The organism is Afipia clevelandensis ATCC 49720 (assembly GCF_000336555.1).
Lineage (GTDB): Bacteria > Pseudomonadota > Alphaproteobacteria > Rhizobiales > Xanthobacteraceae > Afipia > Afipia clevelandensis.
Map to the genome: position 1 here is coordinate 3,948,713 of NZ_KB375281.1, position 56,406 is coordinate 4,005,118.

The following is a 56,406-nucleotide window of genomic DNA, read 5'->3' on the forward strand; positions in this document are numbered from 1 at the left end:
GGCCGCAACACCGTGAAGCATGTCCATGTCATCGGCGCGGGCGCGATGGGCGGCGATATCGCCGCATGGTGCGCCCATCAGGGCCTGCGCGTCACGCTGGCCGACATGAAAGCCGAGCCGATTGCCGGAGCGATCAAGCGCGCTGCCGATCTGTTCGGCAAGATCATTCGCAAACCCACCGACCGGCGCGACGCGCTCGACCGGCTGGTTCCGGACATGAACGGCGAGGGCGTGCGCAACGCCGATCTGATCATCGAGGCAGTGCCGGAAAAGCTCGAACTCAAGCAGAAGGTTTATGCCGGGCTCGAGCCGATCATGAAGCCCGGTGCGATCCTCGCCACCAACACGTCGAGCATTCCGCTGCAGGATCTGCGCACCACGCTGAAGAATCCCGGACACTTGCTGGGTCTGCATTTCTTCAATCCGGTGTCGCGGCTGCAACTGGTCGAAGTCGTGAGCCACGATGGGGCCGATCCGCAGGCGCTGGCGGCTGCGCTGAAGTTCGTCGGCGCCATTGATCGTCTGCCGTTGCCGGTGAAGAGTTCGCCGGGGTTCCTCGTCAACCGCGCGCTGACGCCGTATATGCTCGAAGCGATGGTGATGCTCGACGAGAAGATCGACAAGGCGACCATCGACGCCGCCGCCGAGAAATTCGGCATGCCGATGGGGCCAATTGAACTCGCCGATCAGGTCGGGCTGGATATCTGTCTTGCGGTGGGCGACATGCTGCGCTCGAAATTCGGCGAGGCCGCGCTGCCGCCCGCGCCGGACTGGCTGCGCGACAAGGTCAAGAACGGCGACCTTGGCCGCAAGACCGGCAAGGGCTTTTATGAATGGAAGGACGGCAAGGCGGTGAAGGCACCATCACCGGTGCAGCCGACCGACGAAATGATCGACCGCCTTGTACTGCCGATGTCGAATGTCTGCGTTGCGTGTCTGCGCGAGGGCATCGTCGATAACGCCGATGTGGTGGATGGCGCGATGATCTTCGGCACCGGTTATGCGCCGTTCCGCGGTGGCCCGCTGAACTACGCGCGTACGCGCGGTTCAGAGAATGTCGTCGCGGCGCTGCAGGCGTTGCAGGCTAAGTTCGGCGAGCGCTTCCAACCCGATGCCGGGTGGGATACGTTTTCCTGACAAGGAAATCATTTTGATATTCATGTGACGGATTTCATCAATGGCTGAAATACATGCCGCGCCGGCGCCAGCTGCGCCACAAGGTGAGTTGTCGATCCGTACGCTGGCGATGCCCGCAGACACCAATCAGAACGGCGATATCTTCGGCGGCTGGCTGCTTAGTCAGATGGATTTGGCTGGGAGCATTTTTGCCTACAAGACAACCCAAAGCCGCAACGTGACAGTGGCTATCGACGCGATGACGTTTCGCAAACCGGTCTATGTCGGAGATGTCGTCTCTGTTTATGCGTCAACTGTGCGCGTTGGTCGCACTTCGGTCACGGTGCATGTCGAATCCTGGGTGCAAAGACGCAATGAGTCGGGTCTGATTCTGGTGACGGACGGGAACTACACCTACGTCGCGATTGACGATCACGGACAGCCGCAGCCGATCCGTCAGGAACCTCCTGCTGTCAGCGCTTGACCTGTCACAAGTCTTAACGCGCACGTAGATACCTTTTCGCGCATGCAGCACTGTCGCGCGCTGCTTTATTCGCCGCTGCGCTGCAGTGCGACGCTCTCATTTCTATTTTTATCAATTGCCACCAATCGTCTTCCAGACTCAACACGCCGGTTATAAAACTGTCGTGCGAAGCGCCTACAGGTGCGGCGGGTTGCTCAGAGCGATGTCAGCGTTTGTCTGTTTTCGAGTCATTCCAGTCTGAAAACAGCCTCTAGATGTTGGCCCGCGATGTGCATAGTGATGGGGGAGATACATGATGTGTTGGAGATGTCTCGGCTGAAACCTTTTCAGCTCTTCTGAGTTAAAGCGCGAGAGAACGACGGGGCACGGAACAAGACATGTCGGATACCTACATCATCGAAGTCAGCTCGGAAGCCGCAGGAATCGTGGTCCGCGAAAAGGCGGGATTCAGATTCTTCGCGGCGGTTCACAAGTTCAATCCACTCGATGGTCAGATTTTCAAGAGCGCGCGCGAGGCGGAACGCGCCGCGACCCGCGTTCTGGCCGGGCGGCTCGATCCGGTTCCGGCCTGAACCATCGGGCATGAAGAAGGCCGGGATCGCTCCCGGCCTTTTCGATTCGAGATTGCTGCGCGCTTATTCCGCCGCAGCCTGTTGTCCAAGGGCCGGGTAATCCGTGTAGCCCTTTGCGCCGCCGCCATAGAAGGTCATCTTGTCGAACGGGTTGAGCGGCGCGCCGAGCTTGAGACGCTCGACAAGGTCGGGATTCGAGATGAACAGTTTGCCGAATGCGATCAGGTCGGCCTTGTTCTGGTCCAGGATTTCCGTCGCCAGCTTGAAGTCATAGCCATTGTTGGCGATGTAGGTGCCGCTGAACCGCTTGCGCAGGCTGGCATAGTCGAACGGCGCAATATCGCGCGGACCGCCTGTCGCGCCTTCGATGACATGGATGTAGACGAGCTTCAGCGCATTGAGCTGATCGACGATATGATCGAACAGCGGCTGCGGATTGCTGTCGGAGACATCGTTGGCGGGCGTCACCGGCGAAATGCGGATGCCGGTGCGGTCTGCGCCAGCCTCTGCAGCGACGGCCTGCGCCACCTCGATCATCAGCCGCGCGCGATTCTCAATCGAGCCGCCATAAGCGTCCGTGCGCTTGTTGCTGCCGTCCTTGGCGAACTGGTCGAGCAGATAGCCATTCGCGCCGTGAATTTCGACGCCGTCAAATCCGGCTTCAATGGCGTTGGCGGCAGCGCGCTTGAAGCTGTCGACGATGCCGGGGATTTCGTTCAGCTCGAGCGCACGGGGCTCGGAGACATCGGCGAATGCACCACCAACAAAGGTCTTGGTGTTGGCCCGGATCGCAGAGGGCGCAACCGGCGCGCCGCCATTGGCCTGCAGGCTGGTGTGCGAAATGCGTCCGACATGCCAGAGCTGGATGTAAATATGTCCGCCGCGCTCATGCACGCGGTCCGTCACCTTGCGCCAGCCTGCGACCTGTTCCTTGGTATAGATGCCGGGCGTGTCCTGATAGCCCTGGCCCTGCTGCGAGACCTGGCTCGCTTCGGTGATCAGAAGGCCGGCGGAGGCGCGCTGGCCGTAATATTCGACGGCGAGAGGATTGGGCACGAAACCGGCAAGCGCGCGATTGCGGGTCAGCGGCGCCATGACCGCGCGGTTGGCGAGGGTGATGTTGCCGAGCTTGTAGGGATCGAAGAGTTTGGATGCGGACATGACTGCTGTTCCTCAGCGGGAGTTCAATGCAGATGCATGTAAGTATCGCATTTGCTGGAATGCAAGCCACCGTTCGGTGAAAAGTGCTGTTTCGGGCCGCACGAATGGCTGTCATGTTCGCGCTGTTTCAAACACGCCAGCGGCCGCAGGAAACGATTTTCTACCTTCCGTGACAGGAAGATGAAAATCGTCTCCTTGTTGGATGCAGCCGAGAGAAAACAACTCCGCCGATCAGGCTCCGAGAAAATCGCGTTTTCCAAGCTCAACGCCCTTGTGACGCAGAATGTCATAGGCCGTGGTGCAATGGAAAAAGAACTGCGGGATTGCCGAGTGATTGAGAAACTGCTGGCCGGTGACCGTCATGGTCTGGCCGGGGCCGACAGGGAAGGTGATCTCGCGCTTTTCCGCGCCTTCATATTTGGCTGGCGGCAGCGCCTCGATGTTCGACAGAACCTTTTTGATCCGCGCCTGCAATTCGGCAAATGTGGTTTCGGTGTCGGCCATCACGGGCAACTCGGTTTGGGTGAACCGCGCGCAGGCCTTGCCCGAGAAGTCGCACGCAAGCTGAACCTGTTTGGTCAGCGGATACATTGTCGGATGGAGCCGCGCCTCCAGCAGTTCGCTCGGCGGGATATTATTTGCGCCGGCGTGGGCCTCGGCCTTGGCGAGAATGGCGGACAACGCATTCAATGTGCGAATGAAGACCGGAGCTGAACCATCGTAGAATGTCATGCGAAAACCTTTCGGAAAAACTTGCCATCAGGCAGGCCTGCCCGAGTTAATTGTTTCCGTGAGCACCGCAAGAGCAGCGCGCCATGCCTTTTGCAGGATTGTTTCAGCGCGGCTGGGCTGCCGCGTCGCTCGCGCGGGGGCCGCGCATCCGTGCGAGCAACTCCGGGGTCGGCCATGAGTCGGCAGGCAGGCCATACTTCATCTGCATGGTCTTGACCGCGATGCGGCTCTGCTGGCCGAGAATGCCGTCGATCTTGCCGACGTTATAGCCCTGCCTCGCGAGCAGTTGCTGCAATTCCTTGATCTCGTTGAACGGCAGTTGCGCCACCGGCGTCGCGGGTTTGCGCATCGGCCCGGCGCCCGCGATGCGGGTGGCGAGATAGGCGGCTGTGGTCGAATAGATCAGCGAATTATTCCATTCGGTGTAGGCGGCGAAATTCGCATAGGCGAGGAAGGCCGGACCGGTGCGGCCCATCGGCAGCAGGACGGACGCGGGCAAGTCGTCTTTCGGCAGCGGACGGCCGTCAGCATAGGTCACGCCCCATGCGGCCCACTTCGCGCGCGGATGTTTGATGGTGAGGTCGGCCTGATCCCAGGGAAGATTCGCAGGCACGCGGATTTCCTGCAGCCAGGGTTCGCCGCGCCGCCATTTCAGGCCGGTTGCAATGTAGTTCGCAGTCGAGCCGATCACGTCCGGCGCGCTGCGCAGGAGGTTGCGATGTCCGTCGCCGTCATAGTCCACCGCATAGTCGAAGTAGTGGCGCGGCAGGAACTGGGTCTGTCCGAGTTCACCCGCCCACGAGCCTATCATCTCGGCGGGTGTCAGGTCGCCGCGGTCGACGATCTTCAGCGCGGCGATGGTCTCGTCGTGAAACATCTGCGCACGGCGGCAGTCGTAAGCCAGCGACACCAGCGAACGCAGTGTGGAAAGCTTGCCTTGCACTGCGCCGAAATCGCTTTCCAGCGCCCAGAATGCGGCGATCACCGCAGGCGGCACGCCGTACTCCTTTTCGGCGCGCGCAAAGGCCTGCGCATAGGTCTGGATCAACTGCTGACCTTTGACGCGGCGGCCTTCGGAGGCCATGCGGCCCGAGAACTCGGTGAAGATCTGGCCGAACACGCGCTGGCCCCGGTCACGGTTCACGATGCCTTGATCGTAGACCATGTAGGGCGAGGCGGCGGCGATCGCGCGCTGCGACACGCCAGCGGCAACCGCATCCTGTTTCAGCCCTGCCAGAAACTGATCGAAGCTCTGGCCGTTGTGGCAGCGCGCGCCGGATTGGGCGAGGGCGGGAGAGGAGAATGTAGCGATACCCAAGATCAAAATACCGGACAGAGAAAGAGACCGCTGCATGAAGACTCCTCCGAATGTCATGGCCGGGCTTGACCCGGCCATCAGGGAATCAAAACATCTCATGTTGTCATGCACCGGCCATCCATCCTCCAAAATTGCCATTCGATTTGTGCTGCGATGGATTGCCGGGTCAAGCCCGGCAATGACGAATTGGATACTGTTTACAGTTCCATGCGTCGGCATGCCTCTCCGCAAAAGAAAATGCCCGGCTTTGCGGCCGGGCATTTCGGTGTTGTGATTGTGTCGAGCCGTTCGTTTAGCCGAACTGGTTCATTGTGTTGTGGACGCCGCCGGCCTTGAGAGCCGCTTCGCCGGCGAAGTATTCCTTGTGGTCGTCGCCGATGTCGGAGCCGGCCATGTTCTGGTGCTTCGCGCAGGCGATGCCCTGGCGGATTTCCGCGCGCTGCACGCCCTTCACGTAGCCGAGCATGCCCTGGTCGCCGAAGTATTCCTTCGAGAGGTTATCGGTCGACAGCGCAGCCGTGTGATAGGTCGGCAGCGTGATCAGGTGGTGGAAGATACCGGCGCGCTTGGCCGAATCCGCCTGGAAGGTGCGGATCAACTGGTCGGCTTCGATCGCCAGCGGGGTCTCGTCGTACTCCACCTTCATCAGGTCGGCGCGGTTGTACTTGCTGACGTCCTTGCCGGCCGCCTTCCACTCGTCGAACACCTGCCAGCGGAAGTTCAGCGTCCAGTTGAACGACGGCGAGTTGTTGTAGGCGAGCTTTGCGTTCGGGATCACTTCGCGGACGCGATCCACCATCTCCGCGATTTGCGCGATGTTCGGACGCTCGGTTTCGATCCAGAGCAGGTCTGCGCCGTGCTGCAGCGAGGTGATGCTGTCGAGCACGCAGCGGTCCACGCCGGTGCCGGGGCGGAACTGATACAGGTTGCTCGGCAGGCGCTTCGGACGCAGCAGCTTGCCGTTGCGGCTGATGATGACATCGCCGTTGCCGACCTTGGATGCGTCAACTTCGTCGCAGTCGAGGAAGCTGTTGTACTGGTCGCCAAGATCGCCCGGCTTGTGGCTGACGGCGATCTGCTGCGTGAGGCCAGCGCCGAGCGAGTCGGTGCGGGTCACGATGATGCCGTTGTCCACGCCGAGTTCGAGGAACGCATGGCGGCAGGCGCGGATCTTCGCGATGAAGACCTCGTGCGGCACGGTGACCTTGCCGTCCTGATGGCCGCACTGCTTTTCGTCCGACACCTGGTTTTCGATCTGCAGGGCGCAGGCGCCCGCTTCGATCATCTTCTTGGCAAGCAGGTAGGTCGCTTCCGCATTGCCGAAGCCCGCGTCGATGTCGGCGATCACCGGCACAACGTGGGTCTGGAAGTTGTCGATCTTGTCGATCAGTGCGGCTTCCTTCGTCTTGTCGCCGGCCTTGCGGGCTGCGTCGAGCTCACGGAAGATGTCGTTGAGTTCGCGCGAGTCGGCCTGACGCAGGAAGGTGTAGAGTTCTTCGATCAGCGCCGGCACCGAGGTCTTCTCGTGCATGGACTGATCCGGCAGCGGGCCGAATTCGGAGCGCAGCGCTGCGATCATCCAGCCGGACAGGTACAGGTAACGGCGATCGGTCTTGCCGCCGAAGTGCTTCTTGATCGAGATCAGCTTCTGCTGCGCGATGAAGCCGTGCCAGCAGCCGAGCGACTGGGTGTACTTGGTCGGGTCGGCGTCATAGGCCGCCATGTCCGCGCGCATCACGTCCGCGGTGTAGCGGGCGACGTCGAGGCCGGTCTTGAAGCGGTTCTGCAGGCGCATGCGGGCCACGGCCTCGGCGGTGACGCCGTTCCATGCCGGGTGGTCCTTGAGCAGGGCCTCAGCGGCTGTGATTTCCGCCTTGTAGGAAGATGGGCCTTGAATTGCTTGGTCGGAAATTCCGCGCGATTGGTAATTCATGGTTGTGACCTTCTGCCTGTTGTGAAGTTGGGAGTGTTTTACGCCCCGCCTCATCAGCCGCCAGAGGGTTTGAAGATAGCTTGTCAGACTTTACAAACTTTCATTGTAATGCTGTAATAAGTTTACATTAGGGGTAATTTGGTAGGGCTTTTGCCCATGGCGACAACCACAATCCGCTCGGTTTTCATGGGTCCGCGGCTGCGGCGGCTGCGGCGTGACCTCGGCCTGACTCAGGCCGATATGGCGGCGGATCTCGATATTTCCGCGCCCTATGTGGCGCTTCTGGAGCGCAACCAGCGGCCCGTGACCGCGGACATGCTGCTCCGTCTGGCCCGGACCTACAAGATTGATCTCGCCGATCTCGCGGGCGACGGCGGCGCCGATCACACCGCGCGGATGCAGGCCGTGCTCAAGGAGCCGATGTTCGCCGACATCGACATTCCTCCGCTGGAGATCAGCGACATCGCCATCGGCTATCCGGGGCTGGCAGAGGCCTTTCTGCGGCTCTACACGGCTTATCGCGAGGAGCAGTTGGCGCTCGCGGATCGCAAGGGGCCGGGACTGACGGGTCCTGCGTCCGGAGGCGATCCGGATGCGAACGATCCGGTGGCCGAGGTGCGGCGGTTTCTTGCCGCACGCCGCAACAACTTTGCCGATATCGACGATGCGGCCGAGCGCATTCTGGACGGTCCCGCCGATCAGGCCTGGCTGATCGAGCGGCTGCGCGCGCGGCACAATCTTCGCGTTCGTCATCTGCCGCCCAATGTCATGCTCGGCTCGGTGCGGCGGCTGGATCGTCATCACAAGGAAATCCTGTTCGACGACTCGCTCGACACGGCGAGCTTCACCTTTCAGGTGGCGCAGCAACTCGCCTATCTCGAGTTCGAGGATGAAATCAGGGCGGCGCTGAAGGCGGGGCAGTTCTCGAGCAAAAGCGCCGAACTATTGGCGCATCGTTCGCTCGCGAGCTACGCGGCGGCGGCGCTGATCATGCCGTATTCCGCCTTCGTGAAAGCGGCGACAACGCGCCGTTACGACATGGAAGCGCTGGCGCGCCAGTTCGGAACCAGTTTCGAGCAGACCGCGCATCGCATCACCACGCTGCAAAGGCCGGGCTCCGAGAAGGTTCCGTTCTTCCTGATCCGCGTCGATCCCGCCGGCAATATTTCCAAATTGCTCGACGGCGCGGGTTTTCCCTTCGCAAAACACGGCGGCGCCTGTCCGCTGTGGTCGGTTCACGGCGTGTTCAAGACGCCGCGCCAGATCGTGACGCAGTGGCTGGAATTGCCGGACGGCCAGCGATTCTTCTCGATTGCCCGCACGGTCACCGCCGGTGGCGGATCGTTCGGCGCGCCGCGAGTCGAACGGGCCATCGCCATCGGATGCGCGGCGGAACATGCGGAAAAACTGATCTATACCAGCGATGAATCGGGACCTCGCGCCGACGCGCCGACACCCATCGGCGTCGCGTGCCGCGTCTGTCATCGTCCGACTTGCGCCGCGCGATCCGAACTTCCGATCGGCCGCGAATTGCTTCCTGACGATTACCGGCGGCTCAATGTCCCGTTCGGATTTTCGTCCGATTGAGGTTCACGCACTGGATTCTTGAAAAATTTGCATTACAAACGCCGCCGACGCGCCTAGATAGGTCTGGGATCAAGCGATACGCGCGCAGGCGCAAGCGGCTGAAGGCAGGAGGTTTTTATGAGCGGCAGCAACTTCTGGGTGATTGGCGGCGAGTTCGGCTCGATGAACTTTCACAAGCTGGTGGAAGGCTCGGCGCAGGTCCAGGGACCGTTCAAGACCCGCAAGGAAGCCGAGGATTGCTGGCGCCAGATGTCCGAAGAGCATCGTCATCGCGCCGGCGTGCGCTTCTCGATTGTCGAGGAACCGCACCGGTCGAACACCTGACCTTCCGGCATAATCCGGCGCCCGCCACAATTTGCGGCCCTGTCCTTCGGGACGGGGCCGTTGTCATTTTGGGACACGGATAACGCCGTGAAATGGCTTGCAAAAGGGCCAGAACCTTTGCGGGGGAACAGGGTTACTGATAGATTAAGCGGGTCGCAACAAAGCTATAGAACCCGAGGTCTTCAGATCATGGCGGAACCGAGCGTCCCGAACGATTTGGCCGGCAAACCGAGCCCGCATCGTCTGCGCGACGCCTTGCGCAAGGCCCGGATCGAAGCCGCCGACCGCACCGGAGTGGTGGTCGATCTGCGCGACGCCGAAGTGGCGCGGCTTGAAATTCTCTATGAAGCGCTCGATCCGCTGTTCTCGGAAATTCCGGCGGGCGTCGATCTGTTCGACCGCGGCATCAGCCAGGGCGACACGCCGCGGCTGTGGATCGACACGGTGGCGCATATTTCGATGGGCCGCGACAAGCGCATCTATCGCTTCACGCAGGACACGCGCTTCGGCCGCATCGTGATCGCCGAGTCGCACGATGTGCCGGTGATGGTTGATGCCGTGACTGATTACATCGCGCGCCGCCTGATCGAGCGCGAACATGCGATGGTGGTGACACCGGCGCCTGCGTCCATGCCGGTGGAAACACCGGCCGCGGCCGGACCGACGGTTGCTTCAATCGTCGCGCCGGTGAAGCGCCGCAGCGCGATCTGGACATTCGCGTTTGGTTTCGCCGCGGGTCTTGCCGCGCTGTTCGGCTTCGCGCTGGTAATGGCGCTGCGCGGGATCTAGATCAATCTCTCATCCCTGATTTCGCCGAGGGTCATGCCATCGGCAAAGCCGCGCACGCGATGCTGACAGCGCCATACGCCGCCGTTCCGTTCAATCGAAAACAGGTTGTAGGCCGCCGGATGATTGTGCCCGTGCGCCATGGCGGAGGCTGACGGCACCCCGACGGCGGGGATGCGCCCGTTCGGGCCGTCGAGCCAGACCGTGGCATGACGGTGATCGTGGCCGTGCAGAACGAGATCGACGCCATATTGCGCGATCAATCCCAGCAGTTCGTCTGAATCGCGCAGCCGTGCCGCCCATCGTCCGGGGGATGTCACCGGCGGGTGATGGATCATCAGCACGCGAAACGAATCTTCGCTTGAGAGTTGTTGAAGAATTTTCTCGAGAGCGCTGCGCTGCTCCTGCCCGAGCCGCCCTGTTGCCATGAACGGCGCGGTGGGTACGGCGGAGGAAACGCCGATCAACGCGAGCGGACCGCGCTTACGCAGATAGGGAAATGCGGCGTCGGTGCCGGGCTTCGCGCCATCGCCGCGAAAATAGTCGGCCCAGACGTGGGGAAAATGCTCGCGGATGCCGCGCACATAGGCGTCATGATTGCCGGGCACAAGCGAGACGTCTTCCGGCGGACCGACACTTTCAAGCCAATTCCGGGCTTCGATAAATTCCAGCGGCAGCGCGATGTTGACGAGATCGCCGGTGACGGCAATATGGTCCGGCTTCTGGGCTTGCATGTCGGCGACCAGTTCGCCGAGCACGTCGCGGCGATGGATCATGTGCCGCTTGCGGTGCCAGTTCAGATAGCCGATGGCGCGCTTGCTCGCGAGATCGCGCAGGCGGGCCTGCGGCATCGGGCCGAGATGCGGATCGGACAGATGCGCGAGCAGGAACGGCGTCATGATCTCCTGTTACATGCGTTGTCTCGAAATGTCATGACATTCAGACTGCGCACATTGTCAGGCTATCCGGTACAGACTTGGGTCCTGAGTTGGTCCTGACTTGGGTCTTGACCCGGACACCGCTGTCTTTCTTGATGGTCGCAAGGCGTGGATGGACGGGATTGGTCCGGGCATGACGTCTCGATTTCGGAACGGATATTGACAAACCATATCGCCAGCCTTCGCACGCGGTTCGAGCCGTTGCTCCGGCGCGCCTTTCACTTCTACTGGCGCTTTGCACGGGGCATGACGCTCGGCGTGCGTGCGGTAGTGCTCGATAGCGAGAACCGTGTGTTTCTGGTCAAGCACGGTTATGTCTCCGGCTGGCATCTGCCGGGCGGCGGGGTCGAGACCGGCGAGACCTTCCTGAGTTCGCTCAAGCGGGAGCTGATCGAGGAGGGGCGGATCGAGATGACCCGCGAGCCGGTGTTGCATGGCCTGTTCTTCAATCGCCAGGTGTCGCGGCGCGACCATGTCGCGGTCTATGTCGTGCGCGACTATCGGCAGGACCGGATGCCCGCGCCCAACCGTGAGATCGTGGCGTGCGGGTTTTTCGCACCCGGTGATCTGCCGCCCGACACCACCCGGGGGACACGGGCGCGGATCGCCGAAGTGCTGGGTAACCAGCCTCGAACCGAAGACTGGATTTGACCGTCACGGCGATGGACCATGCCCCCGCCAGATGCTATCTGCGCCTCTGATATGTCCGATCTTTCCCTGACCATCCTGGCCGAGACGCCCGGCGACGAACAGGCCATCGAGCGCCTGCACGAGCGCACGTTCGGGCCCGGCCGCTATGCTCTCAGCGCCTACCGCTTGCGCGAGCATGTCGATCATCTGCTTGATCTGTCATTCACCGCACGGATCGGCACGCTAATGGTCGGCTCGGTGCGGCAGTTGCCGATCTGTGTCGGCAACACGCCGGCGCTTCTGCTCGGACCGCTGACCGTCGAGCCGCCGTTCCGCGACCGCGGAGTCGGGCGCGCGCTGCTTGAGCGCGCCTTGAAGGATGCGGCGGCCAAGGGCCATCGTCTCGTGCTGCTGGTCGGGGATGAAGCCTATTACAGCCGCGCCGGCTTCAAGCGGATTCCCAAGGGCCGCGCCACCATGCCGGGGCCGGTGGATCATGCACGGCTTCTGGTGCGTGAACTGGTCGATGGCGCGTTCGAGGACGTCAGCGGCGCGATCCGTCCGGACTGGAATTTCGCGCGGCCGATTTGAGCGAGCGTTGATGCTCACCTCTCCCCGTTTACGGGGAGAGGTCGGATCACGCAGTGATCCGGGTGAGGGGCGGATATTATACGTGCAGCGAGATTGTCCCTCACCCCAGCCCTCTCCCCGCAAGCAGGGAGAGGGAGCAATCAATACTTCACGTTCGCGAACATGCGCACGCCAAGGCCGGGCTGCAGCACCTGATCCTTGTTGTAGGCAACTGCGTTGCGGATGTCCTCGTTGAGCAGGTTGTTGCCGACCATGCCGAAAGTGAACTCCCGTGGCCCGAGCCAGCCGTCCTTGGCGAGCTTCGTCGTGTAGCTGATCTCTGCGCGCAGGTTGTTGTAACCGGCCGTCGGTGTTTCGACTCCGCTCACGTCGTTCTGTGCAAAGGCGTGCAGCAGGTTGACGCGCGCAAACCAGTTGGCATCCCGATAGTAGACGCCGCCGCCGACCCGCTGCGGCGGGATGCGCGGCACGTTGGTGCCGTCGGTGAACGTGGCGCGAACGATGTCATACTGTCCCTCTATGCCGAACTGACCGGCCCACACCGGCAGCACGTCATACTGGAACTGGAATTCACCGCCGCGGAAGGTTGCGTCACGCTGCGAATAGATCGCCTGGTTGAGTTCAAGCCCCGGACCCACCTGACATGTCACGTCTTCGCAGGTGTTACCGGTGAGGCGCCGGTAGATAAAGCCATCGAAGCGCGTGTAGTAGCCGGTCAGTTCAAACCGGAACGGTCCCGTCGCGCGGCGCAACCCGACTTCGACCGATTTCGCTGTCTCGATGCCGAGATTCGGATTGCCGATGTCGAAGGTTGTTGTGGCGTCATGGCCGCCACGTGAAAACAGTTCGGCGGGTTTCGGCGCGCGTTCGGTGTACTGGCCGGTGATGCTGGCCGCGAGATTCCACGGCAGGTTCTGGATCAGGCCGACGCTTCCGCTGACCGGCGTGAAGTTCAGGTTACGCGGCGTCGCCGGGCCGATATCTGCCGGATTGTTGTTCAGATCGAACAACTCCGGCACGAAAGCGGGCGTGGTGCCACTCAGGTTGACGTGTTCGATGCGGCCCGCGACCTGCGCCTTGGTGACGTCGCTGAACTGGAACTCGTTGAAGATGTAACCGGCGACCCTTGTGTTCTTGTTCGGGTCCCACAGGCCGTTGAGCGGGCTGCCCGGATCGTCGGGGCTTGGCGCCGTCAACTCCTGATGCGAGGCCTGCGCGCCGACCGCTGTGGTCAGCGACGCAAAACGCAGGTTGAGCGGCGCGAACTGAACTTCGACGCGGCCTTCCTGTTCTCGGTTGGTGAAGGTCTGCCGCACGCCGTCGGTCGAGAAGTCCGCAGGATCGGTTCGCCCAATCTCGTTGTGCTTGTAGTCGGTGGCTCCGGCCCAGAAGCGGATCACGTCGATGGCCTTGCTGTCGGGATGGTAATCGCCCTTCACCGTCAGCTTGGTCTGCTTGGCGTCGATGCGGGTGCCGAACTCCTCGCCTTCCTCTCCGGGGATGCGATAGAGGCTGTTGGTCTGCGTCACCGCCGCGCCGATGAAGCCGCCTGCGAAGAAGTAGGATCCGCCGACCGACCCGCCCGTCGACTGGGTTGCGGTGTTGCGCTGAATGCCCTGCGGCGTGCTGTAATCTTCCGTCTTGCGGGTATAGCCATCGGCGTGGATCGCGAAATTGTTGCCGCCGGCATCGAGCAGCACCGCGCCTTCGCGCCCCAAATCGACGCTGGACAAGCCGCTGCGGGTCTCGAAACTCGCGCAGGGATTGGACGGTGACAGCACCGGCGCCTTGACGTTGTAACCATAGGTCTGGATCGACGGCACCGCGCTGCACGGCAGCGTTTCCGGAATGCGGTTGTTGCTGGCGCTGACCACGCCGCCGATCGACTGCGATCCGTAGCGCAGCGTTGCGGGTCCGCGAATGACTTCGACCTGATTGGTCGCCAGTGGATCAATCGGCACGAAATGATCTTCGCCGAGGTCGGAGGCGCCGTTGCTGCCGATGCCGTTCTCGACAATGCCGACACGGTTCACATCGAGGCCGCGAATAATCGGGCGGCTCGATGCGCCAGGCGCGTAGGACGAGCCGGTGATGCCGGGCTTGTTGTTCAGGAGATCGCCGAGGGTCGCGGCGCCGCTGCGGCGGATTTCTTCATTGGGCACAACCGTCACAGTTGCGAACTGGTCGGTGACGATGGGCAGCGTGCCGACAAACGTATCAGGGTTCGGCGCGGCTGCCGCTGCAGGCGCAGCCGTGGTGCGGCCCGGTTGTGCGGTGTGGCGATGCGGGCGCTGGATCGGGCTTGGGGCCTGCACCGTGATTTCGGGAAGCGTGTCGCCTGCGGCAGGATCGCCCTGCTGCGAGCGCGCCGCGCTGGTGAGAACAAGCGCCATGGCGAGGGCGGAGCCGCCGGCCAGTGACGCGCGAATGAACCTGTAAGACATGGGGAGCTTGATCCTGATGCCGCCGCGCTTCTTTGCGAAGCCGGACGGCTAACCTCGAATGTCCCGATCGTCACCGCAGCGCGGGGATCACCGGGATCGGACAACGGTTCTTGTCAGGACAGCGGAGGCGCGCGGGAATGAAATGCGGCGCGGCGCGAGCCGGTTGCGGTAGCCTCTGAAGGAAAAGCCGTCCGCAGCGCCGTAACAGTTAACGGCACGGGCAGCGCGGGCGGCGCGGAGGCAAGGGCGGTGTTGGCCATCGCCATGGTGGCGCAGATGGCGCAGAGGTCGCGATGAAGATTCTGGTCGTGATCGGTGTCCGGCGCGGATGCCTGAGACGGCGCTGAGATACCGGCCATCGCGACGCCGGCATGGGTATGGCCGAACGACAGGCCAAGCTGCAGCGCCAGCGCGAACAGCGCCAGCAGCGAGAGCTTTTTCGCCTTTGTTCTCAGCCAGTTCACGCTGGTTTTGCCCCAATGCAACCGGCGCAGGCGGATAGCGCCTGCCGCCAGATGTTACAATGTAACATCGCCGGTCAGATGGGGAGTGTCAACACAAGAGCCGGATCGGACGCGAGGTCCGTGGTCGACTGTGACCCTGCCGACACTTTCGTGAGTACACGCCGCCGGTCTGGTCGGCCAATGGCCGAGCTTGAAAGGTCAGCGTCCCTCGCGCAGCCACGTGCTGGCGAAGGCGCCGAGCAGCAACAGCAGGCCAATCAGCCCCGCGAAGACCGGCAGCACGCCGATGCCGCGCACGACGCTGGCATCGCGCATCTTCACACCGAGCCAGCCCTCGCCGCGGAAAACGGTGGAGGCGCGCACGGGCAGCACGCGCGGCAGGTCGACGCTGCCGCTGTCGGCGATGCGCCGTGCATCGCCGCCGGTGGCTTGCAGCAGCGGGCGCAGCGCTTCAGTGGTCGAGGTCACCTCGGCGAATTCCTTTGGATTCACCGGACCGACATTGATCAGCGCTTTGAGCGAGCCGTCGGTTGCCTGCCACAGGCCGAGTTCGTCGGCACCGAGCGACGCGCGCCATTCGCCGGGATCGCCTGCGGTCAGTGTCACCTGTCGAGTTGTGCCGGACGGCGAGGTCACTGTTACGGGTTGCACGGTGTCGGCCATGGTCTGCCGCAGCACAATAAGGTCGCGGCCTTCGACCTTGAGTCGCAGCGCTTCCTCGTCGAGTTCGGGTTGCTTCATCAGCCAGTGCGATGTCCGCCGCAACAGATCGAGATGCGGCCCGCCGCCCTCATAGCCGCGCGCCCACAACCAGATGTGATCGGACAGCAGCAGCGCGACACGGCCTTCGCCCTGCCGCGACAGCAGCAGCAGCGGCTTGCCGTCCGCGCCTTCCATGATCGGTGGGTTGACCGGATTGCGTGTATCGACGAGGCGGAAGAAGCGGCTCCAGTGCGGCGGCTCGCTGTTTGCGCCTTCAAGGCCGCGGGTGACCGGATGCCGCTTGCCGGTATCGGTCAGGCGCGCCGTGAAGGCCTGTTCGCTGACGCCAACGGGTTCGGCCGGCAGGATTGCATCCAGCGGCGTGCGCCAGATGCTGGTCGGGCTGGCATAGTCGGGGCCGGCGGACACCAGCACCGCGCCGCCATTGCGCACATAGCGCGCGATGTTGTCGAAATACGAGATCGGCAGCACGCCCTGCCGCGCGTAACGGTCGAAGATGATGAGCTGAAACTCGTTGATCTTCTGCTGGAACAGTTCGCGGGTCGGGAAGGCGATCAGCGACAGTTCATTGATCGGCGTGCCGTCCTGCTTCTCCGGCGGACGCAGAATGGTGAAATGCACCAGGTCGACGCTGGCGTCCGATTTCAGGAGGTTGCGCCAGGTGCGCTCGCCCGAATGCGGCTCGCCCGACACCAGCAGCACACGCAGCTTGTCGCGCACGCCGTCGATGGAGACGACGGCGCGGTTGTTCACCGGCGTCAGTTCGCCATCGAGTTTCGAGGCTTCGATCTCGACGATGTTCTGACCGGCATGCGGGATTTCGAGGGTGACGCTGACCTGTTCGCCGCTGCGCACAGCGCGCTCGCTCAGAACATCGCCGTCGCGCCGGACCACGACACGGGCGCTCTCGCCGGTCACGCCCTGATCGTCGAGGCGATAGGTGATGGTCTGGGTTTGCCCGACAATGCCGAAGCGCGGCGCGGCGACAATGGCAATGCGGCGGTCGCGTTCGTCGCTGCGGCCGGTGACTAGCGCATGCACCGGTGCGCTGAAACCGATGGCGGCGGCATTCGCGGGAATGTCATGCACGCGCCCGTCGGTGATCAGGAACGCGCCGGCGACGCGGTCGGTGGGCACGTCGGAGAGCGCCGATGTGACCGCGGAGAACAGCCTGGTGCCATCGGTTTCGCCGTCGGCCTGACCGGCCTCGACCACGCGGACCTCAAGCCCCTTGATGTCCTTCAGGCGCGCGACCAGCGCTTCGCGCGCCTGCTCGGTTTCGCGCGTGCGTTCGCCGAAATTCTGGCTCGGACTCTTGTCGACCACGACGGCGACGACGGAGGACAGCGGTTCGCGCTCCTCGCGGGTGAAGGACGGATTGGCCAGCGCCAGCAGGATCAGCGTCAGCGCGGTCACGCGGATCGCCGCGCCGCGCGAACGTGTGAGCAGCAGGATCGCTGCGATCACGACAATCGCGGCGATGCCGATCCAGAGAACAATCGTCGGGACGAGCGGCGCAAAGGCGATACCATATTGCATGTTATTGCCCCAGCCGTTCGATCAGCGCTGGTGCATGCACCTGGTCCGCCTTGTAGTTGCCGGTCAGGGTGTACATCACGATATTGACCCCGGCGCGGAACGCCATCTCGCGCTGGCGCGGATCGCCGGGTGTCAATGGCAACATCGGCTGGCCGTCGGCGCGTAACGCCCATGCGCCGGCCAGATCGTTCGAGGTGATGATGATCGGAGACACGCCATCGCCGCCGCGCGCGGGGCGGTCGGCAGCCTCCTCGTCATCGACACGCGGCAGGGTCTCGACCCAAGTCTGGCCCGAGGTGAAGCGGCCCGGGAAGTCGCGCAGCAGATAGAACGTCTTGGTCAGTACATGTTCGCGCGGGACCGGCTCAAGCTCGGGAATATCGAGCGAGGACAGAATTTCGCGCAATGTGAGCATGCCGGGCGTCTGCGATTCTCCGCCGGGGCCGGGCGGCGCCTCGATGGCGTCGCGTGTATCGAACACCACCGTGCCGCCCTGCTTCATGTAGGTGTCGAGCTTGTTGATCGCGTCCTGTGACGGCTTGGGCGCGCCGGTGACCACCGGCCAGTAGATCAGCGGGAAGAAGGCGAGTTCATCCCGTGCCGGATCGACGCCGACCGGCTCGCCGGCCTCCAGCGCCGTGCGCTGCGCGAGGAACAGCGTCAGGCCCGACATGCCGGCTTTCACGATGGAATCGACATCGGAGTTTCCGGTGATGACGTAAGCCAGCCGTGTTTGCGCCACGGCTCTGATGGCGAACTCGTCATCCGCTGCGCTTTTCGCAGAGAGCGCAGCGGGGGCGGTCTTTGCCGGAGCTTTCGGTGCCTGCGCGTAGGACTGTGAGGGGACGCCGCCGATCGAAGCCAGCGCGAAGGCAAGAGTGAGCGCAGCAGTTGCGGTCCGCCGCCGCAACAGCGCGGCAATGCCGCCGCCGAGAATGGCGACGATAATGGCATCGAGCAGGAACAGCGCGAGCGCCGCCGAGAGCAGGATGCCGCGCAGGTCGCGCGGCTCGGCATTGGTGTAGGTCGCGCGCCGGGCCTTTAGCGCGGACGTATCAAGCGTCGCAAGCCTGTCGGCGGCAGCCAGCGCGTTGACGGCGAGCGGGCCGTCGGCGGGACCGTAAAGCCCCGGCGGATGATCGGGCGTGGCGCGGTCGCGGTAATCCGCGCGCAGCGGCTTTGCGGTGGAGGGCGGCGGGCCGAACGCGCCGAAGCCGTCGAGGGTGCGGATCGGCGCAACAGTGTCCGCTCCGGCTTCCGCGGCGACACCTGCGCCCGCATTGGCCGTATAGCCGGACATATCGACGATTCGCCGCAGCATCTCGACAAAGGTGCCAGACATCGGTAGGTCCGACCAGCGCATATCGGCGCTGATATGGAACAGCGCGATCACACCCTTGTCGCGATGCTCGCCCGTGACCAGCGGCGTGCCGTCGCCAAGCGACGCCCAGCTCCGTGTGGCGAGGCCGGGGTCCGGCTCGGCCAGCACCTGACGGGTGATGGTGATGTCCTTCGGCACGGCAAGGCCGGCGAACGGACCGTCACCGGCGAAGGACGCCAGCGGCTGCGGCTTTTCCCATGTCAGGCTGCCGCCTAGGCTGCGTCCGCCGCGGCGCAGTTTCACCGGCACAAGATCGTCATCGCCGGCGGCGAGGCGGGGGCCGGCGAAACGCACCAGCACGCCACCCTGTTTGATCCAGGTGTTGAGCCGGTCGCGGATCTCCGGCGACAGCGTGCCGACATCGGCGAGCACGATCATCGGCAGTTTCTGATCGAGGAATTGCCCGATGGCGACAGCAGGCGCGCCGCGTTCGCCGAGGCGGACATCGGCAAACGGCGCGAGCGCGCGGGTCAGATAGAAGGTCGACGCCAGCAGCGGCTGCGCGGTGTCGGTGGTCGCGCCGGACACGATGCCGATGGCGCGGCGGCGCCAGCGCTTGTCGAGCAGTTGTACCGCGCCCGCCGAGCGCTCGCCGGAGACTTCAAGCCGGGTGATGTCATTGCGCAGTTCGACCGGGAGGTCGAAGCTCGCTTCGGTCTCGCGGTCCTGCAGGCCGAATGCGAACTTCGCCTCGCCGATCGGCGAACCCTTCTGGTCGAGCGCGCGCACCAAGCCAACGTCGCCTCCGCCGGTTCCCGCGCGCAGAACTTTCACCGTCATCTTGGCGGCAGCGTTTTCCGCCGCGACCAAGGCATGGGCCGGTGGCGTGCCGCCTTCGACGATGGTCAGCGCGCGGTCCTGAATCGTTTTGGTCAGGCCTTCGGTGAAATCGCTGCCGCGTCCGGTATCAATGCCGTCACTCAGCCAGACGATCTCGCTGTCGCCGGTCTTGGCCAGAAAGCGCTGCAGTGCCGGAAGCGTTTCGACGCGCTCGACGGAATAGGGCTTCGGCGCAAGCTGGCGCAGCGCCACGCGCGCGGTGCCCGCAGGCATCAGCGTGATGTCGCGCGTTGAATCCGACAGCGGCACGAGCGCGACCGCGCGGCGGTCGGATTCCGCGTTGGAAATCATTTCGTCCGCCGTCTTGATGCGGGCGTCCCAGTTGGAAGCTGCGCTCCAGCCGTCGTCCAGCAGCAGAACCAGCGGCGCGGAGGAACGCGACGCGCCTTCGCCCGGATTCCAGATCGGGCCGGCGGCCGCGAGAATGACGAGCGCGGCGGCGATCAGCCGCAGCAGCGTCAGCCACCATGGCGAGCGCGACGGGGGTTCTTCCTTCGGCACAATGTCGAACAGCAGGCGCGTCGGCGGAAAATCGACGCGGCGGGGACGCGGCGGCATCACCCGCAGCAGCCACCACAGCGCCGGAAGGCTCAACAGGCCCGTCAGCAGCCACGGTTCGGCAAAGGAGAGCGGCAGGCCCATCATGTGCGCGCACCGGAATTCGTCCGCGCAGGGCCACGGCTGTTGGTGACGGCCTGAGCGCCCGCGCCCATGCGTGCATGAATGGCGAACAGCAACTCGGTCGGACCGCGATCCGTGCGATGTACGGTGAAGCTCCAGCCGAACTGGTCGGCCTCGGCGCGCAGCGCAGCCCGATGATTGGCGACCAGTGTTTGATAGTCGTCGCGCCAGCGTTCGGCCCGGCCGGCCGTCACGGTGCCAAGGCCTTCCGAATCGACGAATTCAACGCGGCCTTTGTAGGGAAAACTTTCTTCTGCGGGATCGACGATCTGGACAACGTGACCTCTGGCCCCGTTTGCGGCGAGCTGCCCGATCGCCGTGCGGAATTCGGAGATCGGACTCCACAGGTCGGACAGCAGCAAGACCTCGGAAAAAGGCGCCGGCTCGAAATTCGGCGGCAGGCTGGGCCGCTCGCCGGCGTCATGGACAATTACCTGCGCCATCGTTTCGATCACATTGCGATTGGCCGTCGGACGCATCAGGCCGGGAATTCCCACGCGCTCGCCGCCCTGTACCAGAACCTCCGCCAGCGCAAACGCCACCACGAGCGAACGGTCGAGTTTGCTCCATTCGGTCAGATGCGAATTGAAATCCATCGACGGCGACCGGTCGATCCAGAACCAAATCGTATGCGAGGATTCCCACTCGCGTTCGCGGACATAGAGCTGATCGTCGCGCGCGGAGCGCCGCCAGTCCACGTTGTGAGACGGCTCGCCGTTGATGAAGTGCCGGTATTGCCAGAAATTTTCCCCGGCTCCGGCCCGGCGCCGGCCATGCAGGCCGTGGATCACGGTTGCGGCAACACGGCGCGCCTCGAGAATGAGGCGCGGAACGCGCGCAGCCAGCTTTCGGCTTTTGCCGATTGCGGCCTGGACGGCGTCATCCTGTTGGCTCCCGCTCACTTGCGGCATGCGCTATCCGATCCGTGACTTCAGCCGCCTGATAACATTTGGAATCGTCTCTCCTTCGGCGCGCGCGGAGAATGTCAGCGCCATGCGGTGTTTCAGCACGGGCTCGGCGAGGTCGAGCACATCGTCGATGGATGGCGCGAGCCGCCCGTCGAGCAACGCGCGCGCGCGGACGGCCAGCATCAGGGCCTGGCTGGCGCGCGGTCCCGGTCCCCAAGCGATGGACTTGCCGATCTCGCCGCTGTCGTCTCCCGGACGCGCCGATCGCACCAGTGAGAGGATTGCTTCGACCACGGAGTCGCCAACCGGGAGGCGGCGCACCAGACGCTGCGCGGTGAGCAGTGTCTCGGTGGTCATCGCTTCCTTCGCGACCGACTGGTCGGCGCCTGTCGTGTCGAACAGGATTTTGCGTTCGGCGTCGCGGTCCGGATACTCGACGTCGATTTCCATCAGGAAACGGTCGAGCTGCGCTTCCGGCAGCGGATAGGTGCCTTCCTGCTCCAGCGGGTTCTGGGTCGCGAGCACATGGAACGGCTTCGGCAGGTCGTGCCGCGCACCGGCGACCGTGATGTGCTGCTCTTGCATCGCCTGCAGCAGCGCCGACTGGGTGCGCGGCGAAGCGCGGTTGATCTCGTCCGCCATCAGGAGCTGCGCGAACACCGGCCCCGCGATAAAGCGGAACGAGCGCTTGCCGCTGGCGCTTTCATCCAGCACTTCGGCGCCGAGAATATCCGACGGCATCAGGTCCGGCGTGAACTGGACACGCTTGGCGTCGAGACCCAGCGTGATCCCGAGGGTTTCCACCAGCTTGGTCTTTGCGAGGCCCGGCACGCCGATCAGCAGGGCATGTCCGCCCGACAGAATAGTCACCAGCGCGTTGTCGACCACACGCTCCTGCCCAAAAATAACGGTGGAGACCGCTTCCCGCGCTGCGCGGATGTTTCCCGCGATCTGCTCGGCCGAGCGCACGATCACGTCTTCCAGCTTCTCGACACCTTCCGCGCCAGCCATGCTTTTCGCTCCTTGAATGGATCGCATCTGTCCCGACTTCGGGTTCCATTGGACTCAGAGTCCGGACTTCAGACCGCCGGCCCATGCTAAACTTCCGCAAAGACCATGTATTCTCTTATGTATTCCCAACGTCAGGCTGTCCCCACATTAGCGGGCGGGGGGCTTGAAACTCATCACGATGTGGCGAGTATTCCTGCCGCGCGGCTTGCGGGATTCAGCGGTATCTTCCTGCGTCTCGTCGTGCACCATTTGTGCCAAACAGAAGCGTCAACGGTCAGGGCAAACAATGGCGAACCAAGGGCAGAAACAGGAGCCGAACCCGGCCCAGCGTCTGGACGGGCTGACCCAGGCCGCGCGCGGAGCTGCGACAAAAGGTCTGCCGCCGGTTCATTTGTGGAATCCGCCGTTCTGCGGCGATCTCGACATGCGGATCGCGAGCGACGGCACCTGGTTTTACCTCGGCACGCCGATCGGCCGTCACGCGCTGGTAAAGCTGTTTTCCACGATCCTCAAACGCGAGGACGGCAAATATTTTCTGGTCACGCCGGTCGAGAAGGTTGGCATCCGCGTAGATGATGCGCCGTTTCTCGCGGTGGAGATGGAAAGGGACGGCGAGGGCGCTGCGCGGCAACTGAGCTTCCGCACCAACATGGACGAATGGGTGCCATGCAACGCCGATCACCGGCTGCGCTTTGAAGCCGCCGCCGACGGCGGCTTGACCCCATACCTCCATGTGCGTGCGGATTTGTGGGCAAAAGTTACACGCGCGCTCTATTATGATCTGGTCGAGATGGGCGAGATTCGACAGGCCGATGGCCGCGAGATGTTCGGCGTGATGTCCGGTGGTGAATTTTTTACGATGGCGGACGCCGCGCAGGCGCGCGATCCTGTTTGACGGACGAGGTTCGGGTTGACGAAGACTTTTCTGAAGGATGCGCTCCCACCCGGTATCGCGACGCCGGCGGACATGACGTCCCGTGAGTTTTTCCGCAGGGCGCAGGAGCGGCTGAATTTCGATGTGCCGAAGGGGCTGACCGATGCCGCGGTGCTGGCGCCGACCGGCGATTTCGGCACCGATGCGATGCTGCAGATCATTGCGAAGGAGCGCCCTGTACGTCCGGCAGCGGTGCTTGTGCCGATTGTCGAGCGCGATGTGCCTACCGTGCTGCTGACCAAACGCGCCGAACATCTCAACGAACATGCCGGGCAGGTGTCGTTTCCCGGCGGCAAGATCGACCCGACCGACGCGACGCCGATGGATGCGGCGCTGCGCGAAGCCGACGAGGAGATCGGGCTCAAGCACGATTTTATCGAACCGGTCGGTTATCTCGATGTGTATGCGACGGGCTTCGGATTTCGTATCCTCCCGACGCTGGCGCGTGTGCGGCCCGGCTTCGAGCTGACGATCAACGCGAACGAAGTCGACAATGTGTTCGAGGTGCCGCTCGCCTTCCTGATGGACCCGGTCAATCACAAGCTCGGCAGCAAGGAATTCCGCGGCATGCAGCGCTCGTTCTACGAAATGCCGTTCGAGCAGCATTACATCTGGGGCGCGACCGCCGGGATGCTGCGCGCGATGTATGAGCGGATCTGCCTTTCATGATCCGTCCTGTCCTGACCGAGATCGGAATCTTCCTCATTCCTTTCGCGGTGTATGCGGCATTCCTGATCGCAAGCCGGTCCGGCGTCTGGGTGAAATCGTCCTGGCCACTGCCTGTGGTCGCGAAACTGGCGGTCGGCGCTTTCGTGCTCGTCATCGTCAGCCTGTTGCTGCTGGCGCATTTTTCCGGCGCGCCGCCGGGCGCGACCTATACGCCGGCGCATATTGAAAACGGAAAACTGATCCGGGGGGCCGACAAATGAGCGTCCCCTCGCTGCGCGATGCGCCGTGGCTGAGATCGGGCGCGACAGCGCGGGTGCTCGCTGTGCTGAACGCCGACGGCGAGGAGGCGCGGATTGCCGGCGGCGCGGTGCGCAACGCACTGCTGGGCCTGCCGATCGGCGATATCGACATCGCGACGACCGCACTGCCGGATGAAGTGATCCGCCGCGCCAAGGCCGCGCATATCAAGGCGGTGCCGACCGGTATCGACCATGGCACGGTGACGCTGGTGATCGACGGCCAGCCTTTTGAAGTCACGACGCTGCGCGAAGACATCGAGACTTTCGGACGCAAGGCCACGGTCGCGTTCGGGCGCGACTGGAGACGCGACGCCATGCGCCGCGACTTCACCATGAACGGACTGTTTGTGACCGCCGATGGCGTGGTGCATGACGAGGTCGGCGGTCTTGCGGACATCGAAGCGCGCCGGGTGCGTTTTATCGGTGATCCCGCGCGCCGCATCGCTGAGGACTATCTGCGCATCCTGCGGTTCTTCCGGATCCATGCCGCCTATGGCGAAGGCACACCGGACCGCGCCGGATACAAGGCCTGCATTGCCGGACGAGACGGCCTCGCGGGCCTGTCCGCGGAGCGAATCCGGATGGAGATGCTCAAGCTGATGGTCGCGAAGCGCGCCGCCGAGGCGCTGGTGGCGATGGACGACGCCGGTCTGCTGCTGCGGCTGACAGCGGGCGTGGTCTATCACGGCGCTTTCGCCAACATGATCGCGGCCGAGCGCGCGCTGGGGATCGGACCCGATGCCATTCTCCGCCTCGGTGCATTGGCGGTTGCCGTCACCGAAGATGCCAAGCGGCTGTCGCAGCGCTGGCGGTTGTCCAACGCCGAGACCAAACGCCTCGATTCAATGGGACACAGGTGGTGGCGCGCGGCGGGAATGGACGAGGCCATCGCCGAGCGACGCTTGTATCGGCTTGGCGCTGCGCGTTACCGCGACCGGATGATGCTGGCCTGGGCGCGGGCGGGACGTGACTTCAATGCGCCGCAATGGCGCGATCTGACGACGTTGCCAGACCGCTGGACGCCGCCGGCATTCCCGCTCAAGGCGGCGGATTTCATTGCACGCGGGATCGCCGAAGGGCCGGCGCTCGGCCACGTATTGACGCTGGCGGAGGATGCCTGGCTGGCGCTGCAGTTTCCGCTGGACGCCGCCGCGCTGAAAGGCATCGCGGACGAAACGGTCGCGCGATTCACGCGCGACCATCGGCTGTGATGCCGAACCCTTCCCACGAAACGCGGGAAGGGTTGATGGCGTGGATCGAGGCGTATCAGGCGACTTCCGCCGCGGTCTTGGCGTGGTGATCCTCTTCGTCTTCGTCGCTGTCTTCGTGTTCGTCGTCGTCCTGCTCGTCTTCATCGTCGGAGAGGTCGATGTGGGCGAGTTCAAGCACCGCCGCGGGAAGCTTTTCGCGGAACAGGTCGCCTTCCTCGCCGATCCAGATGCATTCAATTGTTTCGTCGGTCACGTCCGCGACGGTTAAGGCTTGTCCTCCGGATTTGAGGACGACGACATCGCCTGCTTTCAGTTTCATGGCCGGCTCCTTGCTGATGTGAGGAGCCTTCAGCCTAGACGCGCGTCATGACATGCGGACAAAGAGCGTAGATCGAATTTGCGACACAACAAAAAAGCCCCGGACCAAGTCCGGGGCTTTCGATATCCGAAAGACGTTTTCGCCTTAGCGCATCGCGCCGAGGAAGTAGCCGAGCACGTCGAACTTGTAGTTCAGGCCGACCTTGGCGGTGTGGATGCCGGAGAGCGCGGTCGTGGTCCAGACCTGCGTGCCGCCGTTACCGTTCAGGTTGCCGGTGGTGGTGATGTTGTTGTCGAAGCCGAGGTACAGGTATTCGGCCTTCACGCTCCACTTGTTGTCGAGCGCATATTCCCAGCCGCCGCCGATGGCGTAACCGAGGCGGTACTTCTTCTGCATGGTGTCGATGTGGTTGCCGGGGGTGCCGTCGGACACGCCGGTTTCAAAGTCGACCAGCGCGGCGCCGCCCTTGACGTAAACCAGCGAGCGATCGAAGGCGTAGCCGAAGCGGGCTGCCCAGACGCTGTAGAGGCCTTCGGCGCGGGTGGTTGCGATCGAGGTTGCCGAACCGGCATAAGCCGAGGAGCCCTTCACGCCGATGTAGCCGGTTTCACCTTCGTAACCAATCACCCAGTTCGGAGCGAACTGCCAGTTGTAGCCGCTGGTGTAGCCGCCGATCACGCTAGAATTGTACTTGTACGAGGCTGCGGGGCCACCGAAGATCGGCGCGCCTGCGCCGTCAACCGGAACACCGGTCACGTTGTCGCCGTCAGCGAAAGCACCGCCGACGTAACCGCCGATGTAACCGCCGGTCCAGGTGAAGACCTGCACCGGAGGAGCCTTGCGATACATCGGCTTTGCGCCGAGATCGGCTGCGGAAGCCGCGCCAGCCAGGCTAACGCCCGCGGCAGCGAGGATGAGAACAGCAATCTTGCGCATCGGAGCCCCTATAGAATCGTTGGTGGCAGCACGATTCCGCCACACCTATGACCCTCAAACTACGTGGAGGGCGGCTCCGGCTCAAATGGTTTCAGGCGTTTCCCGGGTTCTGCAGTACCGTTCTTTGACGGGTGTGCTGTCTCGGTGACACGTCAAAAACGTCCAAAAATGCCCGTTTATTAAGCGTTTCTGAACTTTCGGGGATGCTCCGGCTCAGGGCCATTTCACCTCGGGCGGCATCGAGGACAGGATCGAGTCGACGTTACCCCCTGTTTTCAGGCCGAAAATCGTGCCGCGGTCGTAGAGAAGATTGAATTCCACATAGCGGCCCCGGCGCACCAGTTGCTCCTGCCGGTCCTTGTCGGTCCAGCCGTTTCTGAAATTCCGCCGCACCAGGTCGGGATAGATTCGGGCAAAGGCCTGTCCGACATCCCGGGTGAAAGCGAGGTCGGCGTCCCAGTCGCCCGAATCGAGCCAGTCGTAAAAAATGCCGCCGATGCCCCGCGGCTCCTTGCGGTGGGGCAGGTAGAAATACTCGTCGCACCAGCTCTTGAACTTGTCATAGGGGGCGACGGCGGCATGGGCGTCACAGGCCGCCTTCATGGCGGCATGGAAGGCGGCCGTATCGGGATCGTCCTGGGTCCGCCGCCGGTCCAGCACCGGGGTCAGGTCCGCGCCGCCGCCGAACCACGTCTTGGTGGTCACCACGAAGCGCGTGTTCATGTGAACCGCCGGCACGTTCGGATTGCGCGGATGAATGATGAGAGAAATCCCCGAGGCCCAGAAGCGTGGATCGTCCGCGGCGCCCGGAATCTGGGCGCGGAATTCGGGGGCGAATTCGCCATGGACTGTGGAGCAGTGCACACCGGCCTTCTCGAACAGCCGGCCGCGCAGCACCGACATCACGCCGCCGCCGCCGGGCTTGCCGGTGTGATCGGTGCGGTCCCATGGCGTGCGGACGAAACGGCCGGCATCGCCGGGGTACAGCTCCGGCGCAGCATCGGCTTCGAGTGTCTCCAGCGATGCGCAGATATCGTCGCGCAGATGCTCGAACCATGTGCGGGCCTGCTGCTTGCGCTGCTCAAGCGTGGTGAGGGGCTTTTCCAACTGGTCTCTCCGTTAGCCTTGAGGACCGAAATAGGTGCAGCTTTCGCCGCAACTGTCGCGATAAACGCTGACCCGGACCACCTGTCCGGTGTGCTGGACCCGGTCCCAGATGAAGCGCGTCAGGTTTTCCAGCGTCGGCGCGCCGAGCGTTTCGATCTTGTTGAGCCATTTATGATCGAGGATCGTCTGCACCTCGGTCATCCGTTGTTCGAGCAGGCCGAGGTCCGTCACCATTCCGGTCGCAGGATCCGGTGTGCCGCGAATCGTGACTTCGGCGCGGAAGGAGTGGCCGTGCACCTCATCGCTGGCTTCGCCCAGCGTCGTGCCCGGCAGCGAATGCGCGGCCTCGAAACGGAACGATTTCGTCAATTCCCACATCAATCTTGTCCAGTCCGGGCTGCTTGCAGCCCTATCTGATCCCGAGCGTCTTGTGCGTTTGCACGCTGAGACGCCATTGCGGATGCGCCAGGCAATAGGCGATGGCCGCCTGTGTGCTTTGCGCTATGTCAGGTCCATCCATCGGCTGCAACGAGAACCGCTCGAATTCCAGTCCTGCGAAATCTTCCGGTTTATTTTCCGGCTGCGGATAGACCAGTTTCAGTTCGTGGCCTTTGCGCAGGATCAACTCCGCTCCGGCTTTCGGGCTGACGCAAATCCAGTCGAGACCGGGCGGGGCGGTCACCGTGCCGTTGGTTTCCACCGCGATGGTGAAGCCGCGCGCATGCAGGGCGTCGATCAGCGCCGGATCGACCTGAAGCAACGGTTCGCCCCCGGTCAGCACCGTGTAGCGATGCTCCGGCGGGCCTTCCCATTGTGCCGCGATGACCGCGGCGAGGTCGTCGGCGTTCGCGTAGCGGCCACCCAGCGTGCCGTCCATGCCGACAAAGTCGGTGTCGCAGAACTTGCAGACGGCCTCGGGACGGTCCTGCTCGCGGCCGGTCCACAGATTGCAGCCCGAGAAGCGGCAGAATACGGCCGTGCGTCCGGCATGGGCGCCTTCGCCTTGCAATGTCAGGAAGATTTCCTTTACCGCGTAACTCAACGCGCCATTCCTCTTGTTTGCCGGAGCGCCTCGCCGAGCGCCATGGCCACCGTCATGGCGACATTCAGGGACCGCATTCCGGGGGCGATCGGGATGATCAGCCGCTCGTCGGCCGCGTTGACCACGTCATCCGGCACCCCGGCGGATTCCCGGCCGAACAGCAGCAGGTCGTCGTCCCGGTAGATATGATCGAGATAGGGTTTTGCCGCCTTTGTCGAAAAAAGCACCAGCCGGCTGCCGGATCCCGCCCGCCAGGCCTCGAAGCTGCTCCATGAGACATGCCGGACGATGCTGACCTGATCGAGGTAGTCCATTCCGGAGCGGCGGAAATGGCGGTCGGAGACCGGGAATCCGGCAGGCTCGACAATATGGGCCTCGACGCTCAGGCAGGCGCACAGGCGCAGAATCGTCCCGGTGTTCTGCGGGATGTCTGGCTGGAAAAGGACGACGCGCATCGGACAGCGGCCTTGGGCCCCGGTGGAAAAGTTGAGGAAAAATCACAGCGGCGGGCACATTTAATGCATCGCACTAAATGTGCCGATAGCGGGCTTGCGCTCTCCCGGCAAGGGTGCCAATAGATCGATTCTAGATCGCATGTTCTGCCCGGTTGAGTGGGACAAGTGGTCATTCTGCCACCGCGGGGGGCCGCGGGCACCGGCTTCTTTCCCGGCGCGTCCGCTGCGGCGTCCGGGGCAGCACCGCCGGTTGCAGTTCGGAAAGGGTTTGCAATCGTGACGTCTTCCTCATCGGCCGCTGCGACACGCCGTGATTTTCTTTATGTAGCGACGGGATCCGTGGCCGCCGTCGGCGCAGCCGCCGTAGCCTGGCCGCTGATCTCCCAGATGAATCCGGACGCCTCGACCATCGCCGCTGGCGCCCCGATTGAAGTCGATCTCTCGCCGATCGCCACCGGACAGGACATCAAGGTGTTCTGGCGCGGCAAGCCGATCTACATCATGAACCGCACCAAGAAGCAGATCGACGAGGCGCGTTCGGTGAACGTGTCGAGCCTGCCCGATCCGCAGACCGACCAGTCGCGCGTCAAGGAAGGCCACGACCAGTGGCTCGTCGTGATCGGCATCTGCACCCATCTCGGCTGCATTCCGATCGCCCATGAGGGCAACTACGACGGCTTCTTCTGCCCGTGCCATGGTTCGCAGTACGATTCGTCGGGCCGTATCCGTCAGGGGCCGGCGCCGCTGAATCTGGCTGTGCCGCCTTACGCCTTCGTCTCCGACACCAAAATCAAAATCGGCTGATTTTTCTAATCTGACCCGATCGCGTCGCTTCTTCTTTGTCAGGATCGCATCATGAGCGGACCATCGAACTACAACCCGCAAAACCCAGTCTTGAAGTGGGTTGAACGGCGTCTCCCGATCGGGGGGCTGATCCACTCGTCCTTCATCGCCTATCCGACGCCGCGTAACCTCAACTACTGGTGGACGTTCGGCGCGATCCTTTCGATGATGCTCGGCGTGCAGATCATCACCGGCATCATCCTGGCGATGCATTACACCCCGCATGTCGATTTCGCGTTCAAGTCGGTCGAACTGATCGTCCGCGACGTCAACTACGGCTGGCTGCTGCGCTACCTGCATTCCAACGGCGCGTCGATGTTCTTCATCGCCGTCTACATCCACATGTTCCGCGGTCTCTACTACGGCTCATACAAGGAGCCGCGCGAGGTTCTCTGGATCCTCGGCGTCATCATCTATCTGCTGATGATGGCGACAGGCTTTATGGGCTACGTGCTGCCGTGGGGCCAGATGAGCTTCTGGGGCGCCACCGTCATCACCAACCTGTTCTCCGCCATTCCTTATTTCGGCGAGAGCATCGTGACCCTGCTGTGGGGCGGCTACTCGGTCGGCAACCCGACGCTGAACCGCTTCTTCTCGCTGCATTACCTGCTGCCGTTCGTGATCGCCGGCGTGGTGGTGCTGCACGTCTGGGCGCTGCATGTCGCTGGCCAGAACAACCCGGCCGGCGTCGAGCCGAAGACCGAGAAGGACACCGTGCCGTTTACGCCTTACGCGACCATCAAGGATGGTTTCGGCATGGCGTGCTTCCTGCTGTTCTTCGCCTGGTTCATTTTCTACATCCCGAACTATCTCGGCGATCCGGACAACTACATTCCGGCCAACCCGGCCGTCACCCCGGCGCACATTGTGCCTGAATGGTACTACCTGCCGTTCTACGCGATCCTGCGTTCGATCCCGAACAAGCTCGCCGGCGTTATCGCGATGTTCTCGGCGATCATCGTGCTGGCGTTCCTGCCGTGGCTCGACTCGGCCAAGACCCGCTCGTCGAAGTATCGTCCGCTGGCCAAGCAGTTCTTCTGGATTTTCGTGGCGATCTGCCTCGGCCTCGGCTGGCTGGGCGCAAAGCCCGCGGAAGGCATCTATGTGATCGCAGGCCGCGTCCTGACGTTCTGCTACTTCGCCTACTTCCTGATCGTGCTGCCGATCCTCAGCCGCATCGAGAAGGCGCGTCCGCTGCCGAACTCGATTGCCGAAGACGTGCTGCGCAAGACGGGCAGGACACCGGCTTCGGCTGCGGTTGCTCTCATTGCCGGCGGCATGTTGCTGCTGGGCGGCATGAACAACGCCAAGGCCGAGGACGGCCATGGCCCGACCCCGCCGTCGCTGAAATGGTCGTTCGCCGGTCCGCTGGGCAAGTTCGATCAGGGTCAGCTCCAGCGCGGCCTCAAGATCTACAAGGAAGTCTGCTCGGCCTGTCACGGCCTGTCCTTCGTGGCTTTCCGCAACCTCGCGGACCCGGGCGGTCCGGGCTACTCGCCCGCGCAGGCTGCGGCTTTCGCGTCGGACTACAAGGTCAAGGATGGCCCGGACGACAAGGGCGAGATGTTCGAGCGCAATGGCCGCCCGGCTGACTATTTCCCGTCGCCCTATCCGAACGAACAGGCTGCGCGCGCCTCGAACGGCGGTGCCTATCCGCCGGACCTGTCGCTGATCGCAAAGGCCCGTGGTTACGAGCGCGGTTTCCCGCAGTTCATCTTCGACGCCTTCATGCAGTTCCAGGAGAAGGGCCCGAACTACATCGACGCCATCCTCCAAGGCTACGAAGAGAAGCCGCCGGCGGGCTTCGACCTGCCGGAGGGCTCGTACTACAACAAGTACTTCCCCGGCCACGCCATCAAGATGCCGAAGCCACTCAGCGACGGTCAGGTGACCTTCGACGACGGCTCGCCCGCCACCGTGCAGCAGTATGCCAAGGACGTGGCCGCGTTCCTGATGTGGGCTGCCGAGCCGCATCTGGAGGCGCGCAAGCGCACCGGTCTGCAGGTCATGCTGTTCCTGATCGTGTTCTGCGGTCTGCTGTATTTCACCAAGAAGAAGGTCTGGGCGAACGCTCACTGACCTGTCTGGAAAATCCGATCTGCGAAAGGCCCCATTCCGGGGCCTTTTTGCTGTCCGATGCTTCGATGCAGCATGACCGTGCTTGGAACGCGGCCGGTGTGGCTGCGCGGTCCACTAGCGTCCCGTGTTCCTCTCAACTAACCTCCGGAGAGGGGCTGAGGAACGCATGACGGGCGCACCGATCGACGAGATTCTGCTGAACATCAATCCGACAGGGCAGCTTGTGCTCGGCGGCGTGCTGGCGCTGATCATTTACGGCGTGGCGCTGGACCTGCGGATCGAGGACTTCATCGAAGTGTTCCGCCGGCCGGTCGCCCCGCTCGCCGGCTTGCTGGCGCAGCTCGCGGTGCTTCCGGCGGTGACATGGGCAATCACCATGCTCCTGAAGCCGCAGCCCAGCATCGCGCTCGGCATGATGGTCGTCGCGGCCTGCCCCGGCGGAAACATATCCAATCTCATCACCCACATGGCGCGGGGCAACACCGCGCTCTCCATCAGCATGACCGGCGTGTCGAGCCTGCTGGCCATCGTCACGACTCCGCTCAACATCATTTTCTGGGCGGGACTCAATCCCGACACCAACGCGCTGCTGCGGCAGGTGAGCATCGAGCCGCTGTCGTTCCTCGGCTCGACCATGGCGATTCTCGGCGTCCCGATGGCGCTCGGCCTGGCCACGGTGCATTACTGGCCGCGTCTCGGGCACATGCTGCGCCGTCCGCTGCAGATCCTGTCGTTCCTGTTTCTGGTGGCGTTTATCGGCGGCGCGATCTTCACCAATGCGCGCTATCTCACCACCTTCGTCGTCTCGATCCTTCCGTTTGTGATCCTGCACAATGCCATCGCCATTGCGCTTGGCTGGGGCACCGCCAGGTTGCTGCGCCTGAGCGATTACGATACCCGCGCGATGACCATCGAGGTCAGCATGCACAATTCGGGGCTGGGGCTTGCGCTGATCCTCAACCAGTTCGACGGCATCGGCGGCGCCGCGCTGGTCGCGGCAGGGTGGGGCGTCTGGCATCTGATTGCCGGATGGGCCCTGGCGGCGTGGTGGAAACGCCGCGATCCACACCCGTCCGGCGCACAACAGAGGGATAGCGCGGCATGAGCGACGCCCACGCCGGACCTTATGCGATGAATGGCGGCGTGCTGGTGACCGGCGCTGCGGGCTTCATCGGCACCTCGCTGATCGCCGAACTCGCACGCCTCAACAAGAACTCTGAAATCATCGCGCTGGATATGCGCGAAGTCCCCGCCAATGAGCGCCTGCCCAACGTCACCTATCTGACAGGCGATGTGCGCGATCCGGCGCTGCGGGACATGTTCCAGGTCCGCCGTCCGCAGACCGTGGTGCATCTCGCGTCCGTCGTCGCGGTCGGCGGCGATCCGCAGCGCGACTGGGAGATCGACGTGCTCGGCACCAAGAACGTGCTGCAGGCCGCGCTCGATGCCGGTGTCGAGCATCTGATCGTGACCTCGAGCGGCTCGGCCTATGGCTACCATGCCGACAATCCGGTGCCGCTGCATGAAACCGATCCGCTGCGCGGCAACGCCGATTTCCCCTATGCGCGCAACAAGCGCGAGGTCGAGGAAATGCTGATCGAGTGGCAGGAGCTTTATCCCGATCTGCAGCAGACCGTGTTCCGTCCCTGCACCGTGCTCGGGCCAACCACCGACAATCAGATCACCGCGATTTTCGAGCGACCGATCGTGATGGGCGTCAGCGGCACCGCGACGCCGTTCTCGCTGATCGCCGACAGCGATGTAGTTGACGCGCTGGTGCAGGCCGTGCGGCAGCCGAAGGCGGGCACCTATAACCTCGCGGGAGATGGGACGCTCAGTCTGCGCGAGATCGCCGAGCTGAACCACCGGCCGTATATTTCGATTCCGCCCGGGCTTCTGAAGTCGGCACTGTGGCTGCTGCATCTGTTGCGCATCACCAAGCTCGGTCCCGGTCATGCCAAGTTCATCCAGTATCGGCCGGTGCTGTCCAACGAGAAGCTGAAGACAGTTTTCGGATTCACGCCGCGCTATGACGCGCGCAAGGTGTTCGAGCGCTATCGCGACGGCCGGGCGGAGCTGAGAAAATGACGACGCTCGTCATCGGCGCCGGGCCTGCGGGCCTTGCGGCGGTCAAAAGTCTCAAACAGGCCGATCTGCCGGTGAAGTGCGTTGAGCGGAATGCCGATGTGGGCGGGCAGTGGCTTTATGGCGCAGCGCCCAGCGCGGTTTATGCCTCAACCCATCTGATCTCGTCCAAACGCACCACGGCCTATGCGGATTTTCCGATGCCGGAGGACTGGCCGGCCTATCCGGGCCACGAGCGGGTGTCCGAATATTTCAAGTCGTTCGCCAAGCAGTTCGATCTTTATCCGCTGATCCGCTTCAACACCGAAGTCACCAAACTCGAACAGCGTGATGGAAGCTGGCGCGCGACGCTTGGCGACGGCACCACTGAAGACTACGAGAGCGTGATCTTCGCCAACGGTCACCTCAGCGATCCCCTGATGCCGAAGATTCCGGGCGATTTCAGCGGCAAGCTGATGCACGCGAAGGACTACAAGACCGCCGATATTTTCGAGGGCAAGCGCGTGCTTGTGGTCGGCATGGGCAATACCGGCTGCGATATCGTGGTCGATGCCATTCACCGCGCCAAACAGGTGCTGTGGAGCGTGCGCGGCGGCAATCATTTCGTGCCGAAGTTTCTCGCCGGCAAGCCGGCCGACGAAGGCAATCACAAGCCGAAGCGCTTTATTATTCCGAAGCGCCTGCGCTCGATGCTGCACGAGCCGATCCTGCGGTTTCTGGTCGGCCCGCCCGAGCGGTTCGGATTGCCCAAGCCCGAGCACCGGCTTTATGACAGGACGCCGATCGTCAATTCACTGGTGCTGCAGCATTTGGGGCAGGGCGACGTGACGCTGCGCAAGCCGATCAGGGAATTTCGCGGCGATACGGTTGTCTTCACTGATGGCAAGGAAGATCAAGTCGATCTCGTGCTGCTCGCGACCGGCTACGAGATCACGTTTCCGTTTCTGGACGATTTAAGCGAATTGAACTGGCAGCCCGAGAAGAGCGCGCCGCGCCTCTATCTCAATATCTTCCCGTCACGGCCGAACGGGCTCTATGTCGCGGGGTTGCTGGAAGGCGCGGGCGTCGGCTGGCCGGGGCGCGCGCTGCAGACCGATCTGATCGCCGCCTATATCAAGGCGCAAAAGGAGAGCGCGGATGTGACCGCGAACTTCCGTGACAGGATCGCCGCGTTCCATGCGCGGCCTGCAACGAAGGATCGCGGCGAGCACGGTATTTTCGTCGATTTCCTGCAATACAAACGTGATCTTCAAAAAGCCATCGCGAGCTTGAGCATCGCCTCGCCCGCGGTATAAGACGCATCCAAAGTATCGGAGGACACCATGGGCACCAATATCACTTTCAAGCGTCCCGACGGCAAGGACGCGACCGGCTATCTCGCGAACGCCGCGCGCGGCAACGCACCGGGCGTCGTCGTCATTCAGGAATGGTGGGGCCTGTCCGAGAACATCAAGGGACTGGTGGATCGCTTTGCGGTCGCGGGGTTCGATGCGCTCGCGCCCGATCTCTATGACGGTGTTGTCGTGCCGTATCACGATGCCGATGCAGCCGGAAAAGAGATGAACTCGCTCAACTTCATCGAGGCGACTGAACAGAACGTGCGCGGCGCGGTGCAGTATCTCAAGCGCAACGGTGCGAAGGTCGGTCTCACCGGCTTCTGCATGGGCGGCGCGGTGACCATCATCGGCGCGGCGAAGATTCCGGAACTGACAGCCGGCGTTGCGTTTTACGGCATTCCGCCCGAACAGGCGGCGAAGCCCGCCGATGTGAAAATTCCGCTGCAGGGGCACTTCGCGAACAAGGATGACTGGTGCACGCCCGCTGCGGTCGACGCCTTCGAGAAGGCGATGAAGGCCGCAGGCAAGGATTTCGAGGCGTTCCGCTATGACGCCGATCATGCCTTCGTCAACGAGGAGCGTGCGGCGGTTCATGACCGTCAGGCGGCGGAACTCGCCTGGGGCCGCGCCACGGATTTCTTCAAAAAGCATTTGGGATGAACATCACCATCTCCGACCTGCGGCAGCAGCCGGCGTTCTTCGACGCGGTTGCTGACCGTATCTGGCGGGCATGGTGGAAGGAGCGGGGCTTTCCGGCAGACCATATCGCCGGGCGGCTGCGCGAGAACATGAATGCGTCACCGATCCCGTTTGCGCTGGTGGCGCACCGGGACGAGACCTTTATCGGCACGGCTTCGGTGATCGCTTCGGACCTTGAGGAACGCCCGCAGTATTCTCCCTGGGTGGCGGCGGTCTGGGTCGATCCGCAATACCGGATGCGGGAGATCGGGTCGGCGCTGGTCGCGCGGGCGGTGGAGGAGGCTTTCGCCCTGCATTTCCGGCGGGTCTACCTTTGCGCGGAAAAGGACAGGCGGCGCTTCTATACCCGGCAGGGCTGGGCGCCGATCGAGGAGGATGTCGGCGGGCGGAAACTCACGGTTTTTGTCAGACAGGCCGGGCCTTGACTTCCCCCGCGCCGGATGGTGTTTTGCCTGCCATGAGCACCCTGTCCAGCCCGACCCGTCTTTGGTGGCGCACCTTCTAAAGGTGGCCGGTGCGATTCCCATGAATTTTCAATCGTCGAGGCCGTCATCGCAGAGCGACGGCCTTTTTCGTTTGTCCTGTGTGGCGTTCCTCCAGCAAGTCTCGTAAGAGGACCAGATGAACAGGACCCTTTTTTCCCTTCCCGCGCAGAGCGAATACCGCACGGCCCGCGGCCTCGATGTCGCCCGCTCCGTCGAGCATTTCACCGGCGGGGCGGCGCTGGACCGGCTGATCGACCGGCTCGACACCCGCCGCGGCGTGGTGCTGTCGTCGGGCACGACCGTGCCGGGCCGCTATGAGAGCTTCGATCTCGGTTTTTCCGATCCGCCGCTGCGGCTGGAATCGACGGGTACGGATTTCTTCATCGAGGCGCTGAACGAACGCGGCAAGGTGCTGGTGGCGTTCCTCGCCGAGACCCTGAAAGAGCCCGCTGCGGTCATCACCGAAAAGAGCGCTACGCGCGTTTCCGGTCACATCCTGCGCGGCGACGCGCCGGTGGATGAGGACCAGCGCACCCGGCGCGCCTCAGTGGTCTCGCTGGTGCGTGACATCATCGCGGCGTTCAATTCTCCGAGCGACGGCTTGCTCGGCCTGTTCGGCGCCTTCGCCTACGATCTCGTCTTCCAGTTCGAGGATCTCGTGCAGAAGCGGGCGCGCGAGAAGGATCAGCGCGACATCGTTCTCTACATCCCCGATCGCATTCTGGCCTATGACCGCGCCACCGGGCGCGGCGTGATCCTGAGCTACGAGTTCGCCTTCAAGGGCCAGTCGACCCAGGGCCTGAGCCGCGAAACGCCGGAGAGCGTGTACGCAAGGACCAAGCGCGAGGGCTTTGCCGACCACGCTCCTGGCGTCTATCAGCAGACGGTCGAGACCGCGCGTCAGGCCTTTGCACGCGGCGATCTGTTTGAGGCGGTGCCGGGGCAACTATTCGCCGAACCCTGCGACCGTACGCCTGCGGAAGTGTTCCAGCGCCTGTGCAAGATCAATCCGTCGCCCTATGGCGCGCTGATCAATCTCGGCGATGGCGAATTTCTCGTCGCAGCCTCGCCGGAAATGTTCGTGCGCTCGGACGGCAAACGGATCGAGACCTGCCCGATCTCCGGCACCATCGCGCGCGGCGCCGATGCCATCAGCGACGCCAAGCAGATTCAGGAATTGCTCAATTCGCAGAAGGACGAATTCGAGCTGAACATGTGCACCGACGTCGACCGCAACGACAAGGCGCGCGTGTGCGAGCCGGGCACCATCAAAGTCCTGGCGCGTCGGCAGATCGAGACCTACTCCAAGCTGTTCCACACCGTCGATCATGTCGAAGGCATGCTGCGCCCGGGCTTCGATGCGCTTGACGGTTTTCTCACCCACGCATGGGCTGTCACCGTTACTGGCGCGCCGAAGCTGTGGGCGATGCAGTTTGTCGAGGATCACGAGCGGTCGTCGCGCCGCTGGTATGCCGGCGCGCTCGGCTTCCTCGGCTTCGACGGCAGCATCAACACGGGCCTGACCATCCGTACCATCCGCATGAAGGATGGCCTCGCGGAAGTGCGCGTCGGCGCGACCCTGCTGTTCGACAGCGATCCCGTTGCCGAAGAGAAGGAATGCCAGACCAAGGCGGCGGCGCTGTTTCAGGCGCTGCGCGGCGATCCGCCGAAGCCGCTGTCGACCTTCCAGCCGGATGCGAGCGGCTCGGGCAAGCGGGTGCTGCTGATCGACCACGAGGATTCGTTCGTGCACATGCTGGCGGATTACTTCCGTCAGGTTGGCGCGACCGTCAGCGTGACGCGGCACAACCATGCGCTCGATGTGTTGAAAAAGAACGAGTACGACCTTCTCGTTCTCTCGCCCGGTCCCGGCAGACCCGAAGATTTCGGCGTGTCGAACTTCATCGGCGCAGCGCTGGAGAAGAAGCTGCCGGTGTTCGGTGTCTGTCTCGGCGTGCAGGCCATCGGCGAATATTTTGGCGGCAAGCTCGGGCAGCTTTCGACGCCGGCCCATGGCCGTCCCTCGCGCGTGCAGGTGCGTGGCGGCACCTTGATGGGCAATCTGCCCAATGAAGTGGTGATCGGACGCTATCACTCGCTATTTGTCGAGCGCGAGACCATGCCCGACGTTTTGCAGGTCACGGCCTCTACCGAGGACGGCATCGCCATGGCGATCGAGCACAAGACGCTGCCTGTCGGCGGCGTGCAGTTTCATCCCGAGTCGCTGATGTCGCTGGAAGGCAATGTCGGACTTCGGATCGTGGAAAACGCATTCAGGCTGGGGCAGCCCGGTTAGAACGTCATTGCGAGGAGCGTCAGCGACGAAGCAATCCATGCGTTGCGACCCGGGACTGGATTGCTTCGCTTCGCTCGCAATGACGAAAATGATTTTGTGGGATTAGCATCTGATGACTCTCTCCGATGATTTGAAGGCCACCGTCCGCGCCATTCACGATTATCCGAAACCCGGAATCATTTTCCGTGACATCACCACGTTGCTCGGCAATGCATGGGCGTTCCGCCGCGCGGTCGATGAACTGGTGCAGCCCTGGGCCGGCTCGAAGATCGACAAGGTCGCGGGCATGGAAGCGCGCGGCTTCATTCTTGGCGGCGCTGTGGCGCATCAGGTCTCGGCTGGCTTCGTGCCGATCCGCAAGAAGGGCAAGCTGCCGCACACCACGGTGCGGATTGCCTACTCCCTGGAATACGGCCTCGACGAAATGGAGATGCATGTCGACGCCGTGAAGCCGGGTGAGCGGGTCATCCTGGTCGATGACCTGATCGCGACCGGCGGCACGGCGGAAGGCGCGGTGAAGCTGCTGCGCCAGATCGGCGCCGAGGTTGTCGCGGCGTGTTTTGTCATCGACCTGCCGGAGCTTGGCGGCGCGGCGAAGCTGCGCGCCATGAATGTGCCGGTGCGAACGCTGATGACCTTCGACGGGCACTAGGCGTTTAACAACAACAATCAAAGCCGCCTCGGGGAGAACAACCATGGATCTTCAACTCGCCGGAAAGATTGCCGTGGTCACCGGCGGCACGCGCGGCATCGGCAAGGCGATTGCGCGCTCGCTTGCAGGCGAGGGTATGGATGTCGCGATCATCGGCCGCGACCTTGAGGCGGCGAAGGCAACCGCGACTGAGCTTGCAGGCGAAACGAGCCGCACAATCCGCGCTTATTCGGCCGATACCGGCAAGGACGAGGCGGTGCGCGCGGCTGTCGCTGCGATCCACAAGCACTTTGGCCGGATCGACGTGCTGGTGAACAGCGCGGCGCAGCCGAGCGGGCAGGCGAAGCCGCCGTCGCTGGCCGAAATCACCGACGAATTGTTCTGGAGCGACGTCAACGTCAAAGTCATGGGCTATCTGCGCATGGCGCGCGAGATTGCGCCGCTAATGAAAGAGCAGGGCTGGGGCCGCATCATCAACATCAGCGGGCTTGGCGCGCGGCAGACCGGCGTCACCATCGGCAGCATCCGCAATGTCGGCGTCGCAGCTTTGACCAAGAATCTCGCCGACGAACTCGGCCCGAGCGGCATCAACGTCACCTGCGTTCATCCGGGCCTGACCCGGACCGAGAAGACGCCGGGCGTGATCGCGTGGCGCGCGGGGGTCGCCAAGAAGAGCGAAGCCGAGATCGAGAAGGCGATGAGCGATCTGAATACGATCCGCCGCCTCGTCACTGCCGAGGAGATCGGCCATATCGTCGCGTTCCTCGCATCCCCGAAGTCGATTGCCATCAATGGCGACGCGATTGCGGCGGGTGGCGGCGCGCCGGGCAGTATCTATTACTAGAATGTGGATGATCTAGATTTGGCTATTTACGTCATTGCGAGCGAAGCGAAGCAAAGCAAAGCAATCCACTCTTGGCATAAAGCTGGATTGCTTCGTCGCAAGTGCTCCTCGCAATGACGAGTCCAATAAACTCGATCATCTAAAATGGAATAATCCTGATCTATCCCAGCTTGTGCAGGATCAGGTTCAGTTCGAGTTCGCGGAAGCGGGTGTAGTTGTTGCGCACCCACTGATGCAGTTCTGACGACTGATCCTTGTTGGTGCGCAGATAGTGCGTGAACGAAAAGTTCAGCCGCCCGATGATGGATTTGAGGAACGCCGGCAGAGCCGCGATCCTGAACGGGCGGGCACGGCCAAATCCCTGCGGCAGCGGCCCCCACAGCACATGCTCGTTCTCGACCGGGACAAGCGCCGCGTTGGGAAATGTGTCGCGCAGCATGGTCCACGCCACGCTGGAGGCGCGGTCGCGGTCGGGAATGAACAGCACGATGGGATCGACGCCGCGCCGGTCGGCTTCCTTCATGAAGCCGATTTCCGCGATGATCTTGAAGAAGTCGTCGAAGGCATGAAAGCCGAGATCGATCACCTTCGGCACGCCGTCATTGACAATCAGGCGGTCCATCAGCGCCATCTGCCCGAACGTGTCGCTGATCATTGCCGTTTCGGTGACGGCGGGAAGATAGTTCAGCAGCGACGGTTCGCGCAGGTTAAGGTCGAACGCGAGCACCGCGCCGCGCTGAAGTAGCAGGAATTCCGTCAGTGCGCGGGCAATCAGCGTCTTGCCGACCGCGGGGCGGGGCGAGCAGACGATATAGACAGGCGTGCGGCGCATCGGCGCGATGTCCGTTGAAGTCGGGGAGGCTGGCCGGAGCCGCCTCAGATCTCGCTGGTCGGCGCGCGTGATGTCGCGGACTTGTCCTTCGAGCCGACGATTTCGGTCAGCTTGATCCGGTCGAACTCGCCCCAGACATTGCCCAGCCAATGGCGGACATAGCCGCGCAGCACGAACGAGTAGTTCGCGGGTTCGTCCTTGGTGCCCTTGTTGGCGACGAACTTGAGGAACGGCACCGAGGCAACTTCGACCTGCTCATAGGCCATTTCGTTCAGCTTCGGGATGGTCAGTTCGGTCGCGTTCTTGATGCGGTGGAAGTAGGAATTGTAGGTCGCCTGGTCCCACTCGAAGAAGCTGGTGTTGTTGATGAAGTTCTTCACCAGGAAATACTTGGCGCCGTCCATGAAGTTCGCTGTTTCGGCGATTTCATCCAGCGAGGCGATCGACGGGCCGAGGATGTGGAACACGGCAAAGGTGATCTGGCCGGACTTGGCGGCATCGAGAAAGCCGATATCGCGCAGCGAGGCCAGTGTCGGGGACAAGAGACCTGCGCGCACGTCGATGACGGTGACGCTGGTGCCGGAGGAATTCAGCGTATCGAAGATCTTCATCTGGTCGGACGTCGAGGTGACGTCGACGATCTCGGTGATGTCGGGGTGGAAACGCTTCAAGGTGCCGCGCGGCGCTTCGGTGTCGAAGGCGCGGGTCGGGACGTTGTTTGCGCTGAAATAGTCGAGAACGGTGCGCGAAACGGTGGTCTTGCCGACCCCACCCTTGTCCGCGCCCACAACGATAACTGCCGGTTTCGCCATAACACCCCTTTACGCGACAAACACGTCTGCCTGACGACGGACGCTAGTGTCCTGAATCCGAAGTTCGCTCTATTTTGCAGCGCTTCCGTCGCGAACTTCGGATTCAAAAGGACACTAGAAGTCATAAACCTAGTGTGGCTTTGGTTCGCAAGTCCGCAAAAGAACGTGCTGCGGGACCGTGCGGACTTGCGAACCGCCACACTAGCCTGCTTTCCGCCGGACCATGGCAGAATCGAGGGATAATTCAATTCTTGACCGGGCAGTTCTACTGAATAACCAACGGCTTCTTAAGGCCGGCGGGTTAGTTGCGGCCCCAGGGCCCGGAAATCGGGCCGGCGGGCGACGGCGCGGGCTGCGGGGAACTGCCCCAAGGCCCGCTATGGGGCGGCTCCGGCCGCGTATCGGGGCTGGAATTCGCTGCGGGGGCGCCGGGACCGCCGGTTTCGTCCCCATTGCCGGGCAGCGGCAGCGGGCCGGGATCGCGTCCGCCGGCGTATTGGACCAGCGCCTTGACCCGCGAATCGACCGAGGGGTGGGTCGCGAACAGGTCGGCAAAGCCCTCGCGCGGATTGTCGATGCACATTTCCATGACGGCGGAAGTCGAGCCGGGCAGCTCGCCCCGGCCCTCGATCTTGCGCAGCGCCGAGATCATGGCGTCCGGATCCTTGGTCAGTTCGACCGACCCTGCATCCGCCAGGAATTCGCGGGACCGCGACAGGGCGAAGCGCACCACCAGCGAGAGGCCCCAGGCAAGGCCGATCAGCGCGATGGCCAAAAGGACAATAGCGAAAGCGCCGCCGCCTTTCTTGCCGCTATCGGACGACGACGACGATGAGGACGACCGCCCGCCGCCGAAATTCCAGCTGGAATTGAAGAAAATGCGGAAGAAAAGTTCCGCGAAAAAGCCGATCACACCCGCGATCACCACGGCAATGACCAGCAGTTGCACGTCGCCGTTGCGGATGTGGGTCAGCTCATGCCCGAGCACGGCTTCCATCTCGCGGTCGTCGAGCGCGTTCATCAATCCCGTGGTGACGGTGATCGAATACTGGCTGCGGTTGAGGCCGGTGGCGAAGGCGTTGAGCGCGGGGCTGTCGATGATCTTCAGCTTCGGCATCGGAATGCCGCGCGAGATGCAGAGATTTTCGAGCAGGTTGTAAAGCCGCGGCTGCTGCTGCCGCGTCACGTCATGGCCGCCGGTCACGGCGTCGATGATGTTCTGGTGAAAGAAGTAGGCGATCACAATCCATGCGGCGGCGCCGATGGTGGCGAACGGAAACGCCTTGATCAGGTCGCGCCCCGCCAGCGTGATATAGGCGTCGAATGGCCGGTTGCTGTTGAGCGCGACTTCCGCCAGCAGAGCACCGGCGAACACCATCACATAGACGAGCAGGAACAGGCCGCCGAGCAGCAGCATCGAGCGGACCTTGTTCGATGCGATGTGCGTATAGAGACCGTAAGCGGCCATGATGCGCTGCCCGTACTCGCGATGGCGTCAGGTTGTCAGAACTTGACCGAAGGCGCCTGCTCGATCTGGCCGCGTTGTTCGCCAAGATCGAAGAAATCCTTCTTGGTGAAGCCGAGCGCGCCGGCAAAGAGAGCGGCCGGCAATTGCTGGATGCCGGTGTTGTATTCCTGAACCGCGTTGTTGAAGAAGCGGCGGCTGGCGGCAATTTTGTTTTCGATGTCGGACAGTTCGGTCTGCAACTGCTGGAAGTTCGCGTTGGCCTTGAGGTCCGGATAGGCCTCCGACAGCGCGATCAGGCGGCCGAGCGCAGCGGAGAGCTGGCCTTCCGTTGCCGAAACCTGTGCCGGTCCTTGCGCGGACATCGCCGCGTTACGCGCCTTGACGACATCTTCCAGCGTGCCGCGCTCATGCGTGGCATAGCCTTTGACGGTTTCGACAAGGTTCGGGATCAGGTCGTGACGCTGCTTGAGCTGGACGTCGATATCGGCAAAGGCCTGCGACACCCGCTGCGCCAGCGCGACGAGGCGGTTGTAGGCGCCGAACACGAACAGCGCGATGACGACGATGACACCGATTAAAATCCAGCCCGACGACATGAGGGAAAACTCCTTGAGGACAACGAATGGCGCGCAGCCTACCTGAAAGGCAGGCGGTCGTCAGCGTCTGCGGCCAGAGCACCGCGCTATTTGGTCGTCTTCAGGGGAGTGGGGGTTCAAATATGAACTGAGTACGGGTTGTTTGGCGTGGAGCTTGCGCTGGCCCGTCAGCGGGTCGTCCCCGCGAAGGCGGGGACCCATAGTCCCTGAGTCGTGGGTTTTGGGATGTTGCCTCATGGCTGAGGAACGGGAGGTTAGGGGTTATGGGTCCCGGCTTTCGCCGGGACGACAAATCATGAGCCGATCAACAAAGCCATCTTACGGCTTGGCGATATGCCAGGCGCCGTTCAGGAAGCCGTCGCCGGTGGTGTCGCCGGGCTTGGTGTCCTTCGCGAAGGTATAAAGCGGCTTGCCCTTGAGCGCCCACATCTTGCTGCCGTCGTCGCGGGTGACGATGGTCCAGTCGCCGGAGGCCTTGGCGTCGGCAGCGGCCATCAGCGGCGGCCAGTTGGTGGCGCACGGGCCGTTGCAGGCCGACTTGCCGGCGCTGTCCTTGTCGAACGTGTAAAGTGTCATGCCCTTGGCGTCGACATAGGCCTTGCCCTTCGGCGTGTCGGCGACCTTCGCGGCCTGCGCGAAAGCGGCGGTCGAGGCGAGCATGAGAGAGACAGCCGCCATCGCGGCGAATGTTTTGGACATCGCAGGTACTCCTGATGAAATGTTTGCGTCGGACGCGAGCGCGTCACCCTCACAAACTCCATCTGGAGAGAATTATTCCGGGCTGATCTCGCTCCCGGGAAAAATCGCGTCGCCCCAGGCCCACTTCTTCGCGCGCTTGTAGGCGGCCTTGTTCCGATGCGGGACGCTCGCCGTCCTTATTCCATCGCTGGCGCAGATTTTCGCGGTGACGGCGATCTTGGTGACGAGCGGCTGGGCCAGAACGCGCGAAGGCCGCTGCGCCGGCGCTTTGCGCGAGAGAACCACGTAGCTGAATTTTTCGTCCTCATAGGGAAGGGCGGCCGCTTTAAGGTGTTTATGCGCACGCGATCGTTGCAGGCGTTGTGTAAAGTGACACCAGTCCGGTGCGACCAGCGGGCATGCCGTATCATGCGGGCAGGGCGCGAAAACATGCGCGCCCTGTGCGATCAGCCGGTCGCGGAGTGACAGGATGTGCGAATAACCGGCCGGTGAGCCGGGTTCGACCACCAGAAGCATGTCGCGTGTTTTTGCCCACAAAGCGTCAGCGAACGCGGCGCGTTCGCTCTCACTCAGTTCATTGACGACATAGCTTGCGACGACCAGATCGACTTCAGGCGCATCAGTGAGCGCCTTGCGTGCATCACCGGCATAGTAACGCAGCGTCTCAAGCCGGGGCTGCGACGTCACAAGCTCGGTGGCGAGATCGCGCAGTGCCGTGTTTGCATCCAGCAGTGTGAACCGGTCGAGAGACGCAAACGCCTCGCTCGCTGCCCATGTGGCGGTGCCCGGTCCTGCGCCGACATCGAGCAGACTTTGCGGCGCGAAATCCGGATCGCACTCCATCAGGGCATTCAGGCTTGCGGCAACGGCGGCATATGTGCCCGGCATTCGCGCCAGCGCATAGGCCAGCGCGTCGGCGGTCGTCTTGATCCGGCCCGAGCCGCCCCCGCTGCGATAGGTCCGCGAGATCGTATCCGCGCGCTGCGCCGCGTCCGCGCGCGACAGGCCCTCGGCTTTGCGGGCGAGGGCTGCCAGTAATTCGGAAGGGAGATTGGGAGAGATCATCAACCAAATATACCACGTCGTCCCCGCGAAGGCGGGGACCCATACTCCCTGAACTTTTCCTGTTGCAGGAAGCCTCCCAACAATCTTTTCAGATCGAGAAGCCGGTGGCTATGGGTCCCCGCTTTCGCGGGGACGACATCTGAAGACGTAGCAGGCGGGCTTCGTTCACTTTCCTTCAAGGAAGGATGAAACAATCACGCCACGTTCTGGTCGAGAACCTTCATCGCGCCGTCGAGATCGACCGACACAAGCTGCGAAACGCCGCGTTCCGCCATGGTGACGCCGAACAGACGGTTCATGCGCGCCATGGTGATCGGGTTGTGGGTGATGATGATGAAGCGCGTCTCGGTGGACGAGGTCATCTCATGCAGCAGGTTGCAGAACCGCTCGACGTTGTGGTCGTCCAGCGGTGCGTCGACTTCGTCCAGCACGCAGATCGGCGACGGATTGGTGAGGAACACCGCGAAGATCAGCGCCAGCGCGGTCAAGGCCTGCTCGCCGCCGGAGAGCAGCGACAGCGTCTGCGGCTTCTTGCCGGGCGGCTTGGCGATGATTTCGAGACCGGCTTCCAGCGGATCGTCGCTCTCGATCAGGGTCAGTTCGGCCTGACCGCCGCCGAACAGCTCGGTGAACAGCCGCTTGAAGTGGTTGTTGACCGTCTCGAACGAGGTCAGCAGCCGCTCGCGCGCTTCCTTGTTCAGGCTCTGGATGCCGGTGCGCAGCTTCTTGATCGCCTCCACCAAGTCGTCGCGCTCGGTGGTGAGGCCGGTATGCTGGGTCTCGACCTCGCGCAGTTCTTCCTCGGCGCGCAGGTTGACCGCGCCAAGGCGCTCGCGGTCGCGGCGCAGCTTTTCCAGATCGGCTTCGATTTCGGTCACCGGAGGAAGTTCGCTTTCCGGTGTGATCTCGGCGAGCGCGGCGACGCCGTGCGGCTCGACCTCGAGCATGTCGCGGATTTCGCGCTCGATGTCATCGAGACGGCGGCGGGTGCCTTCCATCCGCTCTTCGGAGCGGGCGCAGGCTTCGCGCGAGGCGGACAGCGCATCCAGCGTGGCGCGGGCGACGCGGTCGGTTTCCGCCATCGCGGTCTCGGCCGTCGCCAGTGCATCGGCAGCCATGCGGCGGTCGGACTCGGCGTGCTCGATCTCACTGATCAGCGCGCTGCGCTTCTCGGCGAACACTTCCGGCGCGTTCTCAAGTTCGGCGCGCTCGGTCTTGACCTCGACAATGCGCGTCTCGATGGTCGCGATCTGCGAGGCAGCGTTTTCCTTGCGGCTCATCCATTCATTGCGCTCGGCAACGATCGCCTGCACGCGCCGGTCGGCGAGTTCGGCTTCGCGGGCCAGCGCCTGCGCTTCGGCGCGGACCTGCGCGGCAAGCTGGCGGTGGCCATCCATATCGGCGCGGACGGTGGCGAGCTTTTCCTCGTTCTCGGCACTTGAAGGCAGATCACTCAGCGCGGCAATCGCAGCTTCATGCGCGCCATGGGCTTCGGCGCGGTCCTCGGTCAGGCGGGTGCGGCGCTCGTCCAGCGCGGAACGGCGCGAGGCGTGACGGTTGATCTCGCGTTCGGCATTGGCGTGCTGCTCGCGAGCGGCATTGGCTTCGCGCTGCGCGGCGCGCACGGCTTCGCGCGCGGCGCTCTCCGCTGCGGATGCCGCCTTCAGTTCAGTCTCTGCGTTTTCCAGGGCCTGACGCTTGGCAACGGCATCGGCGCGCGCCTGCTCGATTTCGGCTTCGATATCGACCAGACGTGCACGCTCGGCGAGACGCCGTGCTGCGCCGGTCGGGGCGTGGGCCGCGGCGACAAAGCCGTCCCAGCGCCACAGGTCGCCTTCGCGCGAGACCAGCCGCTGGCCGGTCTTGAGCTGCGACATCAGTTGCGCGCCGCGCTCGCGGGTCACGACGCCGATCTGCGCCAGACGGCGCGACAGTTCCGGCGGCGCGGTGACATGCGCAGCCAGCGATTCAACGCCGCCGGGCAGGGAGGGATCGCCGCTGACCGGACCGACACTGGCCCAGCGCAGCGGCGCGGATGGATCAACCGGCGCGTCGAGATCGTCGCCGAGGGCTGCGCCCAGCGCCTTCTCAAACCCCTTGGCGACATTGACGCCGTCGATGATCGGCGGCCAAAGGTTCTTGGTTTCGCCGTTGACGATCTTGGAGATGGTCTTGGCTTCGGTTTCCAGCCGCTGCACGCGCTTTTCGGCGTCGGCCAGAGGTGCGCGCGAGGCTTCCAGCGTGGCGCGGGCGGCGACATGCGCGGCTTCATTGGCCTGCGTCGTCGCTTCGGCAACCAGCACGGCTTCGGCGGCAGCTTCCATCGCCGCGACCAGTGCATCGAGGTCGCCAAGGCCGCCGGTCTCGGCGTTGAGTTTTTCGAGTTCGCCCTCAGCGGTGGCGATGTCCTGATCGAGCCGCGCCAGCCGTTCGCGATGGGCACGAACGTTGGATTCAATTTGAGTCCGCCGCGCGGTGAGATCGGCGAGCGCGGTGGTCAGTTCGGAGAAGGTGCGCTCGGCGGCTGCGAGCGTGGCTTCGGCTTCCGCGACACGCTCGTCCGCTCCGGAGCGGGTCTCGACGCGCGAGCGGATTTCCTCCTTGAGGATACTGTCTTCCGACTCAAGCCGTTCCAGCGCGACGTCGGCGTCGGACAACTGGCGCTGTTCGCGCTCGATGTCGGCGGCGAACTGCGTGAGACGGCGGTCGAGTTCGACGACGCGCTCCTTGGCGCGCGCTTCCTCGCGGTCGAGCATTTCGCGGGCATTGGTGAGGCGCTGCAGGCCGGCAGCGGCGCGGGCTTCGCTGTCGCGCAGGCCCGGCAGTTCGGAAGCGCGGATTGCCTGAATGCGCGCGGCTTCCGCCTGCTGTTGAACACGCTCGGCCTGCTCGCGGACGTTCAGGTCGTGGGTCTGGCCTGCCTCGTTGACATCGGCATGGGCCTGCAGCCAGCGCAGATGGAACAGCAGTGCTTCGGCCTTGCGCACTTTTGCGGCGACTTCGCGGTAGCGGATCGCCTGACGCGCCTGCTTCTTCAGGCCTTCGATCTGGCCGGCAAGCTGACCGATCACGTCCTCGACGCGGGTGAGGTTGGTTTCGGCGGCGCGCAGGCGCAGTTCGGCTTCATGGCGGCGGGCATGAAGACCCGCGACACCGGCGGCGTCTTCCAGCACGCGGCGGCGCTGTTCCGGCTTGGCCTGAATGATTTCGCCGATCTTGCCCTGGTGGACGAGGGCGGGCGAACGCGCGCCGGTGGCGGCATCCGCGAACAGAATCTGCACGTCGCGTGCACGCACGTCCTTGCCGTTGATGCGATAGACCGAGCCTGCTTCGCGCTCGATGCGGCGGGAAATTTCCAGCATGTCCTGATCGTTCACGGCGGACGGTGCCGAACGATCGGAGTTGTCGATGGTCATCGCCACTTCGGCGTGATTGCGCGCCGGGCGATTGCCCGAGCCTGCAAAGATCACCGCGTCCATGTCGGCGGCGCGCAGCGACTTGTGCGAGGTTTCGCCCATCGCCCAGCGCAGCGCTTCGACAAGGTTCGACTTGCCGCATCCGTTCGGGCCGACCACGCCGGTCAGGCCCGGCTCGATCAAGAAGTCGGTCGGCTCAACGAAGGACTTGAAGCCGTGAAGGCGAAGGCGCGTCAGTTTCATGCAATCGGTGCTCTGTTGGCCGGGCCAGAATCTTTAGCCGGGGCAAGGTCATAGCGGCCCTGTGCCAGTATAGCTGAGTCGCGGAATGCGCCTCGGACTGTCCGCACAATGGCGAGGCCGGCTGCGCAGGGCAACCGGCCAAGGGGGCTTTTCCCAAGGGATTTGGGAGCGATTTAGGCGAAATTCCCGGGGATTTCCAAAGGAATCTCAGGATGTTTGCCGGGTTCCCGGCTTGCGCGCTCTCAGCTCTTGAGCAGCGGCTTGATCATCTTCTCGAAGGCGTCGAACGAGGTTTCGCCGCGCACCGGCGTTCCGTTGACGAAGAAGAACGGCGTCGAGTTGACCTTGAGCGTTTTGTAGGCGTGCTCACGCACATCCAGAATGCCCTTCTGGATTTTCGGATCGCCCTGCACGCAATCCTTGATCATCTGCTCGCTGAAACCGGCCTGCTTGCCGACACGGTTGATGGTGCCGAGCGCGTCGGAGGCCAGATCGTTCTGCTGCTTGAACAGAATGTCGACGATGGCGAAATATTTCTGCGCGTCATCCTTGGCCACGCAGCGCGCCAGCGCGGAGGCGGCGAGGGCCACTTGATCCAGCGGGAATTCGCGGAAGATGAAGCGCACCTTGCCGGTGTCGATGTAGGCGGTCTTGATTTGCGGGAACACGTCCTTGGTGAACGCCGCGCAGTGCGGGCAGGTCATCGAGGCGTATTCGATGATGGTGACGGGCGCATCCTTCGCGCCCAGCGCCATGTCACCGAGTTCACCGGCCTGGGCGATTTCCGCGGCGGTCTGGGCATTGGCTTCGCCGATCAGCCGCCAGGGCGAAACGCCGAGCGCTGCGGCAACGGCGGTCAGGGACAGGGCGGCGGTAAAGGTGCGGCGCGTGATGTTCAACGGTCTGCTCCGGGAAAGTCGTGCGATCGGCGCTGTCACGCCTGATGGGAACGCGAAACCGGTTCCCACTTTTCGGGGATCATGCCGTAGCTTGAAACCATGATTGTGGCAATGCCGGGCCGCGCCCGGCGCTGCGCCGGAATCCTCACTTCCGCTTGATCGACGCGCCGAGCCGCGCCAGCGCAGCGCGCAGATCCTGATCTTCCACGCTGCCGAGCGAGGCTTCGATCTTGGCGACAGCGGCGGCGTCAGGTCCTTTTTTCACCTTCTTGACGGGCCTGCGCGACAGCGGCGCCTGACGCAGCGCGATCCGGCCCACCGCGTTCCAGCCGAAGAACCGGTTGACCCGCTCGATGATGACATCGGAGGTGTGCTGGATTTCCAGCGCCATCGGGCCTTCGACCCGCAACACCAGTGTGGCGGGCTCCTGTGGCTGGTTCTCGACCGGGCGTGGCCACTGAATCTTCAGCGGTTCCGAATGCATTGCCACATTCGCGCCGACAATATCGGCCCATCGCGTCACCAGTTCGCGGGAAGCAAAGCCCTGCTTTGCGAAGGCGTCATTGATCGCATTGCCGAGCAATGCGGATAACGGCTTTGCGGTGAGAGGGCCGGGCTTGTTCATGGGTGGCTGTCGTCGGTACATATGGCACCATGACACTATCAGGCGCCGCTGCGCGGCGAAAGAAATCTCCGGAAACGCATGACGCCGATCGCCCGGCGCTGCTGCTCGCCTGGTATGACCGCCACCGGCGGCAACTGCCGTGGCGCGCGCTGCCGGGCCAGACGAGCGATCCCTATCGTGTGTGGCTGTCGGAAATCATGCTGCAACAGACCACCGTGAAAGCGGTCGGGCCGTATTTCGAGAAATTTACCGCGCGCTGGCCGACGGTCGCTGCATTGGGATCGGCCTCGCTCGATGATGTGCTGCGGATGTGGGCCGGACTCGGCTACTATTCGCGCGCGCGCAATCTTCACGCCTGTGCAGTCACGGTGCTGCACGCGCACGGCGGCGCGTTTCCCGATACCGAGGAAGGGCTGCGCACGCTGCCCGGCGTCGGTCCCTATACGGCCGCGGCCATTGCCGCGATTGCCTTCGACCGGCAGACCATGCCGGTGGACGGCAACATCGAGCGCGTAGTGTCGCGGCTGTTTGCGGTTGAAGAGCCGCTGCCGAAATCGAAGCCGAAGATTCAGGAGCTTGCAGCGACATTGCTCTGGCGTTCGCGCGCGGGCGACAGTGCGCAGGCGCTGATGGATCTCGGGGCTACAATCTGCACGCCGAAGAAACCCGCCTGCGTGCTCTGTCCGCTCAACGACAATTGCGAGGCGCGCACGCGCGGCGATCAGGAGACCTTTCCGCGCAAGGCTCCGAAAAAGACCGGAGCGCTCCGGCGTGGCGCAGCCTTTGTGGTGACGCGCGGCGATGAACTGCTGGTGCGCACGCGGCCGGACAAGGGATTGCTCGGTGGCATGACCGAAGTGCCGACCTCCGACTGGCTTGTGGGCCATGACGACAGGGATGCGCGCGCGCAGGCTCCCGCGCTCAATGTCTCACGCTGGCATCGCAAGACAGGCGTCGTGACCCATGTGTTCACGCATTTTCCGCTCGAGCTTGTCGTCTATACAGCGAGCGTTGCTGCGCGGACGCGTGCGCCGCAGGGCATGCGCTGGGTACCGATTGCGACGCTGAAGGATGAAGCGCTACCGAATGTCATGCGCAAGGTGATTGCGCATGGCCTCGGCGATTAGCCCGCGCTGGACATCGCGGGCGTCTCCGGCCGCGGCACGATCGGCGGCTTGGCGTTGAGCGCTTCGACCTGGAAGCCTGCGACGCGCTTGTAGGTGTTGGCGACGTCTTCCAGTTCCTGCTGGCTCATGACCTCGGTGACCACATTGAAGCCGTTCGGCGCGCGCTCTTCCACAAGCTGCATCACCTGCTCGGGACCGTTGCGGCGGTTGAGCTTGACGAGTTCAGTGGTGGCCGGGCGGCGCTCGGCTTCATAGGCCTGCAGGGCCGCTGCCGTCTCGCCATGGTTGAGAATTTCGCGCGTCAGCACGCGCGCATCGAGAATGGCCTGCGATGCGCCGTTGGAGCCGATCGGATACATCGGATGCGCGGCGTCGCCCAGCAGCGTGACATTGCCGAAGGTCCAGCGGTCCACGGGATCGCGATCCACCAGCGGATATTCATAGGCCTGCGAGGCGGTGCGGATCAGGCTCGGCACATCGAGCCAGTCGAACCGCCAGTCCTCGAACCACGGCAGAAACTCGTCGAGCTTGGCTGCGCGGTTGTAGTCCTCGCGCCGCCACTGATGCTCCGGCGGAAAATAGCGCTCGGCGATCCAGTTGATGCGGCGCTTGCCGTTCGGCAACTCCCCGGAAATTGGATAGCAGACGAACTTCAGGCTCTCATGGCCCGCCATGATCATGGTGCGGCCGGAGAGAAAAGCATCGCTCTCGGTGATGCCGCGCCAGAGGATACGCCCGTTCCAGATCGGCGCGCCTTCTCCCGGATAGAGTTTCGCGCGTATTGCCGAGTGAATGCCGTCGGCGGCAATCAGCAATGTGCCTTCATAGGTGCCGGCGTCCTGTCCGGATGCCTTGTCGATGAAGCGGGCGGAGACGCCCTCCGGGGTCGAAGTGAAATCCGCCAGATGATGATTGTTGAGCACGGCGTCGCGGCCGAGGCGCTCGATGACGGCATCGAGCAGGATGTGATGCAGCACGCCGCGATGGATCGAGACCTGCGGCCATTTGTAGCCGGCATCCAGCCCGCGCGGCTCGCTCCAGATCGGCTTGCCACGTTTGGAGAAGTAGGCGAGTTCCCCGGTCCGGACACCGGCGGCGTCGAGCTTGTCGAGCAGGCCGAGTTCGGTCAGTTCGCGCACCGCATGCGGCAGCACATTGATGCCGACGCCGAGCGGTTTCAGTTCCGGCACGCTCTCGAACACGCGGCACGGAATGCCGACCTGATGAAGGCTGAGTGCGAGCGTCAGCCCGCCGATCCCGCCGCCTGCGATGAGAATGGTCATGATGGACGCTCCCGATTTTGGACGTTTCATCGCACGCCGAAGGGCATGGGGGCAATTGCGAAAGGCCCGGCTAAACGGCTTTCCGCCGGACCTTTTCCATGTCGTGTCCGATCCCGAGCATCAGGCTCCGCAGCCAGATCGAACCGGGGTCCATCTGCGCGCGGGTCGGATAGAACATGAACTGCTCGTCGATGCCGGGATCAATGGGTGGTGCGACAGTTGCCAGCGACAGTTGCTGTGACAGCGCGGCGATCAGGCGGCGCGGGACAAAGGCAACAAGATCGGTGCGCGCGGCGACATGCAGGGCCTCGATATAGCTCGGCACCACAAGCGCGATCCGCCGTTCCAGACCCTTGGGGCGCAGCCATGTGTCGATCAGGTCTTCGCTCTGGCCGCGAATGATCACGGCGACATGCCGCGCCTTGAAGAACGTGTCCTTGTTCTTCAATCGCGCGCCCGCCGGATGTCCCTTGCGCACGGCGAGCGCGTCGGAATCGGTATAGAGAAGCTGGCGGTGAAATCCCTTGAAGGCGTCACCAATGCTGATCACCATGTCGATGGTGCGGGCGAATTCGGCGGTGAAGATCGCCGGTCCCCGCCATGGCACAACATCGATCCGCACACCGGGTGCGGCGATGTCCAGTTTCTTCATCAGCGGCGGCATCAGCAGTTCGACGGCGAGGTCCGGCATCATCAGGCGGAAGCGCCGCTCGCTGCGCGCGGCGTCGAATTCGTCCGGCATGAACAGGCCGCGTACCTGATCGAGCGCCTGCGCCAGCGGCGCACGCAAGGCCTGCGCGCGTGGCGTCAATTCCATGCGCGCGCCGGTGCGCACCAGCAGCGGATCGCCGAGCACCTCGCGCAGCCGCCGCAAGGCGTGGCTGGCGGCAGGTTGCGACAGGCCGATCCGCATCGCCGCGCGGCCGACATTCGCCTCCAGCAAAAGCGCGTCGAGGGCGACCAGCAGGTTGAGATCGAGCGAGGCCAAATTCATGCGGCGAATATATATCATATCAAGCATTGATTGGAAGAATATCGGTACTAGGCCCATTATCCGTCCATCCATTCCAGCAAAGGACGGAACCCATGAGTGCCGAAGCCAACAAGAAACTGATCCAGCAGATTTTCACCGACTCCGCCAACCGCAGCGGAACAACCTTTGTCGATCATCTCGCTGACGACGCGGTCTGGATCCAGACCGGACAGTGCTCCTGGTCAGGCAGTTTCAAGGGCAAGGATGCCATCACAAATGGCCTGTTTGCCCGCCTGCGCGCCCTGCTGACCGATCGCCCGCGAACGCTGGCCTTCAACTTCATTGCCGAAGGCGACTTCGTCGTGGTCGAGGCCAAGGGCGACAACACCGCGAAAACAGGCGACCGCTACGACAATGAGTACTGCATGGTCTGGAAGATCGAGAACGGCCGGATCACGCAGATCAAGGAATATTGCGACACGGCGCTGGTCGAGCGCGTGCTCGGTCCGTTTCCGGCATCGCAGATGCGGACGGCTGTCTGAAAACGAAACACCGCGCCGGGATGATTCCGGCGCGGCGCAATACAAGACGTTCCTGAAGCTCAGCCCGCCGCCATCTCGCTGCGGATTTCAGCGCGCAGTTCGTCGATCAGGCGCAGGCCCTTCTTGGTCTCGACATGCCAGAACGACCAGCCGTTGCAGGCTTCTGCGCCCTGTGCCAGCGCGCCCATGCGATGGATCGAGCCGACCTTGTCACCGAGCATGATGGCGCCGTCGGCACGCACCAGTGCGGCGTGCTTCTTCTTGGAATCGACCAGTTTGGTGCCGGGCACGATCATGCCGCGCTCGACCAGTTCCGAGAACGCCACGCGCGGTGCGCCGCGCGCCGTCATGAACGGCGCGAGGGTTGCTTCCGGCAGCGGCTCGATGGCGGCGATGCGTGCTTCTGCGGCCTTGGCGTAAGTCTTGTCGCGCTCGAAGCCGATGTAACGGCGGCCGAGGCGTTTCGCGACAGCGCCGGTGGTGCCGGTGCCGTTGAACGGGTCGATCACAAGATCCCCGGGCTTCGACGACGACAGCAGCACGCGGGCCAGCAGGCCTTCGGGCTTCTGGGTCGGATGAACCTTCTTGCCGTCGCTGCCCTTGAGGCGTTCCTCGCCGGTGCAAAGCGGAATCGTCCAGTCGGAACGTGCCTGCACGTCCTCATTGGCGGCCTTCAGGGCTTCATAGTTGAACGTGTAGCCCTTGGCGTTCTCGTCACGCGCGGCCCAGATCATCGTTTCATGCGCATTGGTGAAACGGCGGCCGCGGAAATTCGGCATCGGGTTGGTCTTGCGCCACACGATGTCATTGAGAATCCAGAAGCCCAGATCCTGCATGATCGCGCCGACGCGGAAAATGTTGTGATAGGAGCCTATCACCCAGATCGTCGCCGACGGCTTCATGGCGCGGCGCGCGGCAAGCAGCCAGGCGCGGGTGAAATCGTCATAGGCGGTGAAGGATGAGAACTTGTCCCAGTCGTTGTTCACGGCATCGACATGGGATTCGTCGGGGCGCTTGAGGTCGCCCTTCAATTGCAGATTGTACGGAGGATCTGCGAACACCAGATCGACCGAACCGGCCTGCAGTTTCGACATTTCAGCCACGCAATCGCCAAGGACGATGTGCGAGCTTGATGGCATTTCAAATTGAGTGCGGGGCGCCTTTGCAGACGCCCCGCGACGCGACACAACCATGACTCAAAACCTGACTCAGGCGACGCAGTCGGCGACGCGGGACTAACAAATCCGACTGTCATCACCATGAAGGCCCAAGGTAAAAATCGGCTTAATCGGAAAACGGTTTGTGACGAATCCGAAATCGATTCCGAAACCGGTTCGCGATGAGTGCGTTAACGCGAAAGCGTGTGCGCGA

Annotated in this window: 53 protein-coding genes (1 of these 53 running past the window's edge); 24 read left to right on the forward strand and 29 right to left on the reverse strand. The window is 63.3% G+C overall.

Translation table 11 applies throughout. The annotated features are described in order from the left end of the window. From HMPREF9696_RS18935 to HMPREF9696_RS18945, 3 genes are all read left to right on the forward strand, one after another. Window positions 1-1,137, forward strand: the 3' portion of a protein-coding gene (locus HMPREF9696_RS18935) for a 3-hydroxyacyl-CoA dehydrogenase NAD-binding domain-containing protein (protein WP_002714658.1). The gene continues 951 nt to the left of window position 1, outside the view; 1,137 of the gene's 2,088 nt are visible here — the last part of the coding sequence; its start codon lies off the left edge, out of view; it ends in the stop codon at window positions 1,135-1,137. 40 nt (window positions 1,138-1,177) lie between these two features. Beyond that, the gene (locus HMPREF9696_RS18940) at window positions 1,178-1,600 is read left to right on the forward strand and encodes an acyl-CoA thioesterase (protein WP_002714659.1); all 423 of its coding nucleotides are present in this window, start codon (window positions 1,178-1,180) and stop codon (window positions 1,598-1,600) included. Between the two features lie 377 nt (window positions 1,601-1,977). Then, a complete protein-coding gene (locus HMPREF9696_RS18945; RefSeq protein WP_002714660.1) occupies window positions 1,978-2,172 on the forward strand; it encodes a hypothetical protein in 195 nt (64 codons plus the stop codon). Between the two features lie 63 nt (window positions 2,173-2,235). On the opposite strand, the gene HMPREF9696_RS18950 is transcribed toward HMPREF9696_RS18945, so the two are convergent. From HMPREF9696_RS18950 to HMPREF9696_RS18965, 4 genes are all read right to left on the reverse strand, one after another. Then, window positions 2,236-3,333 carry an alkene reductase gene (locus HMPREF9696_RS18950; RefSeq protein ID WP_002714661.1) on the reverse strand — a complete coding sequence of 366 codons (1,098 nt, stop codon included), beginning with the start codon at window positions 3,331-3,333 and terminating at the stop codon, window positions 2,236-2,238. A gap of 231 nt (window positions 3,334-3,564) precedes the next feature. After that, window positions 3,565-4,065, reverse strand: coding sequence for a DUF1993 domain-containing protein (locus tag HMPREF9696_RS18955; RefSeq protein WP_002714662.1), 501 nt, complete (start codon window positions 4,063-4,065; stop codon window positions 3,565-3,567). A 103-nt stretch (window positions 4,066-4,168) separates the two neighbouring features. Then, entirely contained in the window at window positions 4,169-5,419 is a 1,251-nt protein-coding gene (locus HMPREF9696_RS18960) for a lytic murein transglycosylase (protein ID WP_002714663.1), read from the reverse strand. A 256-nt stretch (window positions 5,420-5,675) separates the two neighbouring features. After that, window positions 5,676-7,316 carry an isocitrate lyase gene (locus HMPREF9696_RS18965; protein ID WP_002714664.1) on the reverse strand — a complete coding sequence of 547 codons (1,641 nt, stop codon included), beginning with the start codon at window positions 7,314-7,316 and terminating at the stop codon, window positions 5,676-5,678. A 156-nt stretch (window positions 7,317-7,472) separates the two neighbouring features. On the opposite strand from HMPREF9696_RS18965, the gene HMPREF9696_RS18970 reads away from it, so the two are divergent. The 3 genes from HMPREF9696_RS18970 (at window position 7,473) to HMPREF9696_RS18980 (ending at window position 10,016) form a co-directional block, all read left to right on the forward strand. Beyond that, window positions 7,473-8,903 (forward strand): helix-turn-helix domain-containing protein, encoded by a 1,431-nt coding sequence (locus HMPREF9696_RS18970; RefSeq protein ID WP_002714665.1) that lies wholly within the window; start codon window positions 7,473-7,475, stop codon window positions 8,901-8,903. Window positions 8,904-9,020: 117 nt separating this feature from the next. Further along, the gene (locus tag HMPREF9696_RS18975) at window positions 9,021-9,227 is read left to right on the forward strand and encodes a DUF4170 domain-containing protein (protein ID WP_002714666.1); all 207 of its coding nucleotides are present in this window, start codon (window positions 9,021-9,023) and stop codon (window positions 9,225-9,227) included. A gap of 189 nt (window positions 9,228-9,416) precedes the next feature. Next, window positions 9,417-10,016 (forward strand): hypothetical protein, encoded by a 600-nt coding sequence (locus HMPREF9696_RS18980; RefSeq protein ID WP_002714667.1) that lies wholly within the window; start codon window positions 9,417-9,419, stop codon window positions 10,014-10,016. On the opposite strand, the gene HMPREF9696_RS18985 is transcribed toward HMPREF9696_RS18980, so the two are convergent. Next, the gene (locus HMPREF9696_RS18985) at window positions 10,013-10,912 is read right to left on the reverse strand and encodes a metallophosphoesterase family protein (RefSeq protein ID WP_002714668.1); all 900 of its coding nucleotides are present in this window, start codon (window positions 10,910-10,912) and stop codon (window positions 10,013-10,015) included. The two genes, HMPREF9696_RS18980 and HMPREF9696_RS18985, sit on opposite strands and share 4 nt — an antisense overlap. A gap of 198 nt (window positions 10,913-11,110) precedes the next feature. Here HMPREF9696_RS18985 and HMPREF9696_RS18990 point away from each other — a divergent pair, with 198 nt between their 5' ends. Both HMPREF9696_RS18990 and HMPREF9696_RS18995 read left to right on the forward strand, forming a co-directional pair. Next, entirely contained in the window at window positions 11,111-11,602 is a 492-nt protein-coding gene (locus HMPREF9696_RS18990) for an NUDIX domain-containing protein (protein ID WP_002714669.1), read from the forward strand. Between the two features lie 51 nt (window positions 11,603-11,653). Continuing rightward, window positions 11,654-12,172 (forward strand): GNAT family N-acetyltransferase, encoded by a 519-nt coding sequence (locus HMPREF9696_RS18995; RefSeq protein WP_002714670.1) that lies wholly within the window; start codon window positions 11,654-11,656, stop codon window positions 12,170-12,172. Window positions 12,173-12,312: 140 nt separating this feature from the next. Here HMPREF9696_RS18995 and HMPREF9696_RS19000 read toward each other — a convergent pair whose 3' ends face one another. The 6 genes from HMPREF9696_RS19000 to HMPREF9696_RS19025 all read right to left on the reverse strand — a co-directional run bounded on the left by HMPREF9696_RS19000 (window position 12,313) and on the right by HMPREF9696_RS19025 (window position 22,163). Continuing rightward, the gene (locus tag HMPREF9696_RS19000) at window positions 12,313-14,616 is read right to left on the reverse strand and encodes a TonB-dependent receptor (protein ID WP_002714671.1); all 2,304 of its coding nucleotides are present in this window, start codon (window positions 14,614-14,616) and stop codon (window positions 12,313-12,315) included. Between the two features lie 113 nt (window positions 14,617-14,729). After that, complete coding sequence (locus HMPREF9696_RS19005) at window positions 14,730-15,080, reverse strand: DUF2946 family protein (RefSeq protein ID WP_040302183.1); 351 nt, start codon at window positions 15,078-15,080, stop codon at window positions 14,730-14,732. Between the two features lie 198 nt (window positions 15,081-15,278). Continuing rightward, on the reverse strand, window positions 15,279-17,342 hold the full coding sequence (locus HMPREF9696_RS19010) for a hypothetical protein (RefSeq protein WP_002714673.1): 2,064 nt from the start codon (window positions 17,340-17,342) through the stop codon (window positions 15,279-15,281). 1 nt (window position 17,343) lies between these two features. Then, window positions 17,344-20,208: a DUF4159 domain-containing protein gene (locus tag HMPREF9696_RS19015; protein ID WP_002714674.1), complete on the reverse strand. Its 2,865-nt coding sequence runs from the start codon at window positions 20,206-20,208 to the stop codon at window positions 17,344-17,346. Next, complete coding sequence (locus HMPREF9696_RS19020; protein WP_002714675.1) at window positions 20,205-21,155, reverse strand: DUF58 domain-containing protein; 951 nt, start codon at window positions 21,153-21,155, stop codon at window positions 20,205-20,207. Before HMPREF9696_RS19020 ends, HMPREF9696_RS19015 begins: the two co-directional genes overlap by 4 nt. A gap of 3 nt (window positions 21,156-21,158) precedes the next feature. Next, a complete protein-coding gene (locus tag HMPREF9696_RS19025) occupies window positions 21,159-22,163 on the reverse strand; it encodes an AAA family ATPase (protein WP_002714676.1) in 1,005 nt (334 codons plus the stop codon). A 286-nt stretch (window positions 22,164-22,449) separates the two neighbouring features. On the opposite strand from HMPREF9696_RS19025, the gene HMPREF9696_RS19030 reads away from it, so the two are divergent. The 4 genes from HMPREF9696_RS19030 to HMPREF9696_RS19045 are packed head-to-tail and all read left to right on the forward strand — an operon-like array spanning window position 22,450 to window position 25,276. Continuing rightward, entirely contained in the window at window positions 22,450-23,058 is a 609-nt protein-coding gene (locus HMPREF9696_RS19030) for a DUF1285 domain-containing protein (RefSeq protein ID WP_002714677.1), read from the forward strand. 15 nt (window positions 23,059-23,073) lie between these two features. Beyond that, a complete protein-coding gene (locus tag HMPREF9696_RS19035) occupies window positions 23,074-23,766 on the forward strand; it encodes a CoA pyrophosphatase (RefSeq protein ID WP_002714678.1) in 693 nt (230 codons plus the stop codon). Continuing rightward, on the forward strand, window positions 23,763-24,026 hold the full coding sequence (locus HMPREF9696_RS19040; RefSeq protein WP_002714679.1) for a DUF6111 family protein: 264 nt from the start codon (window positions 23,763-23,765) through the stop codon (window positions 24,024-24,026). Before HMPREF9696_RS19035 ends, HMPREF9696_RS19040 begins: the two co-directional genes overlap by 4 nt. Further along, window positions 24,023-25,276 (forward strand): CCA tRNA nucleotidyltransferase, encoded by a 1,254-nt coding sequence (locus HMPREF9696_RS19045; protein WP_002714680.1) that lies wholly within the window; start codon window positions 24,023-24,025, stop codon window positions 25,274-25,276. Before HMPREF9696_RS19040 ends, HMPREF9696_RS19045 begins: the two co-directional genes overlap by 4 nt. A 55-nt stretch (window positions 25,277-25,331) precedes the next feature. On the opposite strand, the gene HMPREF9696_RS19050 is transcribed toward HMPREF9696_RS19045, so the two are convergent. The 6 genes from HMPREF9696_RS19050 to HMPREF9696_RS19075 form a co-directional block, all read right to left on the reverse strand. Next, window positions 25,332-25,595: a YodC family protein gene (locus tag HMPREF9696_RS19050; protein ID WP_002714681.1), complete on the reverse strand. Its 264-nt coding sequence runs from the start codon at window positions 25,593-25,595 to the stop codon at window positions 25,332-25,334. A gap of 144 nt (window positions 25,596-25,739) precedes the next feature. Continuing rightward, complete coding sequence (locus HMPREF9696_RS19055) at window positions 25,740-26,531, reverse strand: outer membrane protein (protein ID WP_002714682.1); 792 nt, start codon at window positions 26,529-26,531, stop codon at window positions 25,740-25,742. Window positions 26,532-26,744: 213 nt separating this feature from the next. Then, window positions 26,745-27,638 (reverse strand): oxygen-dependent coproporphyrinogen oxidase, encoded by an 894-nt coding sequence (hemF, locus tag HMPREF9696_RS19060; protein ID WP_002714683.1) that lies wholly within the window; start codon window positions 27,636-27,638, stop codon window positions 26,745-26,747. Between the two features lie 12 nt (window positions 27,639-27,650). After that, window positions 27,651-28,016: a 6-pyruvoyl trahydropterin synthase family protein gene (locus HMPREF9696_RS19065; RefSeq protein ID WP_002714684.1), complete on the reverse strand. Its 366-nt coding sequence runs from the start codon at window positions 28,014-28,016 to the stop codon at window positions 27,651-27,653. A 31-nt stretch (window positions 28,017-28,047) separates the two neighbouring features. Beyond that, the gene (queE, locus tag HMPREF9696_RS19070; RefSeq protein WP_002714685.1) at window positions 28,048-28,680 is read right to left on the reverse strand and encodes a 7-carboxy-7-deazaguanine synthase; all 633 of its coding nucleotides are present in this window, start codon (window positions 28,678-28,680) and stop codon (window positions 28,048-28,050) included. After that, the gene (locus HMPREF9696_RS19075; RefSeq protein WP_002714686.1) at window positions 28,677-29,135 is read right to left on the reverse strand and encodes a tRNA (cytidine(34)-2'-O)-methyltransferase; all 459 of its coding nucleotides are present in this window, start codon (window positions 29,133-29,135) and stop codon (window positions 28,677-28,679) included. Before HMPREF9696_RS19075 ends, queE begins: the two co-directional genes overlap by 4 nt. Before the next feature lie 273 nt (window positions 29,136-29,408). Between HMPREF9696_RS19075 and petA the strand changes: the two genes are divergently transcribed. The 10 genes from petA (at window position 29,409) to HMPREF9696_RS19125 (ending at window position 40,455) form a co-directional block, all read left to right on the forward strand. Further along, window positions 29,409-29,939 carry a ubiquinol-cytochrome c reductase iron-sulfur subunit gene (petA, locus tag HMPREF9696_RS19080; RefSeq protein ID WP_085946853.1) on the forward strand — a complete coding sequence of 177 codons (531 nt, stop codon included), beginning with the start codon at window positions 29,409-29,411 and terminating at the stop codon, window positions 29,937-29,939. 51 nt (window positions 29,940-29,990) lie between these two features. Continuing rightward, window positions 29,991-32,057: a cytochrome c1 gene (locus tag HMPREF9696_RS19085; protein WP_002714688.1), complete on the forward strand. Its 2,067-nt coding sequence runs from the start codon at window positions 29,991-29,993 to the stop codon at window positions 32,055-32,057. Between the two features lie 166 nt (window positions 32,058-32,223). Next, the gene (locus tag HMPREF9696_RS19090; RefSeq protein WP_002714689.1) at window positions 32,224-33,162 is read left to right on the forward strand and encodes a bile acid:sodium symporter family protein; all 939 of its coding nucleotides are present in this window, start codon (window positions 32,224-32,226) and stop codon (window positions 33,160-33,162) included. Next, window positions 33,159-34,145 (forward strand): SDR family oxidoreductase, encoded by a 987-nt coding sequence (locus HMPREF9696_RS19095; protein ID WP_002714690.1) that lies wholly within the window; start codon window positions 33,159-33,161, stop codon window positions 34,143-34,145. Before HMPREF9696_RS19090 ends, HMPREF9696_RS19095 begins: the two co-directional genes overlap by 4 nt. Next, window positions 34,142-35,437, forward strand: a complete 1,296-nt coding sequence (locus tag HMPREF9696_RS19100) for a flavin-containing monooxygenase (RefSeq protein ID WP_002714691.1) — start codon at window positions 34,142-34,144, stop codon at window positions 35,435-35,437. The genes HMPREF9696_RS19095 and HMPREF9696_RS19100 overlap by 4 nt, the downstream gene beginning before the upstream one ends. 27 nt (window positions 35,438-35,464) lie before the next feature. Continuing rightward, window positions 35,465-36,139, forward strand: a complete 675-nt coding sequence (locus HMPREF9696_RS19105; RefSeq protein ID WP_002714692.1) for a dienelactone hydrolase family protein — start codon at window positions 35,465-35,467, stop codon at window positions 36,137-36,139. After that, the gene (locus HMPREF9696_RS19110; protein ID WP_002714693.1) at window positions 36,136-36,603 is read left to right on the forward strand and encodes a GNAT family N-acetyltransferase; all 468 of its coding nucleotides are present in this window, start codon (window positions 36,136-36,138) and stop codon (window positions 36,601-36,603) included. The genes HMPREF9696_RS19105 and HMPREF9696_RS19110 overlap by 4 nt, the downstream gene beginning before the upstream one ends. A gap of 196 nt (window positions 36,604-36,799) precedes the next feature. Beyond that, entirely contained in the window at window positions 36,800-38,959 is a 2,160-nt protein-coding gene (locus HMPREF9696_RS19115) for an anthranilate synthase component I (RefSeq protein WP_002714694.1), read from the forward strand. Between the two features lie 112 nt (window positions 38,960-39,071). Then, window positions 39,072-39,611 (forward strand): adenine phosphoribosyltransferase, encoded by a 540-nt coding sequence (locus HMPREF9696_RS19120; protein ID WP_002714695.1) that lies wholly within the window; start codon window positions 39,072-39,074, stop codon window positions 39,609-39,611. 43 nt (window positions 39,612-39,654) lie between these two features. Next, window positions 39,655-40,455 (forward strand): SDR family NAD(P)-dependent oxidoreductase, encoded by an 801-nt coding sequence (locus tag HMPREF9696_RS19125; protein ID WP_002714696.1) that lies wholly within the window; start codon window positions 39,655-39,657, stop codon window positions 40,453-40,455. Between the two features lie 160 nt (window positions 40,456-40,615). Here HMPREF9696_RS19125 and HMPREF9696_RS19130 read toward each other — a convergent pair whose 3' ends face one another. The 9 genes from HMPREF9696_RS19130 to HMPREF9696_RS19170 form a co-directional block, all read right to left on the reverse strand. After that, window positions 40,616-41,287, reverse strand: coding sequence for a hypothetical protein (locus HMPREF9696_RS19130; RefSeq protein ID WP_002714697.1), 672 nt, complete (start codon window positions 41,285-41,287; stop codon window positions 40,616-40,618). 44 nt (window positions 41,288-41,331) lie between these two features. Then, window positions 41,332-42,099 (reverse strand): P-loop NTPase family protein, encoded by a 768-nt coding sequence (locus HMPREF9696_RS19135; protein WP_002714698.1) that lies wholly within the window; start codon window positions 42,097-42,099, stop codon window positions 41,332-41,334. Window positions 42,100-42,400: 301 nt separating this feature from the next. Further along, window positions 42,401-43,567, reverse strand: coding sequence for a M48 family metallopeptidase (locus HMPREF9696_RS19140; RefSeq protein ID WP_002714699.1), 1,167 nt, complete (start codon window positions 43,565-43,567; stop codon window positions 42,401-42,403). 35 nt (window positions 43,568-43,602) lie between these two features. Then, window positions 43,603-44,163: a LemA family protein gene (locus tag HMPREF9696_RS19145; RefSeq protein WP_002714700.1), complete on the reverse strand. Its 561-nt coding sequence runs from the start codon at window positions 44,161-44,163 to the stop codon at window positions 43,603-43,605. Window positions 44,164-44,481: 318 nt separating this feature from the next. After that, window positions 44,482-44,862 carry a COG4315 family predicted lipoprotein gene (locus tag HMPREF9696_RS19150; protein WP_002714701.1) on the reverse strand — a complete coding sequence of 127 codons (381 nt, stop codon included), beginning with the start codon at window positions 44,860-44,862 and terminating at the stop codon, window positions 44,482-44,484. Window positions 44,863-44,934: 72 nt separating this feature from the next. Next, window positions 44,935-45,927, reverse strand: coding sequence for a small ribosomal subunit Rsm22 family protein (locus HMPREF9696_RS19155; protein WP_002714702.1), 993 nt, complete (start codon window positions 45,925-45,927; stop codon window positions 44,935-44,937). Between the two features lie 194 nt (window positions 45,928-46,121). Then, window positions 46,122-49,586, reverse strand: a complete 3,465-nt coding sequence (gene smc / locus HMPREF9696_RS19160) for a chromosome segregation protein SMC (RefSeq protein ID WP_002714703.1) — start codon at window positions 49,584-49,586, stop codon at window positions 46,122-46,124. Between the two features lie 242 nt (window positions 49,587-49,828). After that, the gene (locus HMPREF9696_RS19165; RefSeq protein WP_002714704.1) at window positions 49,829-50,485 is read right to left on the reverse strand and encodes a DsbA family protein; all 657 of its coding nucleotides are present in this window, start codon (window positions 50,483-50,485) and stop codon (window positions 49,829-49,831) included. 145 nt (window positions 50,486-50,630) lie between these two features. Then, window positions 50,631-51,110, reverse strand: a complete 480-nt coding sequence (locus tag HMPREF9696_RS19170) for a DUF721 domain-containing protein (RefSeq protein WP_002714705.1) — start codon at window positions 51,108-51,110, stop codon at window positions 50,631-50,633. A gap of 29 nt (window positions 51,111-51,139) precedes the next feature. Here HMPREF9696_RS19170 and mutY point away from each other — a divergent pair, with 29 nt between their 5' ends. Further along, entirely contained in the window at window positions 51,140-52,237 is a 1,098-nt protein-coding gene (gene mutY / locus HMPREF9696_RS19175; protein WP_002714706.1) for an A/G-specific adenine glycosylase, read from the forward strand. On the opposite strand, the gene HMPREF9696_RS19180 is transcribed toward mutY, so the two are convergent. Both HMPREF9696_RS19180 and HMPREF9696_RS19185 read right to left on the reverse strand, forming a co-directional pair. Then, complete coding sequence (locus HMPREF9696_RS19180) at window positions 52,234-53,520, reverse strand: flavin-dependent oxidoreductase (protein ID WP_002714707.1); 1,287 nt, start codon at window positions 53,518-53,520, stop codon at window positions 52,234-52,236. The genes mutY and HMPREF9696_RS19180 overlap by 4 nt on opposite strands. Window positions 53,521-53,590: 70 nt before the next feature. Beyond that, a complete protein-coding gene (locus tag HMPREF9696_RS19185; protein ID WP_040302185.1) occupies window positions 53,591-54,514 on the reverse strand; it encodes a LysR family transcriptional regulator in 924 nt (307 codons plus the stop codon). A gap of 92 nt (window positions 54,515-54,606) precedes the next feature. Here HMPREF9696_RS19185 and HMPREF9696_RS19190 point away from each other — a divergent pair, with 92 nt between their 5' ends. Then, window positions 54,607-55,035 (forward strand): nuclear transport factor 2 family protein, encoded by a 429-nt coding sequence (locus HMPREF9696_RS19190; protein ID WP_002714709.1) that lies wholly within the window; start codon window positions 54,607-54,609, stop codon window positions 55,033-55,035. A gap of 59 nt (window positions 55,036-55,094) precedes the next feature. Here the strand turns inward: HMPREF9696_RS19190 and HMPREF9696_RS19195 are convergent, their stop codons facing one another. Beyond that, a complete protein-coding gene (locus tag HMPREF9696_RS19195; protein WP_002714710.1) occupies window positions 55,095-56,228 on the reverse strand; it encodes a site-specific DNA-methyltransferase in 1,134 nt (377 codons plus the stop codon). Window positions 56,229-56,406 lie beyond the last annotated feature (178 nt).

Coding starts and splice junctions, on each gene's coding strand:
- HMPREF9696_RS19185 (WP_040302185.1), bottom strand. CDS start 54,514: ATGAATTTGGCCTCGCTCGATCTCAACCTGCTGGTCGCCCTCGACGCG.
- HMPREF9696_RS18985 (WP_002714668.1), bottom strand. CDS start 10,912: ATGACGCCGTTCCTGCTCGCGCATCTGTCCGATCCGCATCTCGGCCCG.
- HMPREF9696_RS19190 (WP_002714709.1), top strand. CDS start 54,607: ATGAGTGCCGAAGCCAACAAGAAACTGATCCAGCAGATTTTCACCGAC.
- HMPREF9696_RS19025 (WP_002714676.1), bottom strand. CDS start 22,163: ATGGCTGGCGCGGAAGGTGTCGAGAAGCTGGAAGACGTGATCGTGCGC.
- HMPREF9696_RS19010 (WP_002714673.1), bottom strand. CDS start 17,342: ATGCAATATGGTATCGCCTTTGCGCCGCTCGTCCCGACGATTGTTCTC.
- HMPREF9696_RS19075 (WP_002714686.1), bottom strand. CDS start 29,135: ATGCGCGTCGTCCTTTTCCAGCCAGACATCCCGCAGAACACCGGGACG.
- HMPREF9696_RS18940 (WP_002714659.1), top strand. CDS start 1,178: ATGGCTGAAATACATGCCGCGCCGGCGCCAGCTGCGCCACAAGGTGAG.
- HMPREF9696_RS19000 (WP_002714671.1), bottom strand. CDS start 14,616: ATGTCTTACAGGTTCATTCGCGCGTCACTGGCCGGCGGCTCCGCCCTC.
- HMPREF9696_RS19015 (WP_002714674.1), bottom strand. CDS start 20,208: ATGATGGGCCTGCCGCTCTCCTTTGCCGAACCGTGGCTGCTGACGGGC.
- HMPREF9696_RS18955 (WP_002714662.1), bottom strand. CDS start 4,065: ATGACATTCTACGATGGTTCAGCTCCGGTCTTCATTCGCACATTGAAT.
- HMPREF9696_RS19115 (WP_002714694.1), top strand. CDS start 36,800: ATGAACAGGACCCTTTTTTCCCTTCCCGCGCAGAGCGAATACCGCACG.
- HMPREF9696_RS19195 (WP_002714710.1), bottom strand. CDS start 56,228: ATGGTTGTGTCGCGTCGCGGGGCGTCTGCAAAGGCGCCCCGCACTCAA.
- HMPREF9696_RS19125 (WP_002714696.1), top strand. CDS start 39,655: ATGGATCTTCAACTCGCCGGAAAGATTGCCGTGGTCACCGGCGGCACG.
- HMPREF9696_RS19180 (WP_002714707.1), bottom strand. CDS start 53,520: ATGACCATTCTCATCGCAGGCGGCGGGATCGGCGGGCTGACGCTCGCA.
- HMPREF9696_RS18965 (WP_002714664.1), bottom strand. CDS start 7,316: ATGAATTACCAATCGCGCGGAATTTCCGACCAAGCAATTCAAGGCCCA.
- HMPREF9696_RS19085 (WP_002714688.1), top strand. CDS start 29,991: ATGAGCGGACCATCGAACTACAACCCGCAAAACCCAGTCTTGAAGTGG.
- HMPREF9696_RS19110 (WP_002714693.1), top strand. CDS start 36,136: ATGAACATCACCATCTCCGACCTGCGGCAGCAGCCGGCGTTCTTCGAC.
- smc (WP_002714703.1), bottom strand. CDS start 49,586: ATGAAACTGACGCGCCTTCGCCTTCACGGCTTCAAGTCCTTCGTTGAG.
- HMPREF9696_RS18970 (WP_002714665.1), top strand. CDS start 7,473: ATGGCGACAACCACAATCCGCTCGGTTTTCATGGGTCCGCGGCTGCGG.
- HMPREF9696_RS19050 (WP_002714681.1), bottom strand. CDS start 25,595: ATGAAACTGAAAGCAGGCGATGTCGTCGTCCTCAAATCCGGAGGACAA.
- HMPREF9696_RS19120 (WP_002714695.1), top strand. CDS start 39,072: ATGACTCTCTCCGATGATTTGAAGGCCACCGTCCGCGCCATTCACGAT.
- HMPREF9696_RS19170 (WP_002714705.1), bottom strand. CDS start 51,110: ATGAACAAGCCCGGCCCTCTCACCGCAAAGCCGTTATCCGCATTGCTC.
- HMPREF9696_RS19155 (WP_002714702.1), bottom strand. CDS start 45,927: ATGATCTCTCCCAATCTCCCTTCCGAATTACTGGCAGCCCTCGCCCGC.
- HMPREF9696_RS18980 (WP_002714667.1), top strand. CDS start 9,417: ATGGCGGAACCGAGCGTCCCGAACGATTTGGCCGGCAAACCGAGCCCG.
- HMPREF9696_RS18950 (WP_002714661.1), bottom strand. CDS start 3,333: ATGTCCGCATCCAAACTCTTCGATCCCTACAAGCTCGGCAACATCACC.
- HMPREF9696_RS19130 (WP_002714697.1), bottom strand. CDS start 41,287: ATGCGCCGCACGCCTGTCTATATCGTCTGCTCGCCCCGCCCCGCGGTC.
- HMPREF9696_RS18960 (WP_002714663.1), bottom strand. CDS start 5,419: ATGCAGCGGTCTCTTTCTCTGTCCGGTATTTTGATCTTGGGTATCGCT.
- HMPREF9696_RS18975 (WP_002714666.1), top strand. CDS start 9,021: ATGAGCGGCAGCAACTTCTGGGTGATTGGCGGCGAGTTCGGCTCGATG.
- HMPREF9696_RS19030 (WP_002714677.1), top strand. CDS start 22,450: ATGGCGAACCAAGGGCAGAAACAGGAGCCGAACCCGGCCCAGCGTCTG.
- HMPREF9696_RS19055 (WP_002714682.1), bottom strand. CDS start 26,531: ATGCGCAAGATTGCTGTTCTCATCCTCGCTGCCGCGGGCGTTAGCCTG.
- HMPREF9696_RS19095 (WP_002714690.1), top strand. CDS start 33,159: ATGAGCGACGCCCACGCCGGACCTTATGCGATGAATGGCGGCGTGCTG.
- HMPREF9696_RS19045 (WP_002714680.1), top strand. CDS start 24,023: ATGAGCGTCCCCTCGCTGCGCGATGCGCCGTGGCTGAGATCGGGCGCG.
- HMPREF9696_RS19105 (WP_002714692.1), top strand. CDS start 35,465: ATGGGCACCAATATCACTTTCAAGCGTCCCGACGGCAAGGACGCGACC.
- HMPREF9696_RS19020 (WP_002714675.1), bottom strand. CDS start 21,155: ATGCCGCAAGTGAGCGGGAGCCAACAGGATGACGCCGTCCAGGCCGCA.
- mutY (WP_002714706.1), top strand. CDS start 51,140: ATGACACTATCAGGCGCCGCTGCGCGGCGAAAGAAATCTCCGGAAACG.
- HMPREF9696_RS19065 (WP_002714684.1), bottom strand. CDS start 28,016: ATGTGGGAATTGACGAAATCGTTCCGTTTCGAGGCCGCGCATTCGCTG.
- HMPREF9696_RS19145 (WP_002714700.1), bottom strand. CDS start 44,163: ATGTCGTCGGGCTGGATTTTAATCGGTGTCATCGTCGTCATCGCGCTG.
- HMPREF9696_RS19135 (WP_002714698.1), bottom strand. CDS start 42,099: ATGGCGAAACCGGCAGTTATCGTTGTGGGCGCGGACAAGGGTGGGGTC.
- HMPREF9696_RS19140 (WP_002714699.1), bottom strand. CDS start 43,567: ATGGCCGCTTACGGTCTCTATACGCACATCGCATCGAACAAGGTCCGC.
- HMPREF9696_RS19100 (WP_002714691.1), top strand. CDS start 34,142: ATGACGACGCTCGTCATCGGCGCCGGGCCTGCGGGCCTTGCGGCGGTC.
- HMPREF9696_RS18945 (WP_002714660.1), top strand. CDS start 1,978: ATGTCGGATACCTACATCATCGAAGTCAGCTCGGAAGCCGCAGGAATC.
- HMPREF9696_RS18995 (WP_002714670.1), top strand. CDS start 11,654: ATGTCCGATCTTTCCCTGACCATCCTGGCCGAGACGCCCGGCGACGAA.
- HMPREF9696_RS19150 (WP_002714701.1), bottom strand. CDS start 44,862: ATGTCCAAAACATTCGCCGCGATGGCGGCTGTCTCTCTCATGCTCGCC.
- HMPREF9696_RS19040 (WP_002714679.1), top strand. CDS start 23,763: ATGATCCGTCCTGTCCTGACCGAGATCGGAATCTTCCTCATTCCTTTC.
- HMPREF9696_RS19090 (WP_002714689.1), top strand. CDS start 32,224: ATGACGGGCGCACCGATCGACGAGATTCTGCTGAACATCAATCCGACA.